Here is a 55,813-nt window from a genome sequence, read left to right on the forward strand (position 1 = left end):
TAGATCCCCGCGGCGACCGCCAGGATCACCAGCAGGACGCAGACCCCGGCGATCAGCGGGATCCGGTTCGGGCCGGCCGGTACCGGCGGTGGGGGCGGTGGAACGTAGTGGGTGGGGGCCGTACGGGCCAGCGCCGAGTTGCACCGTGCGCAGACGGCCGCGGCCGGGTCGTTGTCGAGTCCGCAGGTGGGGCACACCATGTCACCCATCGTATCGATCACGGTGTACGCGCGGTACGCCCTTAAGGGGTGGCGCTTGTTTCTATTGTTCGCATAGAATGCGAACATGTTGTTCCGCATCGACCCCGCTTCCGGGGTGCCGCTCGCCGATCAGATCGCCGCCCACGTGCGTGGTGCGGTCGCCGCCGGCGAGCTGGCGCCCGGCGACCGGCTCCCCGCCGCCCGCGACCTGGCCGAGTCGTTGCAGGTCAACATGCACACGATCCTTCGGGCCTACGCGCGCTTGCGTGACGAGGGCCTGATCGAGCTACGCCGTGGTCGCGGCGCCACGATCCGCCGCGGTGACGCCGCCGACCGGGCTCGCCTGGTCGACGCGGTGCAGAACCTGCTCGTCGCCGGCCGGCGACTAGGGCTGAACGTCGATGAACTCGTGGACGAGGTACGGAGGCTGGCATGACCGAACGACCGAGGAACAGGGTGTCTTTGTGGTGGGCGTTCGCGCTCGCGGCGGCGCCGGCGGCGCTGGTGCCGCTCACCGGGCCGATCTGGCGCGACCGGCTGCCCGACCCGCTGCCCAGTCACTGGGACTTCGCCGGTCGCGTCGACGGCACGACCGGGGTCGGCGCCATGGTGACCATGCTGCTCGTGGTTGCAGCGGTGCCGCTGGCCGCCGCCCTCGTCGCCGTGCTCGCCCCGGGTCTGCGCCGGCGGGTCCGCCGGGCCGTGATCGGCATCGCCGGTGCCGTCACCGGCGGGACGGCCGCGATCTGGCTGATGACCGTCGCGCTGTCGCTGGACGTGGCCACCGCCGCCGAGGTGCCGAGCCCGTCCTGGCACATCATGGTGCTGCTCCTCGGCGCCGCCGGGTGGGGTGCACTCGTCGCCCGGGCCTGCGGGACCGTCCCCGAGGAGCCCGCCGCCACCGGCCCGCCGCCCGCCGGGCTCGCCCGCCTCGACCTGGCACCGGGCCAGCGGGCCGTCTGGAGCGAGACGCCGCCGATGCCCCGCGCCGCCTGGATCGCCCTGGTGCCACTGCTGGTGGTCGCCGTGGTCCTCGCCGTCGGTGTCAACGCCTGGGCGGCCGCACCGCTGCTGGTCGGCGCCGTGGCCGTGCTGCTGATGCTGCGGACCCGCTTCACCGTTGACGCCCGTGGCGTGACCGTCGGCTTCGGGCCGTGGGGCCGGCCGCGCGTCCGGATCCCGATGCGCGAGATCGTGTCGGCCGCACCCACCACCGTGCACGTCTTCGAGTGGGGCGGCTGGGGCTACCGCTACAGCCTGGACGGCCGCGGCCGTGGCCTGATCCTGCGCGGCGGCCCGGGCGTCCGGCTCGAACTCTCGTCCGGCCGCTGCTTCGTCGCCACCGTCCGCGATCCGGAAACCGTGTCCGCCCTGGTCAACAGCCTCCTCGACAGCGCACGCACCCCCTGATCCACGGCGATCCGCCAGGCCCGGCCACTGGAGGCTCGGCCACTGGAGGCTCGGCCACTGGAGGCTCGGCCACTGGAGGCTCGGCCACTGGAGGCTCGGCCACTGGAGGCTCGGCCACTGGAGGCTCGGCCACTGGAGGCTCGGCCACTGGAGGCTCGGCCACTGGAGGCTCGGCCACTGGACGGCCGGCGGCCACCGGAAGACCGGCGGCCACCGGAAGACCGGCTGGTCCCCACCGCTGTCTCAGCCGCGCTGAGACAGCGGTGGGAGCCAGCCGGTCCATCGCATACGCCCGGCGGTCGCGTTGTCGGCCGGGACCGGCCGCCTGCGTCGCGGGGTAGCCCGGGTGCTCGGCGTAGATCGTACGGAATCATTGTTTTTCGGCTTTTCTTGCTCGGAAGGCCGTCATATTGACCCGGTTGCCGCAGCGGACCGAGCAGAAGCGTCGGGAGCCGTTGCGGGAGAGGTCGATGAACAGGCCGTCGCAGTCGTCGGCGTCGCAGACACGGAGGCGGCCGGTCTCGTCCATGCGGATGACGTCGATGAGTGCCATCGCCGCCTCGACGCGGATGCGCTCGGCGAGGGGCGCGTCGGGCTCGGTGGCGTGGATGTGCCAATCCGAACCGTCGTGGCGGGTGAGGTACGGCACGGCGCGCGCCTCGCGAAGCATCCGGTTGACCGCCTCGACGGCGTCGTCGCGATCGAGTGTCCACACCGCGCGCAGCAGGTCGCGCGTCTCCCGGACGGCCCGGAGTTCGGCCTGGTCACGGTCTTTGCGGCCGGAGTAGGTGAGGAGCAGCGCATCGAGTTCGGCGAGCGTGGTCAGCTCGTCCGCACCGGAGCGCGAGGCGGTCGCCGTGGTGTTGGCGAGGTCCACGATGAACTGGAGCGCCTCCTCAGTGTCAGGGGCAAAAAGCAATTTGACTCCTTATTGGGGGCGGCCTAGCGTCAGGGGTGTAAGCAATTTAGCCCATCACAGGGGGTTGTCGTGAAATCGCCGCAGCTCGTCGGGCTGGCCGCCGCGGTCACCTCGGCGGCCACCTTCGCCACCTCCGGCGCGTTCATCAAGCCACTGCTCGAAGCGGGCTGGTCGCCGGCCGCCGCCGTCACCGCCCGCGCCGTCGTCGCCGGTCTCCTGTTGCTGCCGCTCGTGCTGTTCTCGCTGCGGGGCCGGTGGGACGCACTGTGGCGCGGCCGCCTGCGGATCGTCGGCATGGGCGTCATCGCGGTCGCGTTCACGCAGCTCACCTACTTCGCGGCGATCCGGCGCATCCCGGTGTCCACCGCCCTGCTCGTCGAATATCTGGCACCCCTGCTGCTGGTCGTCTGGGTCGCCGCCACCACCCGGCGGATGCCCCGGCCGATGGTGCTGCTCGGATCGGTGCTGGCCATCGGCGGACTGGTGCTGGTGATCGGGCCCGGCGCGCTCGGCGCCGTCGACCCCGTCGGGGTGGCGCTCGCGTTCGCCGCCGCCGTGGGATGCGCCGTCTACTTCGTGGTCGCCGCCCGGCCCGCCGACGGGCTCCCGCCGGTCGCGCTCGCCGGGACCGGACTGCTGCTCGGCGGTCTCACCCTGGGGCTGGCCGGGCTCCTCGGGATCGTGCCGATGGAGATGAGCTTCGGTACGATTCCGCTGCTCGGTTCGGTCGTCCCGTGGTGGGTGCCACTGATGGTGGTGGCGTTCTTCGGAACGGCGGTGGCGTACGCGACGGGCATCTTCGGATCCGGGCGCCTCGGTTCGCGGCTGGCGTCGTTCGTCGGGCTGCTGGAGGTCGTGTTCGCGTCGATCCTCGCGTGGATCGTGGTGGATGAGCAGCTCACGCCGTTGCAGATGGCCGGCGGTGTGCTGATCCTCGCCGGCATCGCGGTGATCCCGGCCGAGCCGGCGGCGTCCCCCGAGCCTGACGAGTCTGTGGGTCCCGTCGAGCCGGTGGTTCCGGTTGAGCCGGTGGCTTCCGCTGAGCCGGTGGCTCGGCCGGGCCGGTGATTTCGGCGGGCCCATGATTTCAGTCGGGCCGGTTGGCTCGGTCGGGCCAGTTGGCTCGGCGGGGCCGGTTGGTTCGGTGGGGCCGGTTGGCTCGGTCGGTCGGTTAGCTCGGTGGGTACGGCTGTTCCGGCCGGGCGCGGAGGTTCAGCTCGGCCGGCCGGTCAGCCCGTCGAGGTGATGGCGGAGGATCTTCCGGACGTGCCGGGGTTCGGTGAGCCCTTGCAGGGACAGGCCGTCGAGTAGAGCGTGCAGCCGGGCGGTCTCGAGATCGATGTCGGCGTCGGTGTCGATGTCCGGGGAGAGGCCGCCCCGGTCGCGGGCGCCGGTCAGGACCCGATGGATGATCGCGATCATCGTGTCGCGCAGCGCGTCGGCCTGGGGTCGCAGCTCCGGGCGGGTGCGGGCGGCGACGGTGAAGGTGTGCCGTAACACGGTCTCTTGATGACGTGCGTCATCGAGTGGTAGCCACTCAGCGAGCAGTTCCTCACTGAGCCGCCGCCGTTCAGCGCGACCGCCGGAATCCGCGGACACCTGCTCAAGACCGCCGTTGACGGGGCCGGCGACGTTTGTGGAGCGGTCGCCGACCGGCTGCCGGTCGTTGGTCGTGAAGCGGCCGCTGACCCCATGTCGCTCGGTGTTCGTGGACCGATCGGTGTTCGCCGACCGACTGGTGTTCGCGGATCGGCTGGTGTTCGCGAAGATCTGCTCGGCGTGGGCGCGGACGCGCCGGCTGATACGACGGTCGAGCTCCTGCGCCGCGAAGATGATCAGCTCGTCGTGGCTGTCGAAATAGTGCCGGACCGAGCCGATCGCCAGATTCGCCTCGGCGGCCACGTTGCGCAGGGTCGCTGCCGAGAGGCCTTCGCGAGCCACGACGGCCAGCACTGCATCGGCGATCGCCTCACGCCGCTGTCCGGGATCCACGACCTTCGGCATGTGGACTTTTCTAGCACGGCCATGCCACATTGTTGTAGCAGGCTCGTGCTAAAAACAGGAGGCGTTGATGATCTGGCTGCTGGTGATCGCCGTGGCGGTGATCGTGGTGGTGATCCGACGTGCGGTCGGAGAGCCGTTGGACATGCGTGATCTCTGGGTGCCACCGGTCGTCCTGACCGGCATCGGCATCTGGATCCTGATCCGCACCGAAGGACTGGGCCCCCGCGACCGGGCATGGCTTGCCGGCGGATCCCTGCTCGGGATCGCCCTCGGTTACCTCCGCGGCCGGTTCGTGGCCGTCTTCGAACGTTCCGGCCGCCTGTGGCAACGCTACGAGGGCCGGACGTTCGCGGCCGTCGCCGCCTCACTCGTGGTCATGCTGGCGTTCGGCGCGGCAGCCACGCGATGCGGGATGTCCCCGAGCGCACGGCCGGTCCAGCTCGCCATCGGCCTCAGCTTTCTCGGCGAGGCCGTCGCGGTCACCCGGCGGGCGGCAGCGGCGCCGGCACTCCGATGAGGCGTCAACCGAACGCCGCAGCCGTCGGTGAGATCATCGCCCTGGGCGCCGGTGTGAACGTCCCGAAGGTAGTGCCAGCACTACCCTCAACCCTAGTGCCCACCGTATCCACAACGGACCTCCCACTGCATAGCGTCGACACCATGACGACGACGCAACTCGACCCGGTCCTCACACCCGCCCCGGTCGCCCGTGTCCTGCCCCGGCTGGCCGCCGACACCCGCTATGTGCTGACCGGCCTGCCGATGGCCCTGGCCTCGGTCCTCGTCTGCGTCACCGCGCTCTCGGTGGGTGTCGGGCTGGCCGTCCTCTGGGTCGGCGTGCCGTTGAGCTTCTTCGCTCTGATGCAGGCCCGCGGTTTCGCCACCGCCGAGCGTGAGCGGATCGCGCCGGTGCTGGAGCGGCACATCGCAAGCCCCGACTACCGCATGGCGGGGGCCGCCACCCTGCCCGCGAGGCTCTTCGCGGTGCTCGCCGACGGGCAGACCTGGCGCGACCTGGCGCACGCCGCCCTTCGCTGGATCCCCAGCTCGATCGCATTCACCCTGGTCGCCACCTGGTGGGCCGCCATCCTCGGCGGCCTCACCTGGGTGCTGTGGGGCTGGTCGCTGCCGAGCGACGGCAGAGAGCTGCCGGAGCTGCTGGGGTTCGGCGACGCCTACCTGACCACGGTCGCCTTCTACGGCGTCCTGTCGGTGTTCTTCGTGATCACCCTCCCGGCCGTGGCGCGGAAGGCGGCGCTCCTGGAGGCGCGGTTCGCGGAGAAGCTGCTGGCCCGCCGCTGACCGCAGAGCCGGCCGGCGCGGCCGCCAACCGGTCGGTGAGCAGCCGCCGCTCCGCCTCGGTGGGTGCGAGGTCGAGCGCCCGCCGCCAGCTGCCGGCCGCCTCGTCGTTGCGGCCGGCGCGGCGCAGCAGGTCGGCGCGGGTGGCGTGCAGCAGGTGATAGCCGTCCAGTCCGTCGATGGCGTCGACCAGGGCGAGCCCGGCCTCCGGTCCGGAGGCCATGGCGACGGCGACGGCCCGGTTCAGGTCCACGACGGGGCCCGGCGTGACCCGGCGCAGGTGCTCGTAGAGTCCGGCGATCTGCGGCCAGTCCGTCTCCTCCACACTGGCCGCCGTCGCGTGACAGACCGCGATCGCCGCCTGAAGCTGGAAGGGCCCGGCCTTACCCCGGCGCAGCGCCCGTTCACAGAGTGCGGCGCCCTCCTCGATGAGCGCCCGGTCCCATCGGGCCCGGTCCTGTTCGTCCAGGCTGAGCAGCGTCCCGTCGGCCCCGGTCCGGGCCGTGCGGCGGGCGTCCTGCACCAGCATCAGCGCGAGCAGGCCCTGTGCCTCCGGTTCGTCGGGCATCAGGCCGACCAGGGTCCGCCCGATCCGGATCGCCTCCCGGCACAGCTCCCCGGATCCCGAGTAGCCCTCGTTGAACAGCAGGTAGAGCACGTGCAGGACGGCCGTCAACCGCTCCGGCAGCAGGTGGCCCGGCGGCACCCGGAACGGGATGCCCGCCTGCTTGATCCGCTGTTTGGCCCGGAAGATCCGCTGCCCCATCGTCTTCTCCGGCACCAGGAACGCCCGCGCGATCTCCGCGGTGCTCATCCCGGCGACGCCGCGCAGGGTCAGCGCGACCTGTGCCTCCACGTTGAGTGCCGGATGGCAGCAGGTGAACATGAGTTCCAGCCGGTCGTCGGGGATCTCCGAGTCCGCCGTCCACGGCGCCGGTTCCATGGCCACCTCCTGCAGCTTCGCCCGCTCCACGGTGGCCCGCCGCAACCGGTCCACGGCGGTACGCCGGGCCACCGTGGTCAGCCAGGCGAGCGGCTGATCGGGTGTCCCGGTCTCCGGCCACACGCGCAGCGCGGTCGCGAAGGCCTCCTGGGTGCACTCCTCCGCGAGACTCCAGTCGCCGGTGAACCGGATCATCGTGGCGACGATCCGGCCCCACCCGTCGGCGTAGACCGCGGCGATCTCCTTATTCATCGCCCCAGGGCCACACCGGACGCAGTTCGATGGCTCCGGCCCACGCCATCGGATGCTGCGTCGCGACCTCGATCGCCTGGTCCAGGTCTTCGCACTCGAGCACGTCGAACCCGGCGATCAGGTCCTTCGTCTCGACGAACGGGCCGTCGGTGACCAGCACCTCCCGGTTGCGTACCCGGACCGTGGTGGCCGCGCTCGCGGGCCGGGTCCGGTCGCCCATCAGGCGGATCCCCTTGCCGTCCATCTCACCGACCCAGTCGTCGACGTCCGGCTTGCCGTCGTCCGCACCGGGCGTGAAGTCCGGGTCCACACACACCAGCATCAGGTACTTCATCCTCGTTCTCCTTCTCTCGACGAACTACCGACGAACACCCCCATGACGAACGGGACCCCACGCTTTCTACCGACTTCTCTAAGATTTTTCGAATGACCGAGGTGACCGTGCGTCCGATGACCCCCACCGAGTACGACCGCTGGCAACACGATCTCGCCACCGACTATGCCGGTGACCAGGTCGCGGCGGGGAACTGGCCGGCCGAGGGCTCCTACGAGCGGGCCCGTGCGGAGAATGCGGCGCGGCTCCCGCAGGGCGCGGACACCGACGGGATGCTGCTGCTGACCGGCACGGTCGACGGCGAGCCGGTCGGACGACTGTGGATCGGCCTGACCCATCCGCGTGGCGTCCCGGACTGCGCCTTCCTCTACGACATCGAGGTGGCCGGCGAGCACCGCGGCCGGGGTCTGGGCCGGGCGCTGCTCGCGGCGGGCGAGGCGGCGGCCCGTGAGCGCGGGGCCGCCGCGCTGGAACTCAACGTCTTCGGGGCCAATCCGGCCGCCGCCGACCTCTACCGGACCTCCGGCTACCAGATCACCACCCAGCAGATGCGCAAGGACCTGCGGCGTACGGCTCCGCGGTTCGCGCCGTCGCACGCCTATCACCGGGCCGCGTTCGCCGGTGATCCGGCGGAGCTGGCCGGAGCCGACCGGCGATTGTCCGTTCAGCAGGCGGAGATCTGCCTGAGCCGGGCGAAACTGGCGCATGCCCGGTTCCTGACCGGGACCGGCGACCATCAGGACGAGTTGCCGCTGCTGGACCGGGCGGTCACCCTCTTCCGGCAGGCCGGCGACGTGACCGGCGAGGCCGAGGCGCTGTGCTGGACCGGCATCTTCCATCAGGTGGTGCGGCAGGACGACGCCGAGGCGGTGCCGTTCTTCCGGCGGGCCGCCGAGCGCGGTGACCCGCTGACCCGTTCGTTCGCCCTGCGGCATCTCGGTGTCGCCGAGCACCGCGCCGGAAACCTGACGGCGGCCCGTGAGCTGCTGGAGGAGTCGACGGCCCTGCGCCGTGAGCACGACTTCCCGGTCGGTGTCGCGGCGAACCTGGTCGGCCTGATCTACATCGCGGCCGCCGAGGGCCGCGACCCCGCCGACATGATCACCGAGGCGCGTGCGCTGGCGTCGGCGGCCGGCGCGACGACCGTCCTGGCCGAGATCGAGGAGGCCGCTCAGGCCACGTCGTAACCGTTCTCCAGGTAGGCGGCGGCGCCCGCGGCGCGGGCCCGCACCGCCGCGGCGACCCGCCGGGCCAGCAACGGCGACAGCCTTCCGGCCGCCTCCGGCTCGGTGCACCAGGCCCAACCGCGCAGCTCGGCGGCGGGCAGGCGGACAGGGTCACCATTCACGAGCGCCCCACCGTCAAAGATCAACATCAATCCTTCGGTACGGCCGTCGCGCGGCCCGACCCAGTCGGTGACCAGCAGGCGTCCCACCGAGACGGACAGCCCCAGTTCCTCGAGGACTTCGCGCTCGGCCGCGGCGCGAGGCGACTCGTCGGCCTCCACACAGCCGCCGGGCACCTCCCAGTCCGGCTTGTACGTCGGCTCGACGAGCAGCACCCGCTCCTGCTCGTCGCAGAACAGCACCCCGGCTCCCATCCGCTTGCGCGGCAGGGTCGTGGTCCAGTCGTCGGTCATCCGCCCACGTTATCGGCCCGGCGCGCCGTGATCGTGCAGGCGCGTCGGGCCCGGGCCCCCACCCGCGGGAGCCCGGAAACCGTCAGTCCAGCCAGATGTTGTCGTGCTTGAGGTAGAACTCGGTGCGTTCCTCGTCGGTCATCTCGTCGAGGTGCGCGAGGCCTTCGAAGTAGCTTTCGCGCGGCGCTCCGGGGGAGAAGTGCAGCAGCATCGACACGGGTGCACCGGACCGGTTCTTGAATCCGTGGGTTCCGCCGATCGGCACGTGCACCCAGTCGCCGGGTTCCGCTTCGATCCACTTCTCGCCGTTGTAGATGTTCATGACGCCGGACAGGATGTAGAACGACTCGCTGATCGTACGGTGGAAATGGGGGTCCGGGCCGGTGACGCCGGGCCCGCACTCCCACCGGTAGAGGCCGAAGAGCCCGCCCGTGGAGGGCCCGGTCGCCAGGTAGTGGATCCTGGTCCCGTTGTTCGGGTAGACGAACTCGGGCGGTGTGTCCGCGGGCCGGTAGAGGGCGCTCTTCTCCCCGGTGATCCCGTGATACCGCGGTGGTGGATAAGTCATGGATCAATATCTACCGGAAATCCGGGAGTGACGTGGTCAACACACCATGTTGGGTTAGGAGTTTCGGATGCCGCCCATATATGGTGTCCCCGCAGCTGGTTCGGGGAGGTCGGCATTGGCCTGCCCGAGGCAACAGGGAACCCGGTGGGAAACCGGGACTGCCCCGCAGCGGTGAGTGGGAACGACCGCCGTCAGATGAGCACTGGGCCCGGTATCGAGCCTGGGAAGCGACGGCCAGTAGGTGGCTTTTTCGAAGGCCGTGCCCACGAGTCCGAAGACCTGCCAGCGCGCCGTACGCCACCGTGGTGTGCGGCGGTCGAAGGCCGCGTGGGACGGCCGACGCCGAGGTGTCCCCGCGGCCGCGTGCCCGGGGACCGATGGTGTCTGCTCCCACGCGCCCAGCTCGCGAGGAGAGAGCATGACACTCACGCCGCAGAAGGCGGGCGTGCCGGAACAGCGACGGCACGTGATGCAGGTGCGCAAGCGGAACGGCGACCTGGAGCCGGTCGACGTCAACAAGATCGTCAAAGCGGTCGAGTTGTGGGTCGCCGACCTGGACGAGGTTGATCCACTGCGGGTGGCGACCCGGACCATCAGCGGCCTGTACGACGGAGCGAGCACCGCTGAGCTGGACAAACTGTCGATCCAGACGGCTGCCGAGCTGATCGGTGAGGAGCCGCAGTACTCGCGGCTGGCGGCCCGTCTGCTCGCCGCGTACGTCGACAAGGAGGTTCGCGGCCAGGGCGTCGCGAGCTTCAGTCAGTCGATCCGCTACGCCCACGGGCTCGGCCTGATCGGCGACGGGACGGCAGCGTTCGTGGCCCGCAACGCCCGCAAGCTCGACGACGCCGTGGACCTGCGCGGTGACCTGCGGTTCGAGTACTTCGGCCTGCGGACGGTCGCCGACCGTTACCTGCTGCGCCACCCGCACGAGCGGCTGGTCGTGGAGACGCCGCAGTACTGGCTGCTGCGGGTCGCCTGCGGCCTGTCGAAAGATGCCCGCGAGGCGATCGACTTCTACCGTCTGATGTCGTCGCTTGCCTATCTGCCCAGCTCGCCGACGCTCTTCAACTCCGGAACCCGGCACACTCAGATGTCGTCGTGTTTCCTGGTCGACTCTCCCAGGGACGAACTCGACTCGATCTACGAGCGTTATCACCAGGTCGCGAAACTGTCGAAGTTCTCCGGCGGCATCGGCATCGCCTGGTCGCGGGTCCGGGGCCGGGGCGCGCTGATCCGCGGTACCAACGGGCGATCGAACGGCATCGTCCCCTTTCTGAAGACCCTCGACGCCGGGGTGGCGGCGGTCAATCAGGGCGGCCGGCGCAAGGGCGCGGCCTGCGTCTATCTGGAGCCGTGGCACCCCGACGTCGAGGAATTCCTGGAACTGCGGGACAACACCGGCGAGGAATCACGCCGCACCCACAATCTCAACCTGGCCAACTGGATCCCGGACGAGTTCATGCGCCGTGTCGAGGCCGACGGAGACTGGTCGCTCATCGATCCGTCCGACGCCCCGGAACTGACCGACCTGTTCGGTGAGGCATTCGACGAGGCCTACCGGGCGGCGGAGAAGAAGGCGGTCAAAACCGTCAAGGCCCGCGATCTGTACGGGCGGATGATGCGCACACTCGCCCAGACCGGCAACGGCTGGATGACGTTCAAGGACCGGTCCAACGCGCTGTCCAATCAGACCGGCGAGCCCGGCAACGTCATCCACCTGTCGAATCTGTGCACCGAGATCCTCGAGGTCAACAACGACGACGAGACGGCCGTCTGCAACCTCGGGTCGATCAATCTGGGGGCGCACGTCACCGCCGGCGGCGTCGACTGGGAGAAGCTGCGCGAGACCGTTCGCACGGCCGTGGTCTACCTGGACCGGGTCATCGACATCAACTACTACCCCTCGCAGCAGGCGGCCGCGTCCAATCCGCGCTGGCGCCCGGTCGGTCTGGGCCTGATGGGACTGCAGGACGCGTTCTTCACACTGCGGCTGCCGTTCGACTCCGAGGCGGCCCGTTCGCTGTCCACGCGTGTCCAGGAGGAGATCTTCCTGACCGCGCTGGAGGTGTCGGCCGATCTGGCCGCGTCGTTCGGCCCGCATCCGGCCTATCCGGAGACCCGTGCGGCGAAGGGCGATCTGCACCACGAATTGTGGGGCACGCAGGTCACCCAGGCCGATCGGTGGGCGGCGCTGAAGGAGAAGATCGCCGAGCACGGTCTGCGCAATTCGCTGCTGATCGCGATCGCGCCGACGGCGACGATCGCGTCAATCGCCGGCGCCTACGAATGCATCGAGCCGCAGGTCTCCAACCTGTTCAAGCGCGAGACGATGTCCGGCGAGTTCCTCCAGATCAACACCTATCTGGTACGCGAACTCAAGTCCCGTGGATTGTGGACCGCGCCGATCCGGGAGGCGATCAAGCGCGCCGAGGGTTCGGTGCAGGGCATTCTCGATCTGCCCGAGGATGTACGGGAACTGTTCCGTACCGCCTGGGAACTGCCGCAGCGTGCCCTGATCGACCTGGCCGCCGCCCGTGCGCCGTTCATCGACCAGTCGCAGTCGCTGAACCTGTTCATGGCCGCGCCGACGATCAACAAGGTCTCCTCGATGTACCTGTACGCGTGGAAGGCCGGCCTGAAGACGTCGTACTACCTGCGTTCCCGGCCGGCGACCCGCATCCAGCAGGCGACGGTGACCGTGGCCGCGCCGGCCGCACCGGTCTCGCTGATCGCGGCACCGACCGAAGCCGAACTCTGCTCCCTGGAAAACCCCGAGTCATGTGAGGCCTGCCAGTAATGCTGCTCGACCCCGGAATGGACCTGACCCTGCGGCCGATGAAGTACCCGCACTTCTTCGACCGGTTCAAGGACGCCATCAAGAACACCTGGACCGTCGAGGAGGTCGACCTGCACGGCGACCTCGCCGACCTGGCGCTTCTCAGTGATGCCGAGAAGCACCTCGTCTCCCGGCTGGTCGCGTTCTTCGCCACCGGCGACACGATCGTGGCGAACAATCTGGTCCTCAACCTCTACCAGCACGTCAACTCGCCGGAGGGCCGCCTCTATCTGTCGCGGCAGCTGTTCGAGGAGGCCGTGCACGTCCAGTTCTATCTGAACCTGCTCGACACCTACGTGCCCGACGACAAGGAGCGGGCCGAGGCGTTCGCCGCCGTCGACAACATCCCGTCGATCGCGCGTAAGGCCGAGTTCTGCTTCAAGTGGATCGACTCGGTCTTCGAACTGCGCGCGCTGCGTTCCCGCGAGGACCGGCGGGCGTTCCTGCTCAACGTCATCTGCTTCGCGGCGTGCATCGAGGGACTGTTCTTCTACGGCGCTTTCGCCTACGTCTACTTCCTCCGGTCGCGAGGTGTTCTGCAAGGGCTCGCGTCCGGTACCAACTGGGTGTTCCGGGACGAGAGCATGCACATGGCGTTCGCCTTCGACGTCGTCGACCAGGTGCGCGCCGAGGAACCGGAACTGTTCGACGCCGGCATGGAGCAGCAGGTACGCGACATGCTCGCCGAGGCCGTCGAATGCGAGGTCCAGTTCGCCGAGGATCTGCTCGAACAGGGCGTCTCCGGACTGTCGCTCTCCGACATGCGCCAATACCTCCAGCACGTCGCGGACCGGCGGCTCGCGGCGCTCGGCATCGACCCGATCTACGGCAGCACCAATCCGTTCGCGTTCATGGAGCTACAGGACGTCCAGGAGTTGTCGAACTTCTTCGAGCGGCGCGTTTCGGCGTACCAGGTAGGGGTCTCCGGAACCGTCAGCTTCGACGACGACTTCTAGAGACGCCTAGCGGCCGCCTCGCGAAAAGAGGCGGCCGCCTTCCGGGGCGACGGTCAGACCGTGACCGTCGTGGTCTCCCGCGCGGTCGGCTCGGCGGCGGCCGGAGCCGGCCGGCGGCCGGAACGCAGCGTGCTCGCCAGGCAGAGCAGAGCACCGAGAACGAGCCAGGAGGACAGGACGACGATCGGCTGGGTCGCGGCGGCGCCGTCGAAAAAGGCGGTCGAGCGCAGCAGCGATCCACCGGCACCGGGCGGCAGCAACTGGCCCAGCTCGCCGGACCAGCCGGGCAGCATCTGCGGCGCCGACGAGACGCCGGACAGCGGGTTGCCGACCAGCATCATGGTCGCCGCGCCCAGGCCCAGGCCGGCCATCCCGAGCAGCGACTCCAGGCCGAGCAGGGTGAGTGCGGTGGCGCCGACGCTCAGCGCGATCCCCCCGGCGTTGGCCAGGTAGTCGCCGCCCAGCGAACCCAGCCAGAACTGGAGGATCGCGGCCATCGACAGGCCACCGGCGACCGCGAAGGCCAGCGCGCCGGTCACCCGCTGGGCGGTGCCGCGCAGGCGGGCCGTGAGCAGCGCGGCCGCCATGATCCCGCCGATCACCAGGGGCAGTGCCCCGGCGGCCAGTCCGGCCCCGCGCGGGTCGTCGGCGGGCAGCGGCACCAGATCACGGGCCGCCACCGCGGGAGCCTCGCCCTGCGCCAGGCCGGCGGCCAGGGCGGTGAGGGTCTGCGAGACCGGGGCGCTGGCCGCGGAGGCCGTGATGACCTGCGGCTTTCCGCTGGTCAGATCGATCGCCCCGTACGCCTCCCGGTCGCGGATCAGCTGTTCGGCGGCCGCGGTGGTGTCGACCGCGGTGATCTCGAACGCGCCGGGGAGGCGCTGATCGAGGGCTGCGGTGATCTGCTGGACGGCGGGTGCGGGCCCGGCCACCGCGATCGGGATGTCGTGCACCGCGGACCGGACCGCCGGCCAGGCGAAGGCGGTGAGCAGCACGCTGGTGATGACCGTGAGCAGCCCGACCGTCGCGGCGACCTGCGGCCAGGACGACGGTTTGTCGCTGGTCATGTCGACTCCTTCGAGTTCTTCTCCGGCTGACGACCGGACGGATCTTTAAGAGAACGTTTGTTCGTTTTGAGAGTCCTCGGGCCGGCGGCGTTTGTCAAGAACGACCGTTCGTTTTCGGCTGTCGAACCGGATCCCGCCTACCATGTGGCCTTGATCCCAGCGCTGCTCCCGGGGAAGACGTGATACCGGTCTGGCTACTCGACGTCGACGGCGTCCTCAACGCGTACCGCGCCGGCTGGTGGCATTCCCGCCCCACCCTGGTGCAGGCCTGGTCCGAAGCCGACGCCTACAGCTACCGGATCCGGTACGAACCGCGACTCGTCGCCGCCGTCCGCACCGTGCACGAGCAGGGGCTGGCCGAGGTCACCTGGTGCACCACGTGGTGCAGTGACGCGGACGCGATCGAGGACGCCCTCGGACTGCCGGCGCTGCCCCGGGCGTTCACCGCACCGGTCAAAGGAGCCGAGGCCTGCGCGGCCAAGATCGACGCCGCCCGGCGGGTCGTCGCCGCGGGCCGCCCGCTCGTCTGGACCGATGACGCCGAGGTCGGGCACCACGCCGACGAGTGCGCGGCATGGACCGCGGCCGGAAAGGCGCTGACCATCGCGCCGGACGAGAGCCGCGGGCTGCGGCCCGGTGACGTGCGGCGGATCCGGGCCTATCTCGGCGGCGAACCGGTGCCGCCGCTGCGGTCGGTCGACTGACCCGCCCGGCATGTCGACCGTCGAGGACGGAGTGCGTCTCATGATGGCCGGGACCCGGATCTGAAGCGACGATTTTTGTCGGACCCTGGCCGTACCCTGCGGGCATGGTCAATCGTTCACCGGAAACCGCCGCCACCTCGGACCGTGCCGGGTCCGTCCCCGCCGACCCTGCCGTCGCCGATCAGGATGCGGATCACTCCGCCTTCGACGATCGTGTGGCGTTCGATGCGGCGGTGGAGTCGGCGCGTGGTGCGGCGCAGGCGTATTACGACACCGGCGACGCGGTGATGACCGACGCGGAGTATGACGACCTGGCCGACCGGATCGCCGCGTCGATGGCCGAGCACCCGGAGTGGGACGACCGTGGCGTCACCACCGCAGTGGCCGCGGGGGCCTCTGCGGGCGGCGACGTGCGGCACCCGACGGCGATGCTCTCCCTCGACAAGATCAAGACGCCGGAGGAGGTGGAGGCGTTCGTCGCCACCCTCGGCGGCGACGGCTGCCTGGTCGAGGTCAAACTCGACGGCCTCGCCATCCGCGCGGAGTATGTCGACGGCAGACTGGCGCTCGCCGCCCTGCGCGGCGACGGCACCACCGGCGAGGATGTCACCGCCCAGGTGCGGCGCGGCATCGCCGGGCTACCGGCCGAGCTGGCCACACCGTGGACCGGCGAGGTGCGCGGCGAGGTCTACATGACCGTCGACGACTTCGAGGCGGCGAGTGCCAACCGGGTCGCGGCCGGCGGCAAGGCGTTCGTCAATTCGCGCGGCGCGGTCGCCGGGGCGATCCGCAGCATCGACCGGGCGTATGAGGCGCCGATGACGTTCGCCACCTACGAGATCACCGGCGACGGCGTCGACCCGGCCGGCACCCATCTCGGGCGGATGGACCGGGCCGAGGAGCTGGGCTTCCCGGCCGCCTGCCGGCTGATCCCCGAGGTCGCCGGCGTGTGCTCCACCGCCGAGCAGGTCAACGCGGCGATCGAGACGATCGGCGGGCGGCGGGCCACCCTGGTGTTCCCGATCGACGGCGCCGTCATCAAAGCCGACGCCGAGTCCACCCGCCGCCGCCTGGGCCTGGCCAGCCGTACTCCGTACTGGGCGGTCGCCTTCAAATATCCGCCGGACACCGCCTCCACCTACCTGCGGGACATCGAGGTGCGGGTCGGCCGGACCGGCCGGATCAGCCTGCGCGCCATCATCGACCCGGTCGTCGTCGGTGGCACCACCGTCACCCGGGCCACCCTGCACAATCCCCAGTGGGTCGCCGAGCAGGGCCTCGCCCTCGGGCAGAAGGTCGCGGTGTGGCGGGCCGGTGACGTCATCCCCCGGGTGACCTCGCCGATCGGCGACCAGCCACACGGCCTCACCCCGTGGGTGGCGCCCGAGGTGTGCCCCCAGTGCGGCGAGCCGTGGGACAGGTCGAGCCTGCTCTGGCGCTGCCACACCGCCACCTGCGCGGCGGCGAACGCGCTGGCCTACTGGTGCAGCCGGGAAGCCCTCGACGTGGACGGGGCGGGCGATTCGTTCTGTGACGCGGTGATCGAGGCCGGCCTCGCCCGTAACGTCGCCGACCTGTATGCCCTGACCGTCGACGACATCGCCGAACTGCCGGTCGGCCGGACGGTCACCGGCGGCACGGTGATGCTCGGCCGCTCCAACGCCGGGCGGATCATCGCCGGGCTGGAGGCCAGCAAGCAGCAGCCGTTTAACCGGGTTGTCACCGGCCTCGGCATCCGGATGACCGGCCGTAGCGTCGGCCGCTGGCTGGCCGCCCGGTTCAAGTCGATGCCGGCGCTGCGGGCGGCCTCCGTCGAGGAGATCGCCGAGATCGACAAGATGGGTCTGATCAAAGCGCAGCATGTGGTCGACGGCCTGGCCGCGATGGGCGACGTGATCGATCGTCTGACCGGGTTCGGTCTGACCATGGAGGTCATCGACGACGGCGGTGCGAAACCGCTGGCCGGGCAGACCTATGTGGTGTCCGGTTCGGTTCCTGGCTACACCCGTACCACGGTGAGCGAACGGATCGAGGCGCTCGGCGGTTCGGCGAGCAGCAGTGTGTCGGCCAAGACCACCGCCCTGGTCACCTCCGAGACCACCACCAGCAAGGCGAAGAAGGCAGTCCAGTTGGGCATCCCCGTCATCGACCCGGAGGAGTTCGCCCGCATGCTGGCCTGACCTCGCCGCTGCCGTCGCGGCTGCCGCTGTGGCCCGGTGTCGTTGCGGTGGACGTCACCATGGTCATGATCCGTTTCTTGTGTCGCGGGGAGCACGGTGCCGTGATCCGGATGTGCGCTGCACCGGCAAGTTCGGGTGTACATCCGGTCACGCATGGTATTCGTTCGTCCTGGGTAGACAGGAGGGCGTCAAGGATTGCCGCCGGGGAGGAGCCCGAGATGTCGTATAGCACCAGCCGCCAGAACGTCACCGCCGCTCGCATCTGCACGATCATCGCCTTCGTCTTCGCGGGGCTGGCCGTGCTGTTCTGGCCGTTCATTTTCGGCCTGGTCGCGGTCATCCTCGGTCTGGTCGGCGGCTTCATGGGCGACCGCCCGCTCGGCTTCTACGCGGCCGCCGCCGGTGCTGTCGGCGCCGTGCTCGGCATCGTGCTGGCCGCCGCCCTCCTGAGCTGACCCGCCCGCCGCACTTCACGGTTTTCACGTTTCCGCCCGTCTCGGCTCGCGCCGCATACCGCTTTCCGCGGTGTGCGGCGCTTTCCGTGAGCCGCCGAAGCAGCCCCGCGCGTGAACGGTGTGCTTCGGCGGCTGGTCGGGACGTCTACAGTGGCGGCGGTGAGCGATGACCGGCGGCCGTTGGTGAGTTCGGCGCCGGAAATGGTCCGGGAGGCCGTGGCCGGGGTGCTCGGTGAACCGGTCGTGGGGGAGCGGGCGGCGGAGGCCGGATTCACGCCGTCGATCGCCTCGCTGGTCGTCGGCCGGTCCGGGGCACGGCTGTTCGTGAAGGCCGCGCCGGTCGGGGACGGGCTCGGCGAGGCCGTGGAAGCCGGGGCGGTGCTGGCCGACGCTGCCGGTGATCTCGGGCCGCGGCTCGTGGATGCCGTCGCCTGCGGAGAATGGCGGATCGCCGCCTATGAAGTGGTCGACGGGGGACCGGTCGACCAGTGGAGTGCGGCCGACGTCGACGAACTACTTCGCGTCGCCGACCGGATGCGGGAGCGGCTCGACCCTTGCCCGATCGGGGGCGTTCGGCCGTACGCGCATGATTTTGTGCCTCTGCTCGGGCAATGGGCGACGCTCGGGATGCGCCGGCCGCCGCCGATCTCCGTGCCGGTGGCGCGGCTCGCCGAGCTGGAGGCGCGCTGGACGGCCGTGCTCGCGCCGGGCGTCGCGTTGCACCACGGTGACCTGCGGCGCGACAACATCATCCGGGAGCCGGGCGGGCGGCTGCGCATCGTCGACTGGACCCACCTGTGGACGGCGCCGGGCTGGACGGATCTCGTTCGGCTGCTGCCCGACCTGGCCTTGTGCGGGCATGATCCGGAGGCCGTTCTGCGGCGTTCCTGCTGGCGGGACACGCCGGCCGAGGACGTGAACGTGGCGCTGGCCGGACTTGCCGGGCGGGCGTGGCGCGACTGCGCCCTACCCGGCCGGCCGCGGTTGCGGACGATGCAGCGTGAGCAGGCCGAACAGCTGCTGTCGTGGCTCGACACCCGGCTCGGGCGGGGCTGACCGCCTGCCCTCGTGGCGCCTGGCCGCCGATGTCGCCATGGTTCGGGCCGGCGCGGCGTGCCGTCGTGGTGGGGACCACGTCATGCCGGAGTGAGACCGGTGGCGACCGACTTCAGGATGTCGGCGGAGACGCGGGAGTTCGCCTCGATCGTGATGACGGTGCGGTCGGAGCCGGCGATCACGATGCCGAAACCGGCGTCCTTGGCGGTGGACGGCCTGGTCAGGCGAGCCTTCCCGATGGGAACGTCGAACTCCTCGACCGTGACGGTTCCGGTCAGGTGACGGTTCAGGAGGCCGTTGAAGGTCGTTGCCGAGACCACCTGCGACGGCGGCGTCGAGGGGCGCAACACCGTGATCCACAGGTACGACCCACCGTTCGCCTGCTCGAACCGGCGCATCGACGTCGCCACGTTCAGGTCCTCCGGGCCGGCCGACGAGCCTGCATCGGTGCCGTCCCGCCTGATCACCAGGACGTTGCTGCTGCGGCGCTCGTCGAGGCGGACACCGTCCGGGATGTAGCCGATCAGGAATCGGTCGATGTCGGGGACGGAGGCGGACGCGGCCGTGATCGGGCCGGGCTCGGGCCTGGTCTGCGTGACGGCGACGACACCGGTGACGGCCAGCACCGCGAGTCCCGCCGCGGCCATCCGGAACGTCTGGCGACGGCGGACGCCCCGCTGGACCCGGTGCACGAACTCCTCCGTCACCGGCAGGTCAAAATCGGTCGTTTTCAGAATCTCCGGCATGTGAAATCAGCCTTCCGCCGTCATGCTTCCACGAAGTGTCGCCAGGCCCCGCGACAGGTAGGAGCGAACCGTGCCCGCGCTGCATCCGAGCGCTGTGGCGATCTGTTCGTCCGGTTGATCGGCCAGGTAGCGCAGCGCGATCGCGGCCCGTTGCTGAGGTGGCAGGCCGGCCAGGAGCTGACGCACCACCGAAGCGTCGTCGATCGACGCGAGCGCCGTGTCCTCGCCCGCACGATCCGGCACGTCGGCGACCGGAATCGGACGGCGCCGGCGCCGTTCGTTCAGGAACAGGTTGACCATGGTGCGCTGGGCGTACCCGACTGGATTGCCGTCCCGGCGTACCCGCGACCACGCCAGTCCCACCCGGATCAGGGTTTCCTGGGCCAGATCCTCAGCGGCGGTGCGATCGAGGGTCAGCGCATTCCCCAGACGCAGCAGGGCTGGGGCGCTCTGCCGCAGGAACGCTTCGAACCCGGGACCTCTCATACCTATAACTACACAGCGGCACCCGGGATCTGTTGCGTCCCGGCCGAAATTCCCGTCGCCGGCCAAGCGGTGGTGACCTAGCCTGCCTGGGATGGAGATCCGGATGCTGACGACGTTCGACGGAAGCGAAGCCGAGGCCTGGTACGAGGCACGGCACGCGGGGGCGACGGCGGACCGGCATGCGGCGCTGGTGACCTCCAAGGGCACCGAACTGCGGTCGCTCGCCGCCGACAGCACCAACCCCAACCGGCACCGCGAGGCCTGGGGCGCGTGGGACGGCGATGTCTGCGTCGGCGGGATGCTGGTCGAGTGGGCACGACGGGAGAATCCGCACCGGGCCGAGATCGACATCGCCGTCCCGGTGGCCGACCGCGGCCGGGGTGTCGGAGCCGCACTGTGGGACGCCGGGTCGCAGCGGGCCGCCGCGGTGGGGCGGACGACCGTCAATGTCGAGGTGCACGTCCCGCGCGGGCGGAGCCTGGCCGAGTGGCCGGGCGGGCGGTTCGCGCTGGCCCGCGGGTTCGTCTCCGGGCTCGTCGAGGACCGGCTGGTGCTCGACCTGCCTCCGGCCGCGTCGATCCTGGAAGTCCACGACCGGCCGGCACCCGGCTATCAGGCCCACTCCTGGCATGGCCCGATGCCTGCCGAACGGCTGCCGGCACTGGCTGAACTGGTCAGCGAGATGGCGGCCGACGTACCCACCGGCGACCTCGACGTGGAGGCGGCCCGCTGGGATGCCGAACGGGTCGGCGCCAACCAGCAAAGAATGACCACCCTCGGGTACGCCCTGGTTACCACCGTTGTCATCACCGAGGCAGGGGAGCCGGCCGGCTACACGCAGCTGCTCGTGCAGAGCGAAGGCGTCCACGTGCACCAGGACGACACCTACGTGCGGCGGGCCCATCGCGGTCACCGGCTCGGCACCCTGGCGAAGGTCCGCAACCTGCGGGCCCTCGCCGCTGAGCACCCGCGGGCCCGGCACGTGCACACCTGGACCGCCGAATCCAACGATGCGATGCGGGTGATCAACGAGCGGTTCGGGTTCCGTCCGGTCGAGACCACCCACTCCATGGAGTCGTCCGTCAGCTGACCCGGCCGGGCGGCTCGGTGGATCGTGGCATGCCGGCGGCCTTGCCCGAATCATCTTAGTCATTAAGATAAGCGCATGGGCATATCGACGGACTTCTCGGTGGCGATCGCCGGCGCCGGCCTCTCCGGCCTCTGCCTCGCCCAATACCTGATGCGCGCCGGCATCGACGTGCACGTCTACGAGCGGGACCCGGGTCCCTACGTCCGGCGGCAGGGCTACCGGATCATCCTCGACCGGTACGGGCTGGAGGCGCTGCGCGAAAGCCTGCCCCGCCCGCTGTACCGCCTGGCGCTGAACACCGGCGACGAGCCTGGTGGGCAGCTGCGCTTCACCGACAGCCGGCTGCGGGACGCGTTCACCATCACCTTCAAGGACGAGCCGCACGCCACCCGCCAGGTCGACCGGCTGACCCTGCGCTCGATCCTGCAGTCCGGGCTGGACGGGCGGATCCACTACGGCAAGACCGCCGTCGCGGTGGACAACGGCGGCCCGGCCGGACTGCGGCTGCGGTTCTCCGACGGCGGGGCCGCCGCGGCGACCGTCGCCGTCGGTGCGGACGGCGTCGGCTCGGCGCTGCGCACCCAGCTCATGCCGGACGCGGATCCGGAGAACACCCCGATGGCGGGCGTCTACGGCCGGTCACCGCTGCGGCGCAACGGCGAGAGCGTCATCCCGGACGCGCTGCGTACCAGCGGAGTCCTGGCCATCGCCGACCGGCCGGGACGCGCCTTCTTCTTCACCTCCATGCGGTTCGGCGAGAGCCCGCGGGAGGCGTTCGCCCGCCTGGCCCCGGGCAGTTACGCGCCCACCGGTGACGACTACGTCATGTGGGGACTGCTGCTCCGGCAGGAGGAGGTGCCCACCGGGGTCCGCGGGGACCTGCTGGCGCTGCGGTCCCTGGCCGCCCGGATGAGTGCGGACTTCCACCCGCTCATCCGTCGGCTGGTCGACACGGCCGAACTGGACGCCACGGTGCTCAACCTCTTCACCACCGGGCGGCGGCCGAGCCGGTGGGGCATACCCCGCGCGACGATGATGGGCGACGCCGTGCACGCCATGCCACCGTTCGGCGCTCACGGCGGCAACACCGCGCTCCGCGACGCCGCTCTGCTCGGTCACAGGCTGGTCGAGGCCCGCGAGCGTGGCACGCCGGTGGAGGAGGCGATCGCCGCATACCAGGAGGAGATGGTGCCCTACGCCTTCCGCGCCGTCGACACCGCCGCCGGGCTGATGCGCCGCCTCACCGGGGACGCGGCCGCACCACACTGGGTGCTGACCCGCGTGCTACCTCGGCTGCACCGGGTCACCGTACCGGAGGCATGATTGCGGGCATGTCCCACGAGCCGGCCCGTGCATCCGCGATCGCCGACCTCATGCGCGCCGGACGGGAGACCTCACGGCTGTCCATGGTCTTCCGGTACGCCATCGCGGAACGGCTGGGCCTCACCGTGAGCGACCTGGAATGCCTGGACTTCCTGGGAGACGCCGGATCCGCGACCGCGGGGCAGATCGCCGAGCGGACCAACCTCACCACCGGGGCGGTGACCAGCATGCTCCGCCGCCTCCAGCAGGCGGGCTACGTCACAGCCGAACGCGACCCGGCGGACCGGCGGCGGATGATCGTCACCCTGCGGCCGGAGCGCAGCGCCGAGTTGGAGCAACCGTACGAGCGGTTCGCCGAGCGGGCGGCGTGGCTCGTCGAGGGCTACAGCGTCGAGGAGCTCAGGCTGCTGGTCCGGCACCATGCCCGTATGCAGGCGATGTACCTCGCCGAGTTGGACAGCCTCCACAGTGGCGACGCCGGGCGGCAGTCCGTCTGAACTGCCGTCGAGGTCGTCTGCCTCACCCTCGACATCGAGCCGCCACCAGAACCCCGTCGGAGGCGCCGGAACCGCCTGGCACCCGCGGGATCGTGACCCGAGAGCCCTCATGGGTACAGGGCGAGATCGGTAAATCGGTCAGCTCGGCCACCGGAAGTAATGCCTTCGAGCGGCGAGATCACCGCCAGGCCGACTCGCGTGCTGTCGGAACGGTAGGCGGTCGCACTGCGCTGGCTCGGCTCTCCGGCCGAATAGTAGACGTCGGACATGGTGGCCTGCCCGTCACGTAGATCGGTGCGGGGCAGGTGGTACCGATGGAGATCAGGCAAGGGGTGTCACGTCAGATCGTTTCCGCGCCCTGACGATGATGGCCATCGACACCTCGGGCTCGCCCTCACCTTGCCAGGCGACTGCCTGTTGATTCGGCTGTTCCCTCCCCGTCCGAACCTGCGTTCTCGCCTCCGGCGCCATCGCCCGAGGTAGGCGGTCCCTTCTCCTCCCATGGTCCGAGAACTGAGGTGCGTGGTCGGCCCCAGCGGGCCAGCAGCTCAAAGGCATCCATGATCAACGCTGGCCTCCAGTAGTCCGGCTTTCGATGCGCTCGTTACTGACGGCCGGGTATCCGGTGCGGCCGCCATCCTGTGCTGGGCTCGCGGTGCTCTTGCCGTTCGTTGCGGGACCTCCGGCATTTCTGTCGCTCGTTGCCGGGCTTCCGTTGTTCTTTTGCTCGTTGCCGAGCCAGCAGCTGTCCCGCCGTCCACGGCGGGACGCCGGCTGCCGGCGCCTTTCCCCGTCTGCTTAGCCGGGCTGTGGTTGATGTCCTTCGCTGGCCGGAGCTGTGGTCGGTGTCCCTCGCTGTCCGGCTGGCGGGGCTGTGGTCGGTGTCCTTCCGTGTCTGCCTGACGGGCTGTAGTTGATGCCCTTCGCTGTCCGGCTGGCGGGGCGGCGATCGATGGTTTTCCCTGCCTGGGTGGCAGCGCTGTGGCCGCCGAGTTTCGTTGCCTGGACAGCGGGGCTGTGGCCGCCGACGAGTACCAGAGAGTTGGCGGTCCGGTCGTCCGGCGTTCGGTCTTCAGGTGACCGATCATCGGGTGCCCGGCCCGTGGCGATGGCCGCCATCGCCGGCAGGGCTGAGGCGGTGGACTCGAAATAGCCGTCGTGGCCATCGACGTCGTCGCATGGCAGGGGATGCGCGCCGAACTCGGGGTCCGAGGGCAACCCTCCGTGTCCGAGGCCCAGCAGACGCATGCCCGGGACCCGGCGGATCCAGTCGCCGGGTGCGGCGCATGCCCACACCCGGGCCGTGGTGTTGAGGTCGGAGCGGCTACCGACACCCATGCCAGGGCTGCCGACCGCGATCAGATCCGACACCTGCCCGCTGAGCTCGGGCGCGGCGAGACCGGCGACGGTCGAACCGTAGCTGTGCCCGATGACGACGATCGAGCGGTCCGGGCGGTCGAGCACGAGACCGTCCACGAAACGCCGGAGGGACTCCGCGCCCGCAGCCGCCCGGTCCTCGCGCACGGCGTTGATGTCGACACCCTCCGGGGAGTCATAACCGAGCCAGGCGATGACGGCGACCCGGGCACCATCGTCGGTCGCGCGCACCTCGTCGAACAGCTGCCGCGCCTGCCGCCCCGGGGCTCTGCGCTGCACACCGCCGTGGCCGGTGGTGAACTCGGGCAGCTCATTGTCCGAACCCGGGATGAGGATGACGACACGGTCAGCGGTCTCGAGATCGCCCAGGACCTCGGCGATGCGCCCGTCACCGCGGTCGTCATAGACGAGGGTCTGCCGGACGGCCACCTCCGATGGCCGCCGCGCCTGGTTGGCGGCATAGCGCAGCGGCACGGGAGCGCCGTCGAGATTGCCGACGATCTCCGGATGACGGATGGCCAGACCGGTCGCCTCGGCCGGCGTCAGACGAGCGAAGAACACGGCGATCCGCTCCGGCGTGGCGGTGACCGGGTCGGGTGGCGCGGTGGGCTCGGCAAGCCAGGCCGGAAGCGACACCGGGGGCGCCGGTTGCTCCGGCCGGGCCGGGCCGAGCAACGAGCCACCGACCAGGCTCAGGCCGGCGAAGGCGGTTGCCACCAGGGCTTTCCGAGACGTGACGGCGATGCGAGGCATACATCGAGACTCGTCGCCGATGGGGCTGGGCACAGTCGAGCAGGCACGCTGCCGTTGGTTCGGTTATCCGAACCCCAGATGCGGGTGCTGGCACCATCGCGCTCAGGGGCGTGGACGAGGGATGCTGTCCGCGATGAAGCTGCTGAACACGATCTTCGACCGTCGCTCGCGTAAAGGGCTGGCATACCTGCTGCTGGTCCTGCCGATCGACCTGCTGAGCTTCGTCCTTCTGCTGCTGGGGAGCCTGCTCGGCACCGTGCTTCTGCTGACACCGCTCGGCGCGTGGGTCCTCGCCGCCGTTCTACGCGGTGCGGCCGGGCTCGGCGGGAGCCGCAGGGCGCTGGCCGCCCGGATGCTCGGCGACCGGGTTCCCGCTCCGGCGCGTCCGGTCGCCGCCGACGCCGGGCTGTTCGGATGGCGGCGGGCGATCCTCAAAGACGCGGTCAGCTGGCGGATCCTCGCCTATGCGCTGATCAAGCCACCGGTGGCGGTGCTGTCCCTCGCGCTGGCCGGCGGCTTTTACATGTATGGGCTGATCAGCCTGATCTACCTGCCGTTCTACGACGGTGAGCTGGGCACCGAAGCGCTCGGCATCCTGGTGACCAGCGTGATCCTCCTGCTGCTCGGGCCGTGGATGCTGCGTTCCGTGCTGGGCGTCGAGCGGCTGATGATCCGTGGGCTGCTCGGCCCGACCCGGATCAACCAGCGGATAAGTGACCTGCAGGACTCCCGCGACCGGGCGGTCAAGGACGCCGACATCACGTTGCGTCGCATCGAGCGCGACCTGCACGACGGCGCCCAGGCCCGGCTGATCGGAGTCGGCATGCACCTCGCGATCGTTCGTGAGCTCGTCGGTGCGCAGGCACCTACCGAGCAGATCGTGGCGGCCGTCGACACGGCCCAGGCCACCCTCGCCACCGCGGTCGGTGAGTTGCGTGATCTGGTCCGCGGGATCCACCCACCGGTCCTCGACGCCGGGCTGGAGGCGGCGCTGGCCACCGTCGCGGCGGGCAGCGCCGTGCCGGTGGCCGTCGAGATCGATCTGCCGAGACGACCACCCCCAGCACTGGAGAGCATCGCCTACTTCACGGTGTGCGAGCTGCTGACAAACGCGGGACGCCACAGTGGAGCGCGCAACGCTACGATCCGGGTCGATCTGCGGGACGACGTTCTGCGGCTTCGGGTTCATGACGACGGGCAGGGCGGTGCACACCAGCGTGCCGGCGGGGGACTCGCCGGACTGTCCGAACGGATCCGGGTGGTCGACGGCCGTCTGGCGATCGACAGCCCGGCCGGCGGCCCGACCATCGTGACGGCCGAGATCCCGTGCCCGGCGAAGGAGAAGCCCCTTCGACACGAGGGATCGGATCGGGCGGGAAGTCCGGCCGGCTCAGAGCTGCCGGTCCTGCGGTGAACGCCGGCGACGGAAGCAACCGGCGCCTGCCACCCGGAACCCGGTGGGGCGCCCGAAGCCCGCGGGGCTTCGGTGGCGGATCGGAACCTGTGACGGCCGTGGGATGAGGGCGGGGCTTTGGTGAGGGACCGGGATCTGTGACGGCCGTGGGATGGGGCGGGGTGTCGGTGGGGGGCCGCAAGCCGTGACGGCCGTGAAATATAGGAGCGCGGGGTCGATGGGGGCCGCAAGCCGTGACGGCGCTGGTGGATGGGGGATTCGCGGGCGTGCCGGTCGGCAGGGACGGGAGATGGGGCGGTTCTTGGTGAGCCGGTGTCGGGGAAGGGCCGGAGAGACACATGCGCGTCGTCATCGCTGAGGACTCCGCGATTCTGCGGGAAGGGCTTGCCCAGCTTCTGACCATGCGGGGTCACGAAGTGCTGGCCGCCGTCGTTGATGTGCCGGCGTTGTTCGAGGCGGTTGCCGTTCAGGCGCCGGACGTGGCGATCGTGGACATCCGTCTGCCGCCCAGTCACACCGATGAGGGGGTGCGGGCGGCGATTCGGCTGCGGCGTGAGTGTCCCGGGATCGGGGTGCTGATCTTCTCGCAGTATGTCGAGACCGCCTTCGTGGCCGAGTTGCTGGCGGGTGGATCCGAGGGCGTCGGCTATCTGCTGAAGGAGCGGGTTGTTCAGTTGGACGATTTCGTCGATGCGCTGCACCGGGTCGCGGCCGGGGGCACGGCACTCGATCCACAGGTGGTGACCCAGATGTTCGGCCGGAGCCGCCATCGGGAGGTGCTCGCCGAGTTCACGCCGCGGGAGCGGGAGGTGCTCGCCCTCATGGCGCAGGGGCGGTCCAACACGGCGATCGCGACGGTGATCCGGGTCAGCGAGCGGGCGGTGGAGAAACACGTGACCAACATCTTCGGCAAGTTCGACCTGCCGCCCTCCGAAGCGGACCATCGGCGGGTCCTCGCGGTCATCCGCTACCTCCAGAACTGAGCCGGGGGCAACGGCTCGGACTCCGGCCGAACCGGCTGGGGTAAGCGGTGCGGTAAGGCGCTGCGTTTGGATCACGTGTGCGGGCGCGGGCCTTTCGCCGTCCCCCCACCGTGCCGGTGTTGCGGGGCCAGCGAGGAGCCGGGTGGGGAGCGGGAGCCAGCGGAACGAGGCGGGGGCGCGGCGGTGCCAGCTGCGGCGAGGCACTGCGGGGTGCGGCGAGGCGCTGCGGGGCGGGACGCGGCGGGCGGGGGCGAGGCGGGGCGCGGCGGTGCCAGCTGGGGCGAGGCGCGGCGAGGCGGGATGCGGCGGGGCGCGGCGCGGTAGATGGCGCGGGGGCGCGGTAGATGGCGCGGGGGCGCGGGGCGGTAGATGCGGCGGGGCGCGGCAGGAGGCGGCGGGGCGCAGCGCGGTGGATGGGGCGAGGCGCGGCGGGGCGGGGTTTCCGGTGGGGCGTGGCGCCGGGTGGCGAGGCGGAGGAAGGGGTTGGGGTGAGGGGACGCCTCAGCCCGTGAGGCGCCTTGCGGGCGGGAGGGCAAGCCTCGCTCGCGGTGTAGTCCGGGACTCGGCTGGGCGTACAAGAAAGAAAAACGCGGCGGCCCGGAACCGGACCGCCGCGCTCGAGCAGAACGGATCAGCTCTTGAGGCCGTGCTCGATGGCCTCGATGATGCGGGGACGCAGGTCGGCCGTGCTGACGATGGCGTCCACCGAGCCGACCTCGACCGCACGCTGGATGCTGTGCACGCGGTCGAATTCGGCGGCCACCTCACCGAGTTTCTCGGCGCGGACCGCGCCTTGGACCTCGGCCAGACGGGCGTTGAGGGCCGCCCGTTCGGTGGCCGACGCCGCTGACGCCTGGGCCTGGAGTTCGGTGACGCGCGGGTCGTTGGCGGTGCGGTTGTTGACCTCGCCGGAGAAGACGACCGCCGCCGCGGGGGCACCGCCGAGGACCGAGGCGAACGAGCCTTCCAGTGCGAGGACCGTCATGTTCGGGTTGAGGGCCTTGGAGAAGACGACGAACGCGCCGCCGTGGTAGCGGGAGATGACCGTGAAGATGATCGGGCCGTCGAAGTTGACGATGGCCCGGCCGATCTCGGCGCCGTACTCGAGTTGCAGGTTGCGCATCGATTCCGGGGAACCGTCGAAACCGGACAGGTTCGCGAGGACGACCAGCGGGCGGTTGCCGGAGGCGGCGTTGATCGCCCGGGCCGTCTTCTTCGACGAGCGGGGGAACAGCGTGCCCGCCGTGTACGTGTCGGGGCCGTCGGTGGGCGGGAAACCGCGCCGCGGCACCGACCGGGACTCGATGCCGATGAGGCAGACCGGGCGCCCACCGATGTGGGCGTCCTGAACGACTGAGGTGTCGGCGTCGGCCATGCCCGCCCACCGCTCCAGGACCGGGTGATCCTGATCGGACACGGCCCGCATGACGGTACGGATGTCGAACGCCTTCTTGCGGTCCGGGTTGTGGCTCACCGAGAAGATCTGGCCGACCGTGGTGAAGTCACTGCCGTCGACCGTATGCGGGTAGTCGGAGACGTCCCGGTCGGCGGGGTCGGTGGTGAGAGCGGGGCGCGGGCCGGTCTCGCCGGGCGCGACGTACGTGTGGTCGTAGTGCGCCATCAGCACGTCGCGGGCGGCCGGGAGGGACGGCGCCCAGTACTGTGCCTGGCCGTTGGGTCCCATCACCCGGTCGTAGCCGCCGATGCCGAAGTTGTCCTCGGCCGACACGCCGCCGGAGAAGTCCAGTGACTGCTTGCCGGTCAGGACCATCGCCGAGTCGGGGGTCATGACCAGGATGCCCTTGGTGTGCATGAGCATCGTGGCCTCGGCGTTCCAGTACGGCTGGGCGCCCACGTTGATCCCGGCCACCACGATGTTGATCTCGCCGCCGTCCTGGGTGAACGTGACGATGCGCTTGAGGGCGGCGGCCACCCAGTCCATGTTCTCTGTGCCGGAACTCATCGAGATCCGTGCGCCCGCCGACAGCGCGAACCACTCCAGGGGCGCGCCGAGAGACGCCGCCAGGTCGAGGGCGGCGATGACCCGGGCGCACTCGGGTTCGGACAGTGCGCCGAGCGACTTGGTCGGGTCGCCGAGCAGCACCACCCGGGTGATGCCCTCCGGGTAGCGGTCGGTCGGTGTGGTGACCACACCGGCCACGATCGCCGCCGAGTTCTTACCCTTCGGCCGGTCGACGGGCTCGAGCACGCCGGAGGGAGTCAGGTCGTATTCGGTGAAACTGCCGAGGAGACCGGTCAGCTCGTACGGGTAGACCGTCCCGCGACGGGCCGCCCGCAGCACCTTCTGCCGGTAGTCGTCGAGCGGCTGCACCGGGTCGGTGGAGGGTTCCCCGACGTTCAGGTGCGCGCCGCCACCCGGCTCCAGGGTGATCGTCACGACCACCTCGGTGAGTTCCCCGCTGGAGCGGCGCTGCCGGGCGACGAACTGGACCTCTTCCAGGCCGGCGCCGGACGCGGTCGGCAGGATGCGCTGCACCAGGGCGTTCAGTTCGTCGATGGACAGTTCGGTGACCGGCCAGACGTACATCATGATCCGGTTGGTGTCGAACCTCTTGTGCTGCGGCCGCTGCGCCTGGATGTTGCGGATCGCGTCGAGGGTGAGGGTGATGCCCTCCTCCAGGGCGGGCAGCGCGACGAGCCGGCCGTCGGTCTCGCGGAGCGCGGTCAGGTCGCGGACCTGGTACATCGCGATGAGCCGCTCGTCGGACGGGTTGCTCTTGGCGACCGCCTTGAACAGGTACATCTCCTCGTCGGTCGACGGCAGCCGGGTGAGGTCGAACTCGCGCAGCCGTTCCAGCTGGAGCCGCAGCGCGATCTGCGGGTGCAGACCCCGGATGAGCCGGTCCTCGGCGAAATGTCCATCCTGATCGGCGCGGAAGGTGAAGTGGTGGTGCATGACCGCGCCGCTCGTGCCGGCGATGGTCGCGGTGATCCGGCGCGTGGACGGGAGCCGCAGCCCGGCGAAGAGTCTGCCGAGTTCGAGGGCCATCTCGTCGGCGCCCGGCTGGCCGTCCCAGGCGACGTAGACGTCGGCGACGTCGGACGAGACGGCGGCGAGCGTCTCCGGCAGGTCCTCGATGTCGACGGCGGCGGCGGAGACCCGGGTGACGCGGCCACCGCCGGAATGCGTCGTGGTCATGAAACGGCCGTCGGCGGAGAAGTCCGACAGGTCGCGGTTCTCGTAGTAGCGCCGGGTCAGGACCTCCAGCAGCGGCATGTGGTCCCGGCCGGGCCGCCCGATCCGCTGCCCGACCAGCCGGACCAGCGGCTCCGAACAGGCCACCATCCGCTGGATCCGCTCGGCGCGATCCGGCGAGTCCGGGTGGTGGTCGAGGTGCCGCAGGTCGGCGCGTACGGAGGCATAGACCTCGGCCCGGGTACGCCGCAGCAGAGGCTGCGCGTACCACCGGAAGACGATGCCCCGGGCCAGGTCGGAGACCGACGGGAACCGCACCTGGGTCGCCTCGATCAGGTGCTCCAGCGCGATGCCGGCCCGCTCGGCCAGCGGCTCCAGCGGCGGCGCCCCGGCGATCCACTGCCGCAGCAGAGCCGACACCACCGCGATGTTGGCCGCCGACTTCTGCAGCGCCAGGAAGATCCGGAAGACCGCGTCCTCCAGCTCCGGGCTCCGATCGAGGCTGGTCACGCCGTAGTGCGCGAGCACCCGCGTCAGCCGGTCCTGGAAGGCGGCCGTGACCCCGGCCCGTTCCACGTCGAGACTCTGCAGGTAGGTGTGGAAGTTCTCCCGCGGGCTGTGCACCGCGTTGCCGGGCTCGATCTTCCAGTCGTCGCCGGGCTTGTTGCGGCTGAGTTCGAGCAGGTCGGCGGTGATGGTGAGCAGGTCGATCTCCTCGGCGGCCGGCCGCCGCCCGTGGTCGACCGGCAGGACCGGCTCGATGTCGTATCCGAGCAGCAGCGCCCGCAGATCGTCCACGCTGTGATCGGCCCGCGGCCCCTCGGGCAGCTCGATCTCGACCGCGGCCGTGGGTGCGGCGACCTCCTCCGAGGCGGCGTCGGCGAGCGGTTCCAGGCGCATCAGCGGCGCACCGGTCTCCACCTGGCTGCCCACCGCGACGGGACACTCCCGCACCCGGGCCCTGAACGGCGCCCGCAGCACGTTCTCCATCTTCATGCTCTCCAGCACGAGGATCGGCGCACCCGCCTCCACCTCGTCACCGACCGCCAGCGGCGTGGCCACGACCAGGGCGGGAGCGGGGGAGCGGACCACGCCGCCCTCGTCCCGGCTGACCCGGTGGGTGACGCCGTCGACCTCGATCGTGTGGATCGGGCCGTGCGTGGCGGTGGTCAGCCGGAAGCGGTGGCCGTTCACATACATCTGGCCGCTGTGCTCGTCGAACCGCTCGCTGATCACGTCGGCGTGCCCGAACGAGGCGCCGGAGAAGATGCCGACCCGGAACCGCTTGAGCCCGAGCCGGGACACCTGCACCCGGTAGCCGACGCCGCGCAGTTTCAGGTCCAGCGGGCGGCCGGTCTCGTGCTGCACCTGCGGACGGCCGCCGTGCGCGGTGGTGAGCAGCCGCTGCCGGCTGATCTCCTCCTCGTCCAGGTAGGCCTCGATGCCGGCGGCGGCCAGCGCGATCGCCGAGTGCCGGTGGCTGACCAGGCGGCCCTCGGTGCGGACCCGGTCGATCCAGCCGGTGTCGGCGGACCCGTCGATCACCTCGGGCTGGTCGAGCAGGTCGAGGACGAAGCTCTTGTTGGTGGAGCCGCCCTCGATGATGACGGTGGTCTCGGCCATGGCGCGGCGGAGGCGGCCGAGCGCCTCGTCACGGTTCCGGCCGTACGCGATGATCTTGGCAATCATCGAGTCGAACGCGGCCGGAATGCTGTCGCCCTCGCTGACGCCGGTGTCCACCCGGATGCCGGGCCCGGCCGGCAGCGCCAGCCGGGAGATGCGGCCCGGGGACGGGGCGAAGTCGCGGTCCGGGTCCTCGGCGTTGAGCCGCGCCTCGACCGCGTGCCCCTGCTCGGCGGGCGGCGGCCCGTCCAGGGTGCCGCCGGCGGCGACGTGCAGTTGCAGCTTGACCAGGTCGGTACCGGTGGTGATCTCGGTGATCGGGTGCTCGACCTGAAGACGCGTGTTGACCTCCAGGAACGCGAACAGCCCGTCACCCGGGTGGTAGAGGAACTCGACCGTGCCCGCACCCCGGTAGCCGACCGCGAGCGCCAGCCGGACCGCCGCCGCCTTCAGTTCGGCCGCCTGTTCGGGCGCCATCACGACCGACGACGACTCCTCGATGATCTTCTGGTTGCGGCGCTGGACGGAACAGTCCCGGACACCGAGCGCCCACGCGCCACCCTGCCCGTCCGCGATCATCTGGACCTCGACGTGCCGTGCCCCGGTCACCAGGCGCTCCAGGAACACCACGCCCGACCCGAACGCGCGCAGCGCCTCCTGGCTGGTCCGCTCGTAGGCGTCGGTCAGATCCTCGGCGGAGTCGACGCGCCGGATGCCGCGCCCGCCACCGCCGGCGGTCGCCTTCAGCATCAGCGGATAACCGATCTGGTCACCGGCCCGCAGCGCGTCCTCCAGCGTCGCGACCTCGCCGCGGCTCCACGGCGCCACCGGGACGCCGACCTCCTCGGCGATCAGCTTCGAGCCGATCTTGTCGCCGAGCTTGCGCATCGCCTCCGCGCTCGGCCCGACGAACGTCACCCCGACCCGGTCGCACAGCTCCGCGAACACCGGGTCCTCGGCGACGAAGCCCCAGCCCACCCAGGCCGCGTCCGCCTCGGTGTCGACCAGCGCCCGCTCCAGCAGCGCGTGGTTGAGGTAGGGCCGTGCGGCCGCCGGTCCGAGGGAATACGTCAGATCGGCCTCACGCACGAACGTCGAGGTCTTGTCCTCGTCGGTGTAGAGGGCGACCGTCTCGATCCGGGTCCCGGTCTCCGCGGACAGATCCCGCACGGCGTGGATGAGCCGCATCGCGGCCTCTCCACGGTTGATGATCGCGACACGCCTGAACACTTGCCGAGCCTCCCTGACACCATCCAGCAATCTCCACCCCAACCCTCCCGGCTACCGACCGGTCGAGCCATGGGCCGGATCATGCATGTCGCGCAGCGTTAGTTGTAGGAATCCTCCAAAGACCATTGTCTGCGACGGCAAATACGGTGGTACGAGCCACACAATCACCACCGCATCCGCGCGAACCGGGCCTACCCCGCGACGCGACCCCGGCGCACGACCGCACCGCGGCCGCCGGGCTGATGCCGCACTCACCGCTACGGCGGTCGAGTGCCCACACTCACACCGCCGACCTTAACAATCGGTTTTCCGCATCCCCTACTGTCGGCGCGTGCAACTCGTCGAGATACGTCGCTACCCGGTGAAGTCCCTGCTGGGCGAGGTGGTCGAAGCCGCCCACGTCGACTCCCGGGGCCTGGCCGGCGACCGCCTGTGGGCGGTCCGCGACACCGACGGCAAGGTCGGCAGCGGCAAGAACACCCGCCGTTTCCGACGCATGCCCGGCCTCTTCGACCTCCGCGCCCAGATGCCGGCGTCCTCCGGTGGCCCGCTGGTCGAGCTGCCGGACGGCCGCCGCTTCACCGCCGACGACCCGGCCGGCCACCAGGCGATCAGCGAACACCTCGGCCGCCCGGTCACCCTCGCGCCGGAGACCGCCGTCCCGCACCACGACGAGGGCCCGGTCAGCCTGATCACCACGGCCGCGCTGCGTGCCGTGACCGGCATGGCCGGCGCCGAGGCGGACGGCGGGCGGGTCGACCCGCTGCGATTCCGCGCCAACCTGCTGCTCGACCTGCCCGGCACCGGCTTCCCGGAGGACGACTGGTCCGGCCGCCGGCTGCGCATCGGCCCCGACGTGGTGCTGCGGGTCGTGCGCCCCCTGACCCGCTGCGTGATGGTCGACATGGCGCAGGATCACGCCGCCGCCCGCAACGACCTGCTCAAATCCCTCGCCGAGCACAACGACATGACCTTCGGCGTCTTCGCCACCGTCGAGCACCCGGGCCGCCTGACCGTCGGCGACCCCACCACCTGGATCTGAGCGGCCCCGGCGCCCGATCGCGAACGGTCAGGCCTTGTTGTACGGGGTCGTGCTGGTCAGGACGGCGAAGCCGAGGCGCTCCAGGATCGGGCGGCTCTGATCGGACGCGTCCACCTGAAGGTATTCGTAACCCAGGTCGGCGGCGATCCGGGCCCGCTCGGCGACCAGTGCCCGGTAGATGCCGCGGCCCCGCCACGCGCTGACCGTCCCACCGCCCCACAGCCCGGCGAACGCGGTGCCCCGGTTGACGTCCATCCGGGCCCCCGACACCGGCTCGTCGCCGGCCATCGCCACGAACAGGTACGCGTTGTCCGGATCGTTGGCCAACTGGTCCAGCAGGCGGTGCCGCAGCCAGTCGGCGTTCTCCCCGAACGCCTGCTCACTGGCGCTCACCATCAGTTCCACCCCGGCCGGATCGGTGACCCGGTCGATGCGTACCCCCTCGGGGAGGTCCGCGCCGAGCCGGAGATCTCTGATCGCCGCGATCATCAGGGTCTCCTCGTCGTCCGGCTGGAACCCGGCCGCGACCAGGCGGTCAGCCAGATCGGCGGGCCGGTCGTAGCCGTACAGCTTCCACTCGAACGGATGCCCGATCTCGGCGAAGCGCCGCACCTCGCCGGCGATCGCCGCGTCCGCGGTGGTCTCGTCCAGATCCGACCAGACGACCGCGTTCCAGGCCTGCGGACCGGCGCCGATGTGCCGGATCACCGGCCCGTCCCGTTCGATCCGGGAGCCGTCGCCCTCGGCGCGCATGTCCCGTCGCATCTGCCGGTCGAACAGAGCCAGTACCTCTTGATGATCCACCCGACCACCCCAGCACCCCGGCCCGGCCCCGGCAACGCATTTTCGCCGTGGGCCTACAGTGCCGGCACCGGCTGATCGGCGAAAGGGAGTCACCGCGATGCTGACCGACGACTGGCTGGTGGAGTGGGCCACGCTCCTGGACGGCGCCACCGCCCGGGCGCTGCGCGACGTCGTGTCCACGTACCCCTTCGAGGCCGGCGAGCACCGGATCGGGCCCGCCACCCCCACCGCCGACCTGGACGGGCTGCCGCCATGGCTGCCCCCGGACCTGGTGGCGCTGCATCGGGCCGTCGGCCCGGTGTCCCTGCCGGACATCGGCAACGGCTGGTTCCTGCACCCGGCCGCGGACGTGCACACGGAACCCGACCGGATCGCGGACCCGTTCGAGGCGGCCGTCGTGGTGTTCGGCGGTGACGGCGGCGGCGATCTCTACGCGCTCACCCTCGACGACGGCCGGGTGCTCCGGCTGGCGGACGCGTCCTACCTGGGCGGCGTCTACGAGGGCCCCGGGATCCAGGTGGTCGCCGACGACCTGCGCGACTTCCTCGAACGGTTGCTCCGCGCGGTCGAGGCCTTCGGTGACCGCGGCCGGATCGTCGGCCTCTGAGCGCGGCTCAGCGTCGTGGGCCGTGGATCTCGCGGTGCAGGCGTTCCATCCGGACGTCCAGGCGGGCGGCGTCCTCGGCGGCGGCGGTCAGTTCGTCGCGGAGGCGGGGCGGGACCACGTCCGGGTCGTGCTTGTAGTAGATCTTGTGTTCCAGGCTGGCCCAGAAGTCCATGGCGACCGTGCGCAGCTGCACCTCGACCGGCACGGCCACGACCCGGTCCGACATGAAGACCGGGATCTCGACGATCAGGTGCAGGCTGCGGTAGCCGTTGGGCTTCGGCCTGGCGATGTAGTCCTTGGTGACGACCAGGTTGACGTCCGGCTGGCGGGTCAGCATGTTCGCGACCGTGTAGACGTCGGAGACGAAACTGCACACGATCCGGATGCCGGCGATGTCGCGGATCCGGGAGCGCAGGTCGTCGAAGTGCAGCGGGCAGTTGAGGCGGTGGGCCTTCGCGGTGATGCTGGCCGGTGACTTGAGACGCGGGCTGACGTGCTCGATCGGGTTGCCGGATCCGCGGTGGGTGAGCTCCTCCGCCAGGATCGTGATCTTCGTGTTGATCTCGGCCAGGCCGAACTTGTAGACCATGAGGAAGTGATTCAGGTCGGTCCACTGCTCGTGCCAGGTCTCCGGGTGAACCCGGCGGGCGAGCTGGCCGGGCTGGTCGGTCGTCACGTCGCGCTTCTCCACGAAATCCGTCATCGTCGGCGGCCGGCCGATTTCGCCCGGTACATGGCGGCGTCGGCTTCCCGCAGCAGCAGGTCGGGGTCGGACGAGCCGTCGCCGGAGACCGCCGACCCGATGCTCAGCCCCACCTCGACGACGTGCCCGTCGATCGTGTACGGCTCGGTCACCGCGGCCTCGATCCCGGCGCGGACCGCACTGTCCCCGCCCGGCCCGGAGACGTCGTCGATCAGCACGACGAACTCGTCCCCGCCCAGCCGGGCTACCGTATCGGTGCGCCGCAAGAGCCCCGTCAGCCGCCTCGCCACCTGGACGAGCAACTGGTCACCGGCGGCGTGCCCGAGACTGTCGTTGACCGCCTTGAACCCGTCCAGGTCCAGGAGCAGCACCGCGAACCGGTAGCCGGGCTCACGCGCCGCCCGCATCCCCGCGTGGGTGAGCCGGTCCTCCAGGAGCAGCCGGTTCGGCAGGCCGGTCAGGTGGTCACGCATCGCGGCCGTACGCAGCCGTTCCTCCACCACCCGGTAGTCCAGGGCCTTCGCCAGCAGCGACCCGGAATGGTTCATCATCTCCCGGCCGGGCGGGGTCGTCGACTGGATCCGCCCGACCGCGGCGAGCATCCCCCAGTCCCGGCCGTGGCTGCGCACCGGCACCGTGAACACGATGTCCCCACGGGGCCCGTCGGCGCGGGCGAACAGTTCGGCCGGCGGAAATTCATCCACCGGGAGGACCCCGCCACCCGCAGCCGGGCAGCGGAACGTTCCCACCGTCTCCAGCTTCTCCGGCTGGTCCGGATGCCACAGCCCGAGACACCCGGCCAGCGCCGTCGTCCGGTCCAGCCACTCCAGGCCGGCGGGATCGGCACCCTGCTCGGCCAGCAGGGCGACACCCAGTTCGTACTGCACGTTCAGCGTGTCCTGCAGGTAGCGGACCTGCCGGAACAGCTCGCGGGTCTGCCCCTCCGACACCGGCAGCCCGTCCGACGGGCAGCCGCACGACTCCCGTGGCTCGAAGACCGTCGCCACCTGCCGTTTCTGCGGCGGCTCCGACATCAGGTGGTAGACGGCCGCGCCGAGGGCGTCCAGCGGCTGCCGCACACTCGACAGCGCCGGCCGCAGATAGGCGGCGTCGGCGATGTCGTCGAACCCGACGACCGCCAGATCCCGCGGCAGTTCGTAGCCGGCCGCGGTCATCCGCTGGATCAGCCCGATCGCGTTACGGTCGGTGCCGAGCACGATCGCCGTCGCCGGCATCCCCGCCCGGATCAGCGCGTCCGCCACCGACACGCCACCGGACTCGTGGTTGTCGCCGGCGTCGAACACCATCGGGCTCAGATTCCGCTCGGCCAGCCCCTCGCGGTACCCGGCGAGCCGTTCCCGCAGGTCGAAATGCACCGTGTAGCCGGCGAACGCGATCCGCTCATGACCGTGTTCGATCAGGTGGGCAACGGCGTCCCGGACGCCGCTGCGGTTGTCGGCGGCCACCACCGACATGCCCTCGCCGGACTTCTCCGCCGCCACCAGCACCACCGGCAGCCCCGCCCGGCGAGCCGCCTCCGCATACTCCGGGCCCACCGCGCCCGGCAGGATCGCCAGACCCGACAGATGCCGCCACGCCACCGGCCGGTGGAAATCCGGGAGGCCACTGCGATCCGCGCTGTGCGCGCCGGGATCCAGCGTCTGCACGGCCGTCACCCGGTCGCCGCCGGAAACGGCCGCCGTGTTGATCCCCTCGATGATCGCCCCGTAGTAGTCCCCTCCCACGAAAGGCGACAGGATCCCGAAGACGCGCCCACTCACACCCGTCATGATTCCGCATATCGCCCACGCCCGGACCCGCTGTCCCTATTCGTCAGCCGCTTCCGCCGGATCGACCCCTTTTTTGGTACGGCCGCAACCGCCCCCGCCCGATCGGGACCGTCCCGTCGGCTACCGCGCGAGGTGGGCGCGGGGCCCCGGCCGCAGCGCGTGCGCCGGGCTGAGGCCGCTGGTCACCGGCTGTGCCCGTCCCGCCGGGGTCACGTCTCGCAGACCACCCCGTCACCGTCGCGGTCCTGGTACCAGTGGTATTCCGGGTCCACCCCACGCCGGTAGTCGCCGTAGCCCGCGTCGTTGGCCGCCCCGCAGGTCCGGAACCGGGGGTCGGTGCCCTCGTCCTCCTCGGCGGGCTCCTCCACCTCGACCGGATCGTCGTCGCCACCGGACTCGCAGGCGACCCCGTCACCGTCACGGTCCAGCGCCTTGCGGTAGCCCGCCGCACCCCTGCCGAGTTCGCCGGGGGCGGCGTCACAGTCGGCGTAGTAGACGGCCTTGGGTGACTTGGTGGCGGTGGCCTTCGGGGTCGCCTTCGACACCGTGGGGGAAGGCCTGGGCTTCGCGGTGGTGGTCACGCCGGCCTCCGGCGTCCCGGTGGCGGCCTGCTGGAGCGCGGCGACGGCGGGACTGTCCCGCGGCTCCGGCGATTCGGTCGGGTCCTGATCCGGCGCGAACAGGGCCACGCCGCACAGGCACAGCGACAGCACGCCGACGACGCCGAGGATCTTCTTGTGCCACGGCTTCCACTTCTGCGCCGGTGTGGGCGGCGCCGCGAACATCGACGTGGGCGGCAGGCCCGGCGGACCGTATCCGGTCGGTGGTCCATATCCCGGGTGCGAGCCGGCGGGTTGCCCCGGACCGGTCGGCGGTCCGTATCCGGAGTACTGGCCGGTTCCGGGGTATGCGCCGTCCGGCGGCCCGTATCCCGGGTGGGGGCCGGGTTCGGGGTAGTGACCGCCCGGCGGCCCGTATCCCGGGTGGGGGCCGGGTTCGGGGTACGCGCCGACCGGCGGGCCGTATCCGGGGTGGTGGCCGGGTCCGGGGTACGTACCGCCAGGCGGGCCCGGGACGGTGGGCGATCCGTGACCGTGGTTCGCGCCGGGCGGCGCGGTGGGTTGTCCCGGCGTGGTCGGCGGACCGTGGCCGGGGCGCGGCGCCGGTGGCTGTCCGGGCTGGCCGGCCCACGGATCCTGGGGTGGCGGCATGTTCACACGGTGAGCTTGCTGTCGAGTGGTCACCGACGGTACCGGCCGTCCGGTTCGGCTCCGTAGACGTACGTCGCCACTCACCTGAGCGATTCGTCTACGCCGTACGGGGCGACGACCCGCCCGCGTTGGAGCCGTGGCGAGATGTCCCGGCACCTGAGCCTTCGGGACCCGGCCGGCGCGCCCGGGGTGACGGTGAGCCGGGGCCTGAGCCTTCGGGACCCGGCCGGCGCGCCCGGGGTGACGGTGAGCCGGGGCCTGAGCCTTCGGGACCCGGCCAGCTCGCCCGGGGTGACGGTGAGCCGTCGCCTCAGCCTTCGGGACCCGGCCGGCTGGCCCGGGGTGACGGTGAGCCGGGCCTCAGCCCGGCGGACGCGCCGCGGTCATGAGCGGGCAGCCCCCCGGCGGTGTAGCCCGGGGACGGTCGACGTTGCGGTGGGGTGGGCGGTGGTCCGTACCGCAGAGGGGTTCATCGCAGGCCGAGCGCGGAAAGGACGGACCGGATCGCGGCGCCGGTGGGGCGGAGGATCTCGTCGCGGAGCCAGCGGCCGGTCGGCGCGATGACGTGACGCCACACGGCGCCGAACGTGTAATGCCAGGTCACGGCGACGGTGATGCCGATCGGGCGGAGCAGGAAGCGGTAGATCTGGCGGAACAGCCAGCTCGTGCCCTGCCAGCCGAGACGCAGGAACCAGGCGATCGCCCGGCCGACCGGGGCGAGGACCCACGTCCACAGGAACCCGCCGGCGGCGGCGAGGGCGATGCCGAGCGGGTGCAGGATCCAGCGGTGGAACAGGCGCGCCCCGGGGACGGCGGCGTGTTCCCACAGCCACATCAGCGGTACGCCGATCAGCATCACCGGGATCGCGAGAAGCCAGCCGAACACGGTGACCAGGGCTTTTCCGAGCCAGCGGGCCGGGGGCAGCAGCACCTCGGCCCACAGCCAGGTCACCGGGACGACGATCAGGTAGTGCCACAGCCAGGTCGCCGGGACGACGATCGCATGGTGCCCGAGCCAGGCCAGCGGCACGATCAGATAGCGGTGCAGGAACCGGCCGATCGCCGCGACGGCCATGCCGAGCAGGCGGAACGGCAGCACCACGACGACCGCGACGGCCCGGACCGGCCACAGCAGCCAGGCGGGCGCGGACTCGGGGGACTGGTCGGCTCTCCGCATCGGCCCAAGGTAGCGGACACCCGAAAGCCGTCCGGCAGGTGCTCCATAAGATCATCGATCATGGTGAACATCGCGCGGATCGAGGCGCACGCGGCCGGCCCGTGGCCGTCCACCAGTGCCGAGCGGGGCGGCGGCCGCGGCGCGCTGGACGCGGTTCTCGCCGGGCTGGGGCGCATGGTGTCCTGATGCCGCTGCTGCTCGTGGACCTCGACAACACGCTGATCGACCGGGATGCCGCATTCCGCACCGCGGTCGCCGCCTTCCTCGACGAGCACGGTCTGCCGGCCGCCGACCTGGACTGGGTGATGACCGCCGACGCCGGTGGCTACGCGTCCCGCGCCGCGGTCGCCGCGTCGATGATCGACCGGTTCGGCGTCGCCGCGCGGAGCGTCCGTACCCTTCTGGACGTCGGCGCAGCCGATCATGTCGTTCTCGCCGCGCCGACCGCCGACGCCCTCCGCCGGGTCCGCGCCGCCGGATGGACGTGCGTCATCGTCACGAACGGCCGCACCGTCCAGCAGGAAGCCAAGATCCGTAACACCGGCCTGGACCGCCTGGTCGACGGCTGGGTGGTCTCCGAGGCGGTGGGCTGCAAGAAGCCGGATCCCGCGATCTTCCGCGCCGCCGCGGCGGATCTGGCCGGCGCCTGGATGATCGGGGACTCCCCGCACGCCGACATCGCCGGGGCGTCCGCGCTGGGCCTGACCAGCGTCTGGGTGTCCGCCGGCCGGCCGTGGACCGAGACGGGTTACCACCCGACGCACACGGCCGCCGACGTCGTCACTGCTCTCGGCCTGCTGTCACAGCCAGATCGTGGCCAGGCCGACGGTCACCGCGCCCGCCACCAGCAGCGCGATGTTGAGCCCGATCACCTTCACCTCGCCCCGCGTGACGTGCACGACGATCCCGCCGACCTGAATGATCGTGAGCCCGGCCGCGGCGGCGAGCGCCAGCACCGGCGCGATCCCGGTGAGCGGCGGCAGGATCATCCCGGCCGCTCCGGCGAGTTCCAGCCCGCCGATCGTCCGGACGAGCCACATCGGGGTCCGGTCGACCCAGCCCATCATCGGCTGTAGCCGCTCCCGGCTCTGGCTCACCTTCCTGCCGCCGGCGTACGCGTAGAAGACGGCGAGCAGGACAGCGAGTACCCAGTAGGCGATGTGCATGGCGAGGCCCTTCGAAACCGGCGGTCACCAGGATGGTTACCAGCCGTAAGTGACCACATGATGCGGTACTTTCAGGGGCCTTACAAAAGGCACAAGCGTGTGCCTGACGAACAGGGAGCGTCACCTGTGGACTACGAACACACCTGCATGATCCGGGGTGACGGGGGCCGTACGCTCCGGGCGATCCTCGACCAGATCTGCAACAAGTGGACCCTGCTGGTGGTCGCCACCCTCGACCAGGGCACGCTCCGTTTCACCGATCTGCACCATCAGGTCCCCGGCATCTCCCAGCGCATGCTCACCCTGACGCTGCGCCACCTCGAACGGGACGGGTTGATCACCCGGACCGTCCACGCCGAAGTCCCGCCCCGCGTCGAATACGCCCTCACCCCGACCGGCGAGAGTCTCATCCCGCCCGCGCTGGCCCTGGCCGGGTGGGCGATCGCGCACGCGCCGGGCATCGAGGAGAGCCGGGCGGCATACGCCGCCCGGTGACCGCGGGATCAGGAGGTGTAGAGGCAGAACGGGTGACCGGCCGGGTCGAGCAGCACCCGCACGTCGTCCTGCGGCTGGTGGGCCGGTAACGCCGCGCCGAGACCGACCGCGTGCGCCACCGCGGCCGCCAGGTCGGTGACCTCGAAGTCCAGGTGGAGCATCATCTGCTGGCGCCCGCCCTCGGCCGGCCACACCGGGCGCACGTAGTCGGGGTTGTGCTGGATCGCGAGGTAGGCGACACCCGCGCCGAGGTCGAGCACGATGTTGCCGGGTTCACGCCGCCAGATCGACCAGCCGCGCAGCTCCGCGTAGAACGTGGCCAGCACCTCGACGTCGGGCGCGTCGAGCACCACACCCCACCAGTCGGAACGGGCCCAGCGATCGGTTTCGGGCACGCGCCCACCGTACCCACAAGGGGGTCAGCCGGCGAGGATCTGCTCGCGCAGGATGTCGGCGTGCCCGCAGTGCTGGGCGATCTCCCGCAGGAAGTGCAGGTAGATCCAGCGCAGTGGCACCGGCCCGCGGCGGTTGCCGGTCACGACGTCGTCGAGGCCGAGCCCGGCCACGGCGGCCCGGGACGCCTCGCAGGCCTCCCGGTAGGCGGCCCGCACGCTGTCGACGGTGTCCGTCTCGTCGAGGAGGAACGACTCGTGCGGTGTCTCCGGAATACCGATCTCGCTGCGCGACCGGCCGGTGATCGCCTCGTCGAACCACACCTTCTCCACGAAGGTGACGTGTTTGACCAGGCCGAGCAGTGTCGTCTCGGAGGACACGAGCCGCCGCCGGGCCTGCTCCTCGGTCAGCCCGTCCAGGCTGGCGAGGAGCTCCGCCCGGTGATCCTCGAGAAAGGACTCCCACTGAACCCGCAGCGGCTCGTCGATGACGTCATCCATAGGCACCGCCACAGCGTGCCACGCCCGACCGTGCCGGTGCCGTCAGCCCCCGGGTGTGGCCCAGCCGAGCAGCCGGCTCAGGTGGGGGCCGGCGTCGTCGGTGGTGGTCTCGGCGGGTCCGGCGACCACCTCGCCGCCGGTGCCGTCGATGGTGAACACCGTCCCCTCGGCGAAGGAGCCGTCGGGGGTGTGGACGCGACCGGTCGCCGGGTCGACGGTGAGGGCGGTCGCGCCGACCACGGCGGGTCTGCCCATCGACCGGGCGACGACGGCGGCGTGGCTGGTGGGGCCGCCGATCGTGGTGACGATGCCCGCGGCGGCGGCCAGCCCGTGCATGTCCAGCGGTGACGTGTGCGGGCGGACCAGGATGACCGGCCCGGCGGCGGCCATCCGGGCGGCCTGGTCGGCGGTGACCGCGATCCGGCCGGTGGCCACGCCGGGACTCGCCCCGACACCGCGGGCGAGCACCGGCGTTCCGGTGCGGATCCGTGGGACACGGGCCGCGCGGATCTGCCGGGCCGAGACCCGCCGCACGGCCGTCGCCCGGTCGATGATCCCCTCGTCGGCCAGGTCGACCGCGACCCGTACCGCCGCCCGCCCGGCCAGTCCGCCCGGCCGTACCTGAAGGAACCACAGGCGCCCGGACTCGACGGTGAACTCGACATGGCACACGTCCCGGTAGTGCCGTTCCGCCCGGTCGAGCCCGTCGAGCAGCGCGGCCCACACGGCCGGTTCGCGGTCGGCGAGCGCCTCGATCGGCCGGGTCGCCACCCGGCCGGAGACCACGTCGTCGCCCCGGTGCCCGAAGAGCACGTCCCCGTAGGGCGCCTTCACGCCGGTGCCGGGATCCCGGCTGAACGCGACCCCGCTCCCGCTGTGCTCGTCACGATCACCGAACACCATCTCCTGGACGACCACCGCGGTCCCGAGGTCGTGCGGAACATCGTGGACCTCCCGGTAGGAGGTGGCGCGCGGGGTGTGCCACGACGCGAACACGGCCTCGACCGCCGCCCGGAGCCGGTCGGCCGCGGTCTGCGCCGAGGGGCCGCCCACGTCGAGGAAGGTGTTCATCATGCCCGGCATCGACACGGCCGCCCCGGACCGCACCGAGACCCGGAGCGGCCGGTCCGCCCCGCCGAACGTCCGCCCGGTCGCCGTCTCGAGGTCGCGCACCGCGGCGGCCAGCTCCACCGCGAGCCCGCCGGGCAGCCGGCCGTCCCGCAAAAAGTCCCGGCACGCCGCGGTGGAGACGACGAACCCGGCCGGCACCGGCAGTCCCAGCCGCATCAGGGTGACCAGCCCGGATCCCTTGCCGCCGAGCACCCCGGCGTCGACGGGCAGGGCAGGGGAGAGGCGGTGGACGTACGTCATCGCGGCATACCGAGGGTGACCAGCAGGTCTTCGTGGAGCTGGAACCAGACACTGTGGTACGAGGTGGTGGTGTCGGCCAGGTGCTCACGCTTGCCCGCCCGGGCCAGGTCGAGGGCCGCGGTGAGCCGTCCCCGATAGCGGCCGAAGCGGGGGAGGGCCGCGGTGAGCGCCGCGCACACGTCCGCCGCCCGCCGGTCGAGGTCGACGAAGCGGGCCAGGACCCGGGCGTCGTACGCGGTGTCGGTGTGGTCGTTGGTCTCGGGCACGCCGTCGACCGGCCGCAGATGCCAGGCCGTGCACAGGTCGAGCAGTTCCGGGTTGAGGACCAGGAACGCCTCGAAGGCCGCGGTCACCTCCCTCCGCGTCCCGGCGGCGTCCAATTCGGCGGCCACCAGACGGGCGTCCGCGGCCTTGCCGGCCTCGGTGAGGCCCCAGCCCCCGAAAGCTCCAGGAGTACGGGTGACCAGCCCGTCGACCGCGAGATCGATGAGCCGCGACTCGGTGTCGGGTGTGGTCAGACCGGCGGCGTCGGCGACCCGGTCCAGATCGGTGAAACCGAGGCACCGCAGGGTGTGGAGAACCGGCAGGTCGGTCACGGCTGCCCCGTCCCGCCGGCGCGCAGGGCGATCGCCGCGGCGTGCCCCGCACCCCGCCCCGACGCCCGTGCCACGATCCGTCCGTCCCGGATCCGCACCGCGATCTCGGTGTCGTCCCCGACCGCGGCCGGGGAGGTGCCGGCGGCGAACGAGGCGGCGATCGCGGCGGCCAGCGCGGGCCCGTCGTCGAGGTCGATGTGCAGGGGCCGGGCGACGCCCGGTGGGAGGGCCCGGCGCAGGCAGGCGCTCATGGCGGTGAGGCGGAGGCGGACCAGGGCGCCGGTCTCGGCCGGGTCGCCGGAGACCACGGCCACGGTGACCCGGTCGTCGGGGCCGGCGGCCCGGACCGCCTCCTCGGCGGCACCGAGCCGGGCCGTGCCGAGGACCACGAGCAGGCCGTCGTCGGTGACGCCGTCGGCGGGCTCCCACGGTGCGTCGCACAACTCGGCGGGCGGCACGAACGGCAGATGCGGTGGGTCCCACTCGTCGGCGAGGGCGAGGCCGGCCAGGTGGCCGCAGGCCCGCGTGACGTCGAACAGGTCACCGAATCCGGGGGCCGCACCGGCGAGATGGTCGGCGCCGTGCAGCAGGGTGAGGATCAGCTCGGCCAGCCGGACCCGCCGCCCGGCGGACGGCGGGCACGCCTCCAGAGCGAGGGCCAGGAGCAGCGCCTCCAGGCGGGTGATCTCGGTGACGGCCGCGCGGCCGGGCTCGTCGTCGAAGACCCCGGTGACGGACCGGGAGCGCAGGCGCCCGCCGGCCGCGGTGTCACCGGCGAACGGGAGATGCTCCAGCCAGGCGCGGGCGAAACCCTCGGCGGCCGTCACCACCGGGATGCTCTCGGGCAGATCCGCGGCCGGTGGCGCGACGGGTGACGGCCCGTAGTCGAGCAGGACCGCGAGATAGAGCGCCCGCTTGCCGGCGAAATTCGAATAGACGGCACCGCGGGTCAGCTCGGCGCGGGCCGCTATCCGGTCGATCTTGGCGTCGGCGTAGCCGTACTCCGCGAATTCCTCGACCGCCGCGTCGAGGACGGCGGCTCTCGTGCGGGCCTGCTGCTGCGCCCTCGTCAACCGGACCATGCCCGCCACGATACCCACATCATCCCGATGATGGGAACATCCGAAAAACCGGTGGCCGTCTCCGGGCGGCCCGGATAGCCTCGGCGGCATGTACCAGGGAATCGCGTTCATGAGGCTACGCAGCGGCCGCTGACGGCGGCGCATCCTGCATTTCTCTGCACTGCCCGCCGTCTCGGCGTTCTGCCGGGCGGCCGCATCCGGCTACCCGGCTCACTCTCGAGCTGCGGAGCACACCCATGTCCCTTGCACATCTTCGTGCCGACGACGTCACCGTCCGCCTCGGCGCCCGTCTCGTTCTCGACCACGTGTCCGTCACCGTCTCGGCCGGCAGCCGCCTGGCCGTCGTCGGGGAGAACGGCCGCGGCAAGACCACCCTGCTGCACGTGCTGGCCGGCCTGATCACGCCGGACACCGGCACGGTACGGCGGGCCGGAACGATCGGACTGGCCGCCCAGGCCCTGCACGCCCGCCCCGGTGACACCGTCGGAAGCCTCACGTCGGCGGCGCTGCTGGAGTCCCGTACCGCATTGATCGATCTTGACGAATCGGCGGGTGACCTGGCCGCCGGCCGGCCTGGCGCGGACGACCGCTACGCGGCGGCCCTGGAAGCCGCCGCCCGGCTGGACGCGTGGGACGCCGAACGCCGCGTCGACATCGCCCTGGAGGCCCTCGGCGCCTGCACCGACCGAGATCGTGAGCTGGGCACCCTGTCCGTCGGCCAGCGATACCGGGTGCGCCTGGCGTGCCTGCTCGGCGCCCATCACGACCTGCTGCTGCTCGACGAACCCACGAACCATCTGGACGCGTCCGGACTGGCGTTCCTGACCGACCGGCTGCGCGGGCATCCCGGGGGCATCGTCGTGGTCAGTCATGACCGGCAGTTGCTGCGGGACGTCGCCCGCGAGTTCACCGACCTGGATCCGAGCCGGGACGGCCGGGCCCGCACCTACGCCGGTGGCTACGACGAGTGGCAGCGTGGCCGCCGCCGGGAGCTTCAACGATGGGTGCAGGAGTACGACGAGCAGCAGGCCGAACATCGCCGCCTGGCCGAGGCCGTCGACCGTGCGCGTTCCCGGCTGAGCACCGGCTGGCGCCCGGACAAGGGCGTCGACAGGCACAAACGACAGTCCCACACGCCCGGCGTGGTGCAGGCGCTGAACCGGGAACGCGACGCTCTCGAGGCGCACCGGATCACCGTTCCGGCGCCGCCGGCGGTGCTGCGGTGGCCGGAGCTGAGCACCCGCAAGGGTGTGCCGCTGGTGCGTGCCGACGGGGTGCGGGTGGCCGGCCGCCTCGACCGGCCGGTCACCCTCAGCCTCGACGGCGGCGACCGGCTGCTGGTCACCGGCGCCAACGGGGCCGGCAAGTCGACCCTGCTGTCGCTGCTGGCCGGCCGGTTGCGGCCCTCCGCGGGGACCGTCCACCGCTCCCCGGACGCCCGGATCGCCCTGGTCGCGCAGGAGGTCCCGGACCGGCCGGACGACCTCACGGCACACCGGCTGCTGGCCGGCCGCGGCACGATGGGCCTGCTCGACGCCGAGGCTCTGCGCACCCCGGTGCGGTTGCTCTCCCAGGGCCAGCAGCGCCGCCTCGACCTGGCCCTTCACCTGGCGAGCGGTCCCGACCTGCTGATCTTCGACGAGCCGACCAACCATCTGTCGTCCACCCTCGTCGACGAGCTGACCGGGGCCCTGCTGAGCACGCCGGCCGCCGTCGTGATCGCCACCCACGACCGGCGACTGCTCGCCGACCTGGCCACCTGGCCCCGCCTGCACCTGGCCCCGCGGTGACCAGACGCCGTCAGACCCGGTAGTTGCTGACCGCGCTGCCGAGCCGCTGGGCCATCCCGGCGAGCTCGGCGGCGGTGGTCCGCGCCTCGTCGGCACTCCGGGTGGTCTGGTTGGCGGTGGCCGCCACGTTGGTGATGTCGCTGGCGATGTGCCCGGAGCCGGTGGCGGCCTCGGCGACGTTGCGGCCCATCTCGCCGGTGGTGGCGGTCTGCTCCTCGACGGCGGCGGCGATGGTGGTGGCGTAGTCGTTGATCTGGGCGATGACCTGTCCGATGTCGCCGATCGCGGAGACCGCCGCGTCGGTGTCGGACTGGATGGCGGCGATCCGCCTGCTGATGTCCTCGGTGGCCCGCGCGGTCTCCTGGGCCAGGTCCTTGACCTCGGAGGCGACCACCGCGAAGCCCTTGCCGGACTCGCCGGCCCGGGCGGCCTCGATGGTGGCGTTCAGCGCCAGCAGGTTGGTCTGCTCGGCGATGCTCGTGATCGCATTGATCACCTCGGTGATCTCGGCGCTGGCCTGACCGAGCTTGGCCATGGTCTCGCTGGTGCGCTCCGCGGCCGTGGTGGCGGACCCGGCCACCTGGGCGGAGGCGCCGGCACTGGTGGCGATCTCCCGGATCGAGGCGCTCATCTCTTCGGTGCCGGCGGCGACGGTCTGCACGTTCGCGGAGATCACGTCGGCCGCGGCGGACACCGATCCGGCCTGTTCGGCGGTGGTCTGCGCGGACCGGGTGAGTTCCTCGGCGATCGTGGACAGCCGGGCCGAGGTGCTGGACAGGGCGTCGGCGTCGTCGCGGACCTGCCGGACGGTGGTGGCGACATTCTCGGCGGTGTGGTTGAGGGCGGCGGCGAAGTCACCGATCTCGTCGTTGCCGCCGATGCTGGTCCGGGCGGTCAGGTCACCCTCGTCGATGCGGTGCAGCACCTGCACGCAGTGGGCGAGTGGCCGGGTGATGCCCCGGGCGAACAGCACCGCGACGGCGGCGCCGATCAGCAGTACGGCCAGGATCGCGACGATGACGACGGTCCGGCCGGTGCGGTAGGCGCCGGCGGCGCTCTCGTGGGAGGCATCGGCCTCGGCGATGGCGGCGTCGGCGAGTGCGGTCAGGTCGTCGCGCATGGAGGCGACGAGCGGCTGGATCTCGGTCTTGCGGACCGCGCGGACCTGATCCATCCGCCCCTGTGCGGCGAGGGGGAACAACCGGTCCGTGACGATGACGAGATACTCGTCCCAGACCCCGGTGAACGACGTGAGGCTGTCCCGTTCGGCCGGGGTTCCGGCGAGTTTCTGATATCCGGCGCCGATGTCGGCGACGGTGTCGACCTCCGCCTGGAACTCCCTCTGCTCGGTGGCCCGGGTGTCGGCGTCACCGGCCAGCAGATACTCCAGCGCGTTGATCCGGCCCCGGTTGAACGCCGAGCGCATGTCGGCGATCGCCTGCGCCTTCAGGGTCTGGGCGTACTCGCCCTCGGCGGCGTCCGACAGCGTGCTCATCTGGCGCAGGGCGAACAGGCCCACCGCGCCGCCGAGGGCCGCCACCAGCAGCACGACCACCAGGATCTTGGTACCGATGCGTACGTCGCCTGCCAGGCGGGCCGTCGATGGTACGGGCTGGCTCATGACGTCGTCCCCCTCGTCTGGAATCCGCCCCCGAACGGATCATTCGCCATCCGTACCGGCTCAACAGGCCGTTCACGGGAAAAGGGTCCGGTGTTGTGGCAGGAGGACACCCGTGAGCCGGTCGGGATGTCGATGGCACACATGGATCGGGGCCGGGTGTGGCTCGTAGGGTGTGCGCCATGACGACGCGGGTGGTCACGCTGGACCTGAACGGCCGGACCGCACTGGTGACCGGCGCCGGTAGCGGCATCGGCCGGGCCTGCGCGGCCCGGCTGGCCGGCGCCGGGGCGACCGTGCTGGTGGCGGACGTGGACGAGACGTCGGCGAAGGAGGTGGCGGCGGCGATCGGCGGGCGCCCGCTCGTGGTCGACCTGGCCGATCCGGACGCCACCGACGAGGTCGACCCGGCCGTCGACGTGCTGGTCAACAACGCCGGGCTGCAACACGTGGCGGCACTGCCGAACTTCCCGCCGGAACGCTTCGCCCACCTCCAGAAGGTCATGGTGGACGCGCCGTTCCGGCTGGCCCGGCGGGTCCTGCCGCACATGTACGCGCGGGGCTGGGGCCGGATCGTGAACATCTCTTCGGTGCACGGGGTGATCGCCTCGCCGTTCAAGTCGGCCTATGTCGCCGCCAAGCACGGCCTGGAAGGGCTGTCGAAGGTGATCGCCCTGGAAGGGGCGCCGCACGGGGTGACCTCGAACTGTGTCGGGCCGGCGTTCGTGCGTACCCCGCTCGTCGACCGGCAGATCGCCGACCAGGCGCGGGTGCACGGCATCCCGGAGGACCGGGTGGTCGAGGAGATCATGCTGGACCGGGCGGCGATCAAACGGCTGATCACGCCGGAGGAGGTGGCCGAACTGGTCGCCTACCTGTGCACGCCGGCCGCCGGTCTGATCACCGGCGCGTCCGTGCCGATCGACGGCGGATGGACCGCGCACTGACATGCCGGACGGTCTCGACTACCTGGATCTGCTGGCCCGTGAGGCGGCGCTGATCGAGTTCGAGCGGCCGGTCGTGGCGGCCCGCACCGCGGGTACGTCCGGAGCCGAACTCGACGGCCTCGAACAGGCCAAGCTCCTCGCGCTGAAGGTACGGGCGCTGCTGGAGCGCCGTCGCCGGCGGGAGGAGGAACTGTCCGCGCTCTACGACACGGCCGGCGACCTGGCCGGGCTGCGCGACGTGGACGCGGTGCTGCGGGCCATCGTCCACCGGGTGCGGACACTGCTCAACGTGGACGTCTCCTACATGACGCTGGACGACGCCGAGCGCGGGGACACGTACATGCGGATCACCGACGGGTCGGTGGCGGCCAGTTTCCAGGCGCTGCGGCTGCCGCCGGGAGCGGGGCTGGGCGGGCTGGTGGCGTTGACCGGGGCACCGTACGCGACGGCGAACTACCCGACCGACACACGGTTCCGGCACACCGGCGACATCGATCAGGGTGTGGCCGACGAGGGGCTGGTGGCGATTCTGGGCGTACCGATGCGGTTGGGGTCGGCGGTGATCGGGGTGCTGTTCGCCGCCAATCGCGCCGAGCGCCCGTTCGCGCGGGAGGAGGTCGCGCTGCTGTCGTCGCTGGCGGCGCACGCCGCGGTGGCGCTGGACACGGCCCGCCTGCTCAGTGAGACGCAGACCGCGCTGGCCGAACTGTCCGCGGCGAACGCGGTGATCCAGGCACACAGCGCGTCGGTGGAGCGGGCCGCCGCGGCGCACGACCGGATGACCGCGGTGGTGCTGCGCGGCGGCGGGGTGGAGGACGTGGCCGCCGACCTGGTCGACGTACTGGCCGGTGTGCTGCTGGTGATCGACGCGGACGGCCGGGTGCTGGCCACTGCCCGCAGCCCGGGGGTGCCGGCGCAGGTGCCGGAGCCGGCCGGCGCGACCGTCGAGGAGGCGGTGGCCGCCTCCCGCGGGGAGGGCCGCAGCGTGCGCCGCGGCGACCTGGTGATCGCCGCGGTGGTGGCCGGCGCCGACAACCTGGGTGCGCTGGTGTTCCGGCCGGACCGGCCACTGGCCGATGTGGATCAGCGGATCCTGGAGCGGGCCGCGCAGGTGACGGCCCTGTTGCTGCTGTTCCGGCGCACGGTCGCCGACGCCGAGGCGCAGGTTCGCGGTGACCTGCTCGACGATCTGATCAGCCGGCCGGTCCGTGATCCGGACGCGGTGCGGTCGCGGGCCGCCCGGCTGGGCCTGGACGTCGACGCCCCCTGGGTGGTGGTCGCGGCCGGTGACGACACCGGTGACGGGCTGGGGCAGCGGGCCGCGTCGTGGGCGCGGACGTTCGCGGCGACCCGGCGCGGGCTGGCGATGCCGCGGGACGGCCGGCTGGCGCTGCTGCTGCCCGGAGACGACCCGGCCGGGACGGCCCGGCTGGTGGCGAAGGAGCTGAGCCGGACGCTGGGCCGGCCGGTCACCGCGGGCGGCGCCGGTCCGGCCCGCGGCGCGGAGGGTGTGGCGGGTGCCTACCGGGAGGCCGACCAGTGCCTGAGCGCCCTGGTCACGCTGGGCCGATCCGGCGGGGGCGGGGGAGCGGCCGATCTGGGGTACGTGGGCCTGCTGCTCGGCGACCGGCGCGACGTCGCCGGCTTCGTGTCCGGAACGGTCGGTCCGGTGATTGACTACGACCTGCGCCGGGGCACCGCGCTGGTCCGCACCCTGGAGGCCTACTTCGCCGCCGGTGGCGGACTGGGCCGGGCCGCCGAGGCGCTGCACGTGCACGTCAACACGGTCAACCAGCGCCTGGAACGGGTCGCGCAGCTGCTCGGCGACGACTGGCAGCGGCCGGGCCGCGCCCTGGACCTGCAGCTGGCCCTGCGCCTGCACCGGCTGCGCGGCCACCTGGGTGACACCACCACCTGAACGGCCGTCAATGTGTGGCCCGCATCCATGGGTTCCCGGCCGGTCCCGGACGTAGCGTCCCGGTACCACCGAATCCTGTGAACATCCGAGAGGAACGCCCATGGCCTCGATCGCCACCCAACGGGCCCCCATCGTCAAGGTCGTCTTCGCGTCCCTGGTCGGCACCGCCGTGGAGTGGTACGACTTCTTCCTCTACGGCTCCGCGGCCGCGCTCGTCTTCGGCGCCCTCTTCTTCCCCTCCTCCGACCCGGTCACCGGCACCCTGCTGGCGTTCGGGACGTACGCGCTCGGGTTCGTCGCCCGCCCCCTCGGCGGCATCGTGTTCGGCCACTTCGGCGACCGGATCGGCCGTAAACGGATGCTCGTCGTGTCGCTGATGCTGATGGGCGTGGCGACCGTCGCGATCGGACTGCTGCCCACCTACGCCACGATCGGCCTGGCCGCCCCGGTGCTGCTGCTGGTGTGCCGGCTCGCGCAGGGTTTCGCGGTCGGCGGCGAATGGGGCGGTGCCGTGCTGATGGCGGCCGAGCACGGCGACGACGCGCGGCGCGGGTTCTGGTCGTCGTGGCCGCAGGCCGGGGTGGCGCTGGGCAATCTGCTCGCGACCGGGGTGCTGTGGGTGCTGGCCCTGGTGCAGTCCGACGAGGCGTTCAAGGCGTGGGGCTGGCGGATCCCGTTCCTGCTCAGTGCGGTGCTGGTGCTGGTCGGCCTGTGGGTGCGGCTGAGCATCGAGGAGTCGCCGGTCTTCCAGCAGACCCGGGCGCGGCTCGCCGAGACCGGGAGGGACCACCAGCCGCTGCGCGAGGTGGTGCGCCGCTACCCCCGGGAGATCCTGGTCGCGATGGGCATGCGGCTGGCCGAGAACATCGGCTACTACCTGATCACCGTCATCTCGATCACCTACCTGACGACGTACGCCGGGACGACCGCCGACAAGAGCATGATCCTCACCGCCCTGCTGATCGGGTCGGCGGTGCAGTTCGTGGTCATCCCGCTGATCGGGGCGGTCTCCGACCGGGTCGGCCGGCGCCCGCTGTATCTGGCCGGTGCGGTCGGGCTCGCGATCTGGTCGTACGTCTTCTTCGGCCTGCTGGAGAGCCGCTCCGAACCGAAGATCATCCTCGCCGTGGTGGTCGGCCTGTTCCTGCACGCCCTGATGTACGCCCCGCAGGCCGCGTTCTTCTCCGAGCTGTTCGGCACCTCGGTCCGCTACACCGGTGCCTCGGTCGGCTACCAGCTGGCGTCGATCCTGGCCGGGGCCCTGGCGCCGATCATCGCGCTGAAACTGCTCGGCGACGTGGCGAACCCGAACCCGACCGCGGTGGCGATCTACATGACCGTCGCGTCGGTACTGACCGTGGTGGCGGTGCTCGCCGCGAAGGAGACCGCCCGGACGTCGCTGCGCCACGACCGGGCCCTCGAGGACGTGGCCGACTGAACCGCACCCCAGGGGACCACGCCGGGGACGATGCTCTGTCATCATCTCCGGCGTGATTCGCCTCTACTCGCTGTTCGCGCTGATCGACCTCGTGTTGATCATCGCCGCGCTGATTTCCTGCCTGTCCGCCGAGGAGCACGAGATCCGGGCCCTGCCGCGGATCGTCTGGGTGATCCTCATCCTGCTCTTCTCGCCGATCGGCCCGATCGCCTGGTTCGTCGCCGGACGTCCGGCCCGCCCGGTCCGGCTCAGCGACGGCACCCTCTGGAAGCCGGGCAGTGGCTTCCCGGAGAAGGAGCGGCCCCGCCCGGTGGCGCCGGACGACGACCCCGAGTTCCTCAAGCGCGTCGCCGAGCGCAGCAAGCGCGAGGACGAGGACCTGATGCGCAAATGGGAGGCCGACCTGCGGCGACGTGAGGAGGAGCTGCGACAGCGGGACGACGACGAGTAGTCCCTGATTCGCCCACCTCGCTACTCCTCCGGGTCGCGCACGCCGTCGCAGCATCGATGGTCATTGATCAGGCTGCGGCGTAGGTTGACAACGGGAATCCACTGAAGGGGGCCACGCCGATGACGTTCCGTGACACACCTCCGTTCCGCGCCGACCACGTCGGCAGCCTGCTGCGGCCGCCGCGCCTGCTGCGGGCCCGTGAGCAGCGCGCTCTCGGGGAGATCAGCGCCGAGCAGTTGCGTACGGTCGAGGACGACGCGATCCGTGAGGTGGTCCGGATGCAGCGCGACGTGGGGCTGCGCTCCGCCACCGACGGCGAGTTCCGGCGTACCTCCTGGCACATGGACTTCATCTACCGGCTGGGCGGGATCCGGCCGACCGACGAGAAGATCCAGGTGCATTTCCGCAACGAGAGCGGCGAGCTGGACTTCGAGTCGGCGGCGCTGGCCGTGGACGGGCCGATCACCCTGACCGAGACGATCTTCGGTGACGACTTCGCGTTCCTGCGGTCGGCGACGGGGGACGAGGTGACCGCGAAGCTGACGATCCCGTCGCCGAGCATGGTCCACTACCGGGGCGGCCGGGCCGCCATCGATCCGGCGGTCTACCCGGACGAGGAGCGGTTCTGGGCCGACCTGAGCGCCGCCTACGCCGAGCAGGTGCGCCGGGTCGCCGCACTCGGCTGCCGGTATCTGCAGCTCGACGACACGAGTCTGGCGTATCTCAACGATCCGGCGCAGCGGCGGCTGCTCACCGACCGCGGGGACGACGCCGAGCATCAGCATCTGCGGTACATCCGGCAGATCAACGCGGCGATCGAGGACCGTCCGGCCGGGCTCAACGTCACCACCCACATGTGCCGTGGCAACTTCCGGTCGTCGTGGGCGGCCGAGGGCGGCTACGACTTCGTGGCCGAGGCACTCTTCAGCGAGCTGGCCGTCGACGGGTTCTTCCTCGAGTACGACGACGACCGGTCCGGCGGGTTCGCCCCGCTGCGGTTCGTGCCGCCCGGCAAGACCGTCGTGCTCGGCCTGGTCACCACGAAACGGGGCGCGCTGGAGTCCAAGGACGACCTGAAGCGCCGCATCGACGAGGCCGCCCGGTACGTACCGCTGGAGCAGTTGTGCCTGTCGCCGCAGTGCGGGTTCTCCTCGACGGTCGAGGGCAACGTCCTCACCTACGACGAGCAGGTCGCCAAGCTGCGCCTGAT

Annotated in this window: 52 protein-coding genes, 1 pseudogene and 1 riboswitch (2 of these 54 running past the window's edge); of the genes and pseudogenes, 28 read left to right on the top strand and 25 right to left on the bottom strand. The window is 71.3% G+C overall.

Annotated features, from left to right (window positions below; translation table 11 throughout):
- Positions 1-200 carry the 5' portion of a hypothetical protein gene (locus BC793_RS26465; RefSeq protein ID WP_146246457.1) on the bottom strand. Its footprint begins 586 nt before the window's first position, so the window shows 200 of its 786 coding nt (coding positions 1-200); the start codon lies at positions 198-200; its stop codon lies beyond the left edge, outside the window.
- Positions 201-285: 85 nt separating this feature from the next.
- Here BC793_RS26465 and BC793_RS26470 point away from each other — a divergent pair, with 85 nt between their 5' ends.
- Both BC793_RS26470 and BC793_RS26475 read left to right on the top strand, forming a co-directional pair.
- A complete protein-coding gene (locus BC793_RS26470; RefSeq protein ID WP_109596819.1) occupies positions 286-636 on the top strand; it encodes a GntR family transcriptional regulator in 351 nt (116 codons plus the stop codon).
- On the top strand, positions 633-1,610 hold the full coding sequence (locus tag BC793_RS26475) for a hypothetical protein (protein WP_146246458.1): 978 nt from the start codon (positions 633-635) through the stop codon (positions 1,608-1,610). Before BC793_RS26470 ends, BC793_RS26475 begins: the two co-directional genes overlap by 4 nt.
- Before the next feature lie 370 nt (positions 1,611-1,980).
- On the opposite strand, the gene BC793_RS26485 is transcribed toward BC793_RS26475, so the two are convergent.
- On the bottom strand, positions 1,981-2,529 hold the full coding sequence (locus BC793_RS26485) for a CGNR zinc finger domain-containing protein (RefSeq protein ID WP_109596822.1): 549 nt from the start codon (positions 2,527-2,529) through the stop codon (positions 1,981-1,983).
- A gap of 69 nt (positions 2,530-2,598) precedes the next feature.
- Between BC793_RS26485 and BC793_RS26490 the strand changes: the two genes are divergently transcribed.
- On the top strand, positions 2,599-3,597 hold the full coding sequence (locus tag BC793_RS26490) for an EamA family transporter (protein ID WP_109596824.1): 999 nt from the start codon (positions 2,599-2,601) through the stop codon (positions 3,595-3,597).
- A 144-nt stretch (positions 3,598-3,741) separates the two neighbouring features.
- Here BC793_RS26490 and BC793_RS26500 read toward each other — a convergent pair whose 3' ends face one another.
- Complete coding sequence (locus BC793_RS26500; RefSeq protein WP_109596826.1) at positions 3,742-4,533, bottom strand: TetR/AcrR family transcriptional regulator; 792 nt, start codon at positions 4,531-4,533, stop codon at positions 3,742-3,744.
- 67 nt (positions 4,534-4,600) lie between these two features.
- Between BC793_RS26500 and BC793_RS26505 the strand changes: the two genes are divergently transcribed.
- On the top strand, positions 4,601-5,050 hold the full coding sequence (locus BC793_RS26505; protein WP_239169899.1) for a DUF1453 domain-containing protein: 450 nt from the start codon (positions 4,601-4,603) through the stop codon (positions 5,048-5,050).
- Between the two features lie 143 nt (positions 5,051-5,193).
- The gene (locus BC793_RS26510; protein WP_158319372.1) at positions 5,194-5,835 is read left to right on the top strand and encodes a sensor domain-containing protein; all 642 of its coding nucleotides are present in this window, start codon (positions 5,194-5,196) and stop codon (positions 5,833-5,835) included.
- Here BC793_RS26510 and BC793_RS26515 read toward each other — a convergent pair.
- Positions 5,759-7,027 (bottom strand): RNA polymerase sigma factor, encoded by a 1,269-nt coding sequence (locus tag BC793_RS26515; RefSeq protein WP_109596832.1) that lies wholly within the window; start codon positions 7,025-7,027, stop codon positions 5,759-5,761. The two genes, BC793_RS26510 and BC793_RS26515, sit on opposite strands and share 77 nt — an antisense overlap.
- A complete protein-coding gene (locus BC793_RS26520; protein ID WP_109596834.1) occupies positions 7,020-7,361 on the bottom strand; it encodes a YciI family protein in 342 nt (113 codons plus the stop codon). Before BC793_RS26520 ends, BC793_RS26515 begins: the two co-directional genes overlap by 8 nt.
- A 92-nt stretch (positions 7,362-7,453) precedes the next feature.
- Between BC793_RS26520 and BC793_RS51610 the strand changes: the two genes are divergently transcribed.
- Entirely contained in the window at positions 7,454-8,548 is a 1,095-nt protein-coding gene (locus BC793_RS51610) for a GNAT family N-acetyltransferase (RefSeq protein WP_239169898.1), read from the top strand.
- Here the strand turns inward: BC793_RS51610 and BC793_RS26535 are convergent.
- Positions 8,533-9,000 (bottom strand): NUDIX domain-containing protein, encoded by a 468-nt coding sequence (locus BC793_RS26535; protein ID WP_239169897.1) that lies wholly within the window; start codon positions 8,998-9,000, stop codon positions 8,533-8,535. The genes BC793_RS51610 and BC793_RS26535 overlap by 16 nt on opposite strands.
- Before the next feature lie 82 nt (positions 9,001-9,082).
- Positions 9,083-9,568 (bottom strand): cupin domain-containing protein, encoded by a 486-nt coding sequence (locus tag BC793_RS26540; RefSeq protein ID WP_109596836.1) that lies wholly within the window; start codon positions 9,566-9,568, stop codon positions 9,083-9,085.
- Between the two features lie 79 nt (positions 9,569-9,647).
- Positions 9,648-9,869, top strand: a riboswitch (cobalamin riboswitch).
- Between the two features lie 117 nt (positions 9,870-9,986).
- Here BC793_RS26540 and BC793_RS26545 point away from each other — a divergent pair.
- A complete protein-coding gene (locus BC793_RS26545; RefSeq protein WP_109596838.1) occupies positions 9,987-12,368 on the top strand; it encodes a ribonucleoside-diphosphate reductase subunit alpha in 2,382 nt (793 codons plus the stop codon).
- A complete protein-coding gene (locus tag BC793_RS26550) occupies positions 12,368-13,363 on the top strand; it encodes a ribonucleotide-diphosphate reductase subunit beta (RefSeq protein ID WP_109596840.1) in 996 nt (331 codons plus the stop codon). The genes BC793_RS26545 and BC793_RS26550 overlap by 1 nt, the downstream gene beginning before the upstream one ends.
- A gap of 53 nt (positions 13,364-13,416) precedes the next feature.
- Here BC793_RS26550 and BC793_RS26555 read toward each other — a convergent pair whose 3' ends face one another.
- Complete coding sequence (locus BC793_RS26555) at positions 13,417-14,430, bottom strand: hypothetical protein (protein ID WP_109596842.1); 1,014 nt, start codon at positions 14,428-14,430, stop codon at positions 13,417-13,419.
- A gap of 179 nt (positions 14,431-14,609) precedes the next feature.
- Here BC793_RS26555 and BC793_RS26560 point away from each other — a divergent pair, with 179 nt between their 5' ends.
- The 4 genes from BC793_RS26560 to BC793_RS26575 all read left to right on the top strand — a co-directional run bounded on the left by BC793_RS26560 (position 14,610) and on the right by BC793_RS26575 (position 18,825).
- A complete protein-coding gene (locus BC793_RS26560) occupies positions 14,610-15,134 on the top strand; it encodes an HAD domain-containing protein (protein WP_109596844.1) in 525 nt (174 codons plus the stop codon).
- Positions 15,135-15,238: 104 nt separating this feature from the next.
- On the top strand, positions 15,239-17,314 hold the full coding sequence (gene ligA / locus BC793_RS26565; protein ID WP_109596846.1) for an NAD-dependent DNA ligase LigA: 2,076 nt from the start codon (positions 15,239-15,241) through the stop codon (positions 17,312-17,314).
- Positions 17,315-17,532: 218 nt separating this feature from the next.
- Positions 17,533-17,769, top strand: a complete 237-nt coding sequence (locus tag BC793_RS26570) for a hypothetical protein (protein WP_109596848.1) — start codon at positions 17,533-17,535, stop codon at positions 17,767-17,769.
- A 159-nt stretch (positions 17,770-17,928) separates the two neighbouring features.
- Positions 17,929-18,825, top strand: a complete 897-nt coding sequence (locus tag BC793_RS26575) for a phosphotransferase (protein ID WP_239169896.1) — start codon at positions 17,929-17,931, stop codon at positions 18,823-18,825.
- Positions 18,826-18,905: 80 nt separating this feature from the next.
- On the opposite strand, the gene BC793_RS26580 is transcribed toward BC793_RS26575, so the two are convergent.
- Positions 18,906-19,571 carry a hypothetical protein gene (locus tag BC793_RS26580; protein ID WP_109596852.1) on the bottom strand — a complete coding sequence of 222 codons (666 nt, stop codon included), beginning with the start codon at positions 19,569-19,571 and terminating at the stop codon, positions 18,906-18,908.
- Between the two features lie 6 nt (positions 19,572-19,577).
- A complete protein-coding gene (locus BC793_RS26585) occupies positions 19,578-20,057 on the bottom strand; it encodes a SigE family RNA polymerase sigma factor (protein WP_109596854.1) in 480 nt (159 codons plus the stop codon).
- A gap of 91 nt (positions 20,058-20,148) precedes the next feature.
- Here BC793_RS26585 and BC793_RS26590 point away from each other — a divergent pair, with 91 nt between their 5' ends.
- From BC793_RS26590 to BC793_RS26600, 3 genes are all read left to right on the top strand, one after another.
- A complete protein-coding gene (locus BC793_RS26590; protein ID WP_109596856.1) occupies positions 20,149-21,147 on the top strand; it encodes a GNAT family N-acetyltransferase in 999 nt (332 codons plus the stop codon).
- A gap of 75 nt (positions 21,148-21,222) precedes the next feature.
- Positions 21,223-22,470, top strand: a complete 1,248-nt coding sequence (locus tag BC793_RS26595) for an FAD-dependent oxidoreductase (protein ID WP_109596858.1) — start codon at positions 21,223-21,225, stop codon at positions 22,468-22,470.
- Between the two features lie 8 nt (positions 22,471-22,478).
- The gene (locus tag BC793_RS26600; RefSeq protein WP_239169895.1) at positions 22,479-22,967 is read left to right on the top strand and encodes a MarR family winged helix-turn-helix transcriptional regulator; all 489 of its coding nucleotides are present in this window, start codon (positions 22,479-22,481) and stop codon (positions 22,965-22,967) included.
- A 107-nt stretch (positions 22,968-23,074) separates the two neighbouring features.
- Here BC793_RS26600 and BC793_RS49750 read toward each other — a convergent pair whose 3' ends face one another.
- Entirely contained in the window at positions 23,075-23,236 is a 162-nt protein-coding gene (locus tag BC793_RS49750) for a hypothetical protein (protein WP_158319373.1), read from the bottom strand.
- Positions 23,237-23,765: 529 nt separating this feature from the next.
- Positions 23,766-25,130 (bottom strand): alpha/beta hydrolase, encoded by a 1,365-nt coding sequence (locus BC793_RS26605; RefSeq protein ID WP_239169894.1) that lies wholly within the window; start codon positions 25,128-25,130, stop codon positions 23,766-23,768.
- A gap of 100 nt (positions 25,131-25,230) precedes the next feature.
- Between BC793_RS26605 and BC793_RS26610 the strand changes: the two genes are divergently transcribed.
- Complete coding sequence (locus tag BC793_RS26610) at positions 25,231-26,511, top strand: sensor histidine kinase (RefSeq protein WP_158319374.1); 1,281 nt, start codon at positions 25,231-25,233, stop codon at positions 26,509-26,511.
- Positions 26,512-26,849: 338 nt separating this feature from the next.
- Entirely contained in the window at positions 26,850-27,494 is a 645-nt protein-coding gene (locus tag BC793_RS26615; protein WP_109596865.1) for a response regulator transcription factor, read from the top strand.
- A gap of 631 nt (positions 27,495-28,125) precedes the next feature.
- On the opposite strand, the gene BC793_RS26620 is transcribed toward BC793_RS26615, so the two are convergent.
- Complete coding sequence (locus BC793_RS26620) at positions 28,126-33,504, bottom strand: ATP-binding protein (RefSeq protein ID WP_109596867.1); 5,379 nt, start codon at positions 33,502-33,504, stop codon at positions 28,126-28,128.
- Between the two features lie 331 nt (positions 33,505-33,835).
- Here BC793_RS26620 and BC793_RS26625 point away from each other — a divergent pair, with 331 nt between their 5' ends.
- Positions 33,836-34,546 (top strand): MOSC domain-containing protein, encoded by a 711-nt coding sequence (locus BC793_RS26625; RefSeq protein ID WP_109596869.1) that lies wholly within the window; start codon positions 33,836-33,838, stop codon positions 34,544-34,546.
- A 27-nt stretch (positions 34,547-34,573) separates the two neighbouring features.
- Here BC793_RS26625 and BC793_RS26630 read toward each other — a convergent pair whose 3' ends face one another.
- The gene (locus BC793_RS26630; RefSeq protein WP_109596871.1) at positions 34,574-35,350 is read right to left on the bottom strand and encodes a GNAT family N-acetyltransferase; all 777 of its coding nucleotides are present in this window, start codon (positions 35,348-35,350) and stop codon (positions 34,574-34,576) included.
- Positions 35,351-35,447: 97 nt separating this feature from the next.
- Between BC793_RS26630 and BC793_RS26635 the strand changes: the two genes are divergently transcribed.
- Complete coding sequence (locus tag BC793_RS26635) at positions 35,448-35,957, top strand: hypothetical protein (RefSeq protein ID WP_109596873.1); 510 nt, start codon at positions 35,448-35,450, stop codon at positions 35,955-35,957.
- Positions 35,958-35,964: 7 nt separating this feature from the next.
- On the opposite strand, the gene BC793_RS26640 is transcribed toward BC793_RS26635, so the two are convergent.
- From BC793_RS26640 to BC793_RS26660, 4 genes are all read right to left on the bottom strand, one after another.
- A complete protein-coding gene (locus BC793_RS26640; RefSeq protein ID WP_239169893.1) occupies positions 35,965-36,633 on the bottom strand; it encodes a GTP pyrophosphokinase in 669 nt (222 codons plus the stop codon).
- Positions 36,634-36,656: 23 nt separating this feature from the next.
- On the bottom strand, positions 36,657-38,441 hold the full coding sequence (locus tag BC793_RS26645) for a substrate-binding and GGDEF domain-containing protein (RefSeq protein WP_158319375.1): 1,785 nt from the start codon (positions 38,439-38,441) through the stop codon (positions 36,657-36,659).
- Between the two features lie 218 nt (positions 38,442-38,659).
- A complete protein-coding gene (locus BC793_RS51615; RefSeq protein ID WP_249037394.1) occupies positions 38,660-39,661 on the bottom strand; it encodes an excalibur calcium-binding domain-containing protein in 1,002 nt (333 codons plus the stop codon).
- A gap of 469 nt (positions 39,662-40,130) precedes the next feature.
- The gene (locus BC793_RS26660; RefSeq protein WP_109596879.1) at positions 40,131-40,838 is read right to left on the bottom strand and encodes a hypothetical protein; all 708 of its coding nucleotides are present in this window, start codon (positions 40,836-40,838) and stop codon (positions 40,131-40,133) included.
- Positions 40,839-40,898: 60 nt separating this feature from the next.
- Here BC793_RS26660 and BC793_RS52405 point away from each other — a divergent pair, with 60 nt between their 5' ends.
- Positions 40,899-41,024 carry a hypothetical protein gene (locus BC793_RS52405; protein WP_275416164.1) on the top strand — a complete coding sequence of 42 codons (126 nt, stop codon included), beginning with the start codon at positions 40,899-40,901 and terminating at the stop codon, positions 41,022-41,024.
- Positions 41,024-41,605: pseudogene (locus BC793_RS26665) on the top strand (HAD family hydrolase); the annotation flags it as partial. The gene BC793_RS52405 and the pseudogene BC793_RS26665, both read left to right, overlap by 1 nt.
- Before the next feature lie 33 nt (positions 41,606-41,638).
- Here BC793_RS26665 and BC793_RS26670 read toward each other — a convergent pair.
- Positions 41,639-42,004: a DoxX family protein gene (locus BC793_RS26670; RefSeq protein WP_109596881.1), complete on the bottom strand. Its 366-nt coding sequence runs from the start codon at positions 42,002-42,004 to the stop codon at positions 41,639-41,641.
- Between the two features lie 126 nt (positions 42,005-42,130).
- Here BC793_RS26670 and BC793_RS26675 point away from each other — a divergent pair, with 126 nt between their 5' ends.
- On the top strand, positions 42,131-42,499 hold the full coding sequence (locus BC793_RS26675; protein WP_373871207.1) for a winged helix-turn-helix transcriptional regulator: 369 nt from the start codon (positions 42,131-42,133) through the stop codon (positions 42,497-42,499).
- 8 nt (positions 42,500-42,507) lie between these two features.
- Here the strand turns inward: BC793_RS26675 and BC793_RS26680 are convergent, their stop codons facing one another.
- From BC793_RS26680 to BC793_RS26700, 5 genes are read right to left on the bottom strand one after another with little or no spacing between them, the layout of a single operon-like run.
- On the bottom strand, positions 42,508-42,894 hold the full coding sequence (locus BC793_RS26680; RefSeq protein WP_109596883.1) for a VOC family protein: 387 nt from the start codon (positions 42,892-42,894) through the stop codon (positions 42,508-42,510).
- A 24-nt stretch (positions 42,895-42,918) separates the two neighbouring features.
- Positions 42,919-43,392, bottom strand: coding sequence for a DinB family protein (locus BC793_RS26685; protein WP_109596885.1), 474 nt, complete (start codon positions 43,390-43,392; stop codon positions 42,919-42,921).
- A 42-nt stretch (positions 43,393-43,434) separates the two neighbouring features.
- Positions 43,435-44,763 (bottom strand): PEP/pyruvate-binding domain-containing protein, encoded by a 1,329-nt coding sequence (locus BC793_RS26690; protein ID WP_109596887.1) that lies wholly within the window; start codon positions 44,761-44,763, stop codon positions 43,435-43,437.
- Positions 44,760-45,359 carry a transcriptional regulator gene (locus tag BC793_RS26695; protein ID WP_109596889.1) on the bottom strand — a complete coding sequence of 200 codons (600 nt, stop codon included), beginning with the start codon at positions 45,357-45,359 and terminating at the stop codon, positions 44,760-44,762. Before BC793_RS26695 ends, BC793_RS26690 begins: the two co-directional genes overlap by 4 nt.
- Positions 45,356-46,441, bottom strand: coding sequence for a TetR/AcrR family transcriptional regulator (locus BC793_RS26700; protein ID WP_109596999.1), 1,086 nt, complete (start codon positions 46,439-46,441; stop codon positions 45,356-45,358). Before BC793_RS26700 ends, BC793_RS26695 begins: the two co-directional genes overlap by 4 nt.
- Positions 46,442-46,677: 236 nt before the next feature.
- Between BC793_RS26700 and BC793_RS26705 the strand changes: the two genes are divergently transcribed.
- A complete protein-coding gene (locus BC793_RS26705; protein WP_109596891.1) occupies positions 46,678-48,231 on the top strand; it encodes an ABC-F family ATP-binding cassette domain-containing protein in 1,554 nt (517 codons plus the stop codon).
- 10 nt (positions 48,232-48,241) lie between these two features.
- Here the strand turns inward: BC793_RS26705 and BC793_RS26710 are convergent, their stop codons facing one another.
- Positions 48,242-49,852, bottom strand: coding sequence for a methyl-accepting chemotaxis protein (locus BC793_RS26710; RefSeq protein ID WP_109596893.1), 1,611 nt, complete (start codon positions 49,850-49,852; stop codon positions 48,242-48,244).
- A gap of 179 nt (positions 49,853-50,031) precedes the next feature.
- On the opposite strand from BC793_RS26710, the gene BC793_RS26715 reads away from it, so the two are divergent.
- From BC793_RS26715 to BC793_RS26735, 5 genes are all read left to right on the top strand, one after another.
- Positions 50,032-50,796 (top strand): 3-hydroxybutyrate dehydrogenase, encoded by a 765-nt coding sequence (locus tag BC793_RS26715; RefSeq protein WP_109596895.1) that lies wholly within the window; start codon positions 50,032-50,034, stop codon positions 50,794-50,796.
- 1 nt (position 50,797) lies between these two features.
- On the top strand, positions 50,798-52,714 hold the full coding sequence (locus BC793_RS26720; protein WP_109596898.1) for a helix-turn-helix domain-containing protein: 1,917 nt from the start codon (positions 50,798-50,800) through the stop codon (positions 52,712-52,714).
- Between the two features lie 100 nt (positions 52,715-52,814).
- Positions 52,815-54,152 (top strand): MFS transporter, encoded by a 1,338-nt coding sequence (locus BC793_RS26725; RefSeq protein WP_109596899.1) that lies wholly within the window; start codon positions 52,815-52,817, stop codon positions 54,150-54,152.
- 52 nt (positions 54,153-54,204) lie between these two features.
- A complete protein-coding gene (locus BC793_RS26730) occupies positions 54,205-54,603 on the top strand; it encodes a PLD nuclease N-terminal domain-containing protein (RefSeq protein ID WP_109596901.1) in 399 nt (132 codons plus the stop codon).
- A gap of 119 nt (positions 54,604-54,722) precedes the next feature.
- On the top strand, positions 54,723-55,813 hold the 5' portion of the coding sequence (locus BC793_RS26735) for a 5-methyltetrahydropteroyltriglutamate--homocysteine S-methyltransferase (protein WP_109596903.1). The gene runs 31 nt beyond the window's last position; 1,091 of the gene's 1,122 nt are visible here — the first part of the coding sequence; it begins with the start codon at positions 54,723-54,725; its stop codon lies beyond the right edge, outside the window.

It is taken from the genome of Actinoplanes xinjiangensis (genome assembly GCF_003148685.1).
Classification (GTDB): domain Bacteria; phylum Actinomycetota; class Actinomycetes; order Mycobacteriales; family Micromonosporaceae; genus Actinoplanes; species Actinoplanes xinjiangensis.

Excerpts from the sequence above, each read along its gene's own strand:
- BC793_RS26470 (WP_109596819.1), top strand. The coding sequence starts at position 286 with ATGTTGTTCCGCATCGACCCCGCTTCCGGGGTGCCGCTCGCCGATCAG.
- ligA (WP_109596846.1), top strand. The coding sequence starts at position 15,239 with ATGGTCAATCGTTCACCGGAAACCGCCGCCACCTCGGACCGTGCCGGG.
- BC793_RS49750 (WP_158319373.1), bottom strand. The coding sequence starts at position 23,236 with ATGTCCGACGTCTACTATTCGGCCGGAGAGCCGAGCCAGCGCAGTGCG.
- BC793_RS26550 (WP_109596840.1), top strand. The coding sequence starts at position 12,368 with ATGCTGCTCGACCCCGGAATGGACCTGACCCTGCGGCCGATGAAGTAC.
- BC793_RS26690 (WP_109596887.1), bottom strand. The coding sequence starts at position 44,763 with ATGACGTACGTCCACCGCCTCTCCCCTGCCCTGCCCGTCGACGCCGGG.
- BC793_RS26520 (WP_109596834.1), bottom strand. The coding sequence starts at position 7,361 with ATGAAGTACCTGATGCTGGTGTGTGTGGACCCGGACTTCACGCCCGGT.
- BC793_RS26580 (WP_109596852.1), bottom strand. The coding sequence starts at position 19,571 with ATGCCGGAGATTCTGAAAACGACCGATTTTGACCTGCCGGTGACGGAG.
- BC793_RS26705 (WP_109596891.1), top strand. The coding sequence starts at position 46,678 with ATGTCCCTTGCACATCTTCGTGCCGACGACGTCACCGTCCGCCTCGGC.
- BC793_RS26635 (WP_109596873.1), top strand. The coding sequence starts at position 35,448 with ATGCTGACCGACGACTGGCTGGTGGAGTGGGCCACGCTCCTGGACGGC.
- BC793_RS26720 (WP_109596898.1), top strand. The coding sequence starts at position 50,798 with ATGCCGGACGGTCTCGACTACCTGGATCTGCTGGCCCGTGAGGCGGCG.
- BC793_RS26725 (WP_109596899.1), top strand. The coding sequence starts at position 52,815 with ATGGCCTCGATCGCCACCCAACGGGCCCCCATCGTCAAGGTCGTCTTC.
- BC793_RS52405 (WP_275416164.1), top strand. The coding sequence starts at position 40,899 with ATGGTGAACATCGCGCGGATCGAGGCGCACGCGGCCGGCCCGTGGCCG.
- BC793_RS26555 (WP_109596842.1), bottom strand. The coding sequence starts at position 14,430 with ATGACCAGCGACAAACCGTCGTCCTGGCCGCAGGTCGCCGCGACGGTC.
- BC793_RS26475 (WP_146246458.1), top strand. The coding sequence starts at position 633 with ATGACCGAACGACCGAGGAACAGGGTGTCTTTGTGGTGGGCGTTCGCG.
- BC793_RS26670 (WP_109596881.1), bottom strand. The coding sequence starts at position 42,004 with ATGCACATCGCCTACTGGGTACTCGCTGTCCTGCTCGCCGTCTTCTAC.
- BC793_RS51610 (WP_239169898.1), top strand. The coding sequence starts at position 7,454 with ATGACCGAGGTGACCGTGCGTCCGATGACCCCCACCGAGTACGACCGC.
- BC793_RS26710 (WP_109596893.1), bottom strand. The coding sequence starts at position 49,852 with ATGAGCCAGCCCGTACCATCGACGGCCCGCCTGGCAGGCGACGTACGC.
- BC793_RS26585 (WP_109596854.1), bottom strand. The coding sequence starts at position 20,057 with ATGAGAGGTCCCGGGTTCGAAGCGTTCCTGCGGCAGAGCGCCCCAGCC.
- BC793_RS26545 (WP_109596838.1), top strand. The coding sequence starts at position 9,987 with ATGACACTCACGCCGCAGAAGGCGGGCGTGCCGGAACAGCGACGGCAC.
- BC793_RS51615 (WP_249037394.1), bottom strand. The coding sequence starts at position 39,661 with ATGCCGCCACCCCAGGATCCGTGGGCCGGCCAGCCCGGACAGCCACCG.
- BC793_RS26600 (WP_239169895.1), top strand. The coding sequence starts at position 22,479 with ATGTCCCACGAGCCGGCCCGTGCATCCGCGATCGCCGACCTCATGCGC.
- BC793_RS26535 (WP_239169897.1), bottom strand. The coding sequence starts at position 9,000 with ATGACCGACGACTGGACCACGACCCTGCCGCGCAAGCGGATGGGAGCC.
- BC793_RS26615 (WP_109596865.1), top strand. The coding sequence starts at position 26,850 with ATGCGCGTCGTCATCGCTGAGGACTCCGCGATTCTGCGGGAAGGGCTT.
- BC793_RS26510 (WP_158319372.1), top strand. The coding sequence starts at position 5,194 with ATGACGACGACGCAACTCGACCCGGTCCTCACACCCGCCCCGGTCGCC.
- BC793_RS26590 (WP_109596856.1), top strand. The coding sequence starts at position 20,149 with ATGGAGATCCGGATGCTGACGACGTTCGACGGAAGCGAAGCCGAGGCC.
- BC793_RS26505 (WP_239169899.1), top strand. The coding sequence starts at position 4,601 with ATGATCTGGCTGCTGGTGATCGCCGTGGCGGTGATCGTGGTGGTGATC.
- BC793_RS26685 (WP_109596885.1), bottom strand. The coding sequence starts at position 43,392 with ATGGATGACGTCATCGACGAGCCGCTGCGGGTTCAGTGGGAGTCCTTT.
- BC793_RS26500 (WP_109596826.1), bottom strand. The coding sequence starts at position 4,533 with ATGCCGAAGGTCGTGGATCCCGGACAGCGGCGTGAGGCGATCGCCGAT.
- BC793_RS26660 (WP_109596879.1), bottom strand. The coding sequence starts at position 40,838 with ATGCGGAGAGCCGACCAGTCCCCCGAGTCCGCGCCCGCCTGGCTGCTG.
- BC793_RS26700 (WP_109596999.1), bottom strand. The coding sequence starts at position 46,441 with ATGGTCCGGTTGACGAGGGCGCAGCAGCAGGCCCGCACGAGAGCCGCC.
- BC793_RS26515 (WP_109596832.1), bottom strand. The coding sequence starts at position 7,027 with ATGAATAAGGAGATCGCCGCGGTCTACGCCGACGGGTGGGGCCGGATC.
- BC793_RS26715 (WP_109596895.1), top strand. The coding sequence starts at position 50,032 with ATGACGACGCGGGTGGTCACGCTGGACCTGAACGGCCGGACCGCACTG.
- BC793_RS26595 (WP_109596858.1), top strand. The coding sequence starts at position 21,223 with ATGGGCATATCGACGGACTTCTCGGTGGCGATCGCCGGCGCCGGCCTC.
- BC793_RS26610 (WP_158319374.1), top strand. The coding sequence starts at position 25,231 with ATGAAGCTGCTGAACACGATCTTCGACCGTCGCTCGCGTAAAGGGCTG.
- BC793_RS26540 (WP_109596836.1), bottom strand. The coding sequence starts at position 9,568 with ATGACTTATCCACCACCGCGGTATCACGGGATCACCGGGGAGAAGAGC.
- BC793_RS26570 (WP_109596848.1), top strand. The coding sequence starts at position 17,533 with ATGTCGTATAGCACCAGCCGCCAGAACGTCACCGCCGCTCGCATCTGC.